The sequence below is a fragment of the Polaromonas sp. P3_B1 genome (assembly GCF_056402935.1).
The window spans coordinates 1-57671 of record NZ_JBFUGK010000014.1 but is presented as its reverse complement, the minus strand read 5'-3'; the positions used below and the strand labels follow the sequence as shown (position 1 = coordinate 57671).

General features: G+C 62.7%; 52 protein-coding genes (1 of these 52 running past the window's edge). 46 read left to right on the top strand and 6 right to left on the bottom strand.

Annotation, left to right across the window (positions count from 1 at the left end; all coding sequences use genetic code 11):
• Positions 1-577, bottom strand: the 5' portion of a protein-coding gene (locus AC1DXS_RS10280) for a hypothetical protein (protein ID WP_477737412.1). It extends 680 nt beyond the left edge of the window; 577 of the gene's 1257 nt are visible here — the first part of the coding sequence; it begins with the start codon at positions 575-577; the stop codon falls past the left edge of the window.
• Between the two features lie 528 nt (positions 578-1105).
• Here AC1DXS_RS10280 and tviB point away from each other — a divergent pair.
• The 42 genes from tviB to AC1DXS_RS10070 all read left to right on the top strand — a co-directional run bounded on the left by tviB (position 1106) and on the right by AC1DXS_RS10070 (position 47965).
• On the top strand, positions 1106-2398 hold the full coding sequence (gene tviB, locus AC1DXS_RS10275) for a Vi polysaccharide biosynthesis UDP-N-acetylglucosamine C-6 dehydrogenase TviB (RefSeq protein WP_477737411.1): 1293 nt from the start codon (positions 1106-1108) through the stop codon (positions 2396-2398).
• A gap of 1 nt (position 2399) precedes the next feature.
• The gene (locus AC1DXS_RS10270; RefSeq protein WP_477737410.1) at positions 2400-3464 is read left to right on the top strand and encodes an NAD-dependent epimerase/dehydratase family protein; all 1065 of its coding nucleotides are present in this window, start codon (positions 2400-2402) and stop codon (positions 3462-3464) included.
• Between the two features lie 29 nt (positions 3465-3493).
• Complete coding sequence (locus AC1DXS_RS10265; RefSeq protein ID WP_477737409.1) at positions 3494-4324, top strand: ABC transporter permease; 831 nt, start codon at positions 3494-3496, stop codon at positions 4322-4324.
• Positions 4325-4331: 7 nt separating this feature from the next.
• The gene (locus AC1DXS_RS10260; RefSeq protein WP_477737408.1) at positions 4332-5561 is read left to right on the top strand and encodes an ABC transporter ATP-binding protein; all 1230 of its coding nucleotides are present in this window, start codon (positions 4332-4334) and stop codon (positions 5559-5561) included.
• A complete protein-coding gene (locus AC1DXS_RS10255) occupies positions 5555-6196 on the top strand; it encodes an acyltransferase (protein WP_477737407.1) in 642 nt (213 codons plus the stop codon). Before AC1DXS_RS10260 ends, AC1DXS_RS10255 begins: the two co-directional genes overlap by 7 nt.
• Before the next feature lie 80 nt (positions 6197-6276).
• Positions 6277-7092 carry a hypothetical protein gene (locus AC1DXS_RS10250; RefSeq protein ID WP_477737406.1) on the top strand — a complete coding sequence of 272 codons (816 nt, stop codon included), beginning with the start codon at positions 6277-6279 and terminating at the stop codon, positions 7090-7092.
• Complete coding sequence (locus AC1DXS_RS10245) at positions 7085-8875, top strand: hypothetical protein (RefSeq protein WP_477737405.1); 1791 nt, start codon at positions 7085-7087, stop codon at positions 8873-8875. Before AC1DXS_RS10250 ends, AC1DXS_RS10245 begins: the two co-directional genes overlap by 8 nt.
• Positions 8872-10161 carry a hypothetical protein gene (locus tag AC1DXS_RS10240; protein ID WP_477737404.1) on the top strand — a complete coding sequence of 430 codons (1290 nt, stop codon included), beginning with the start codon at positions 8872-8874 and terminating at the stop codon, positions 10159-10161. Before AC1DXS_RS10245 ends, AC1DXS_RS10240 begins: the two co-directional genes overlap by 4 nt.
• 17 nt (positions 10162-10178) lie before the next feature.
• Positions 10179-10991 carry an acyltransferase family protein gene (locus AC1DXS_RS10235; protein WP_477737403.1) on the top strand — a complete coding sequence of 271 codons (813 nt, stop codon included), beginning with the start codon at positions 10179-10181 and terminating at the stop codon, positions 10989-10991.
• 434 nt (positions 10992-11425) lie between these two features.
• Entirely contained in the window at positions 11426-12325 is a 900-nt protein-coding gene (locus AC1DXS_RS10230; protein ID WP_477737402.1) for a phytanoyl-CoA dioxygenase family protein, read from the top strand.
• Positions 12326-12336: 11 nt separating this feature from the next.
• Complete coding sequence (locus AC1DXS_RS10225) at positions 12337-13062, top strand: methyltransferase domain-containing protein (protein ID WP_477737401.1); 726 nt, start codon at positions 12337-12339, stop codon at positions 13060-13062.
• 5 nt (positions 13063-13067) lie between these two features.
• Positions 13068-14618: a hypothetical protein gene (locus AC1DXS_RS10220; protein WP_477737400.1), complete on the top strand. Its 1551-nt coding sequence runs from the start codon at positions 13068-13070 to the stop codon at positions 14616-14618.
• The gene (locus AC1DXS_RS10215) at positions 14615-16144 is read left to right on the top strand and encodes a capsular polysaccharide export protein, LipB/KpsS family (RefSeq protein ID WP_477737399.1); all 1530 of its coding nucleotides are present in this window, start codon (positions 14615-14617) and stop codon (positions 16142-16144) included. Before AC1DXS_RS10220 ends, AC1DXS_RS10215 begins: the two co-directional genes overlap by 4 nt.
• Positions 16141-17577, top strand: coding sequence for a hypothetical protein (locus tag AC1DXS_RS10210; RefSeq protein ID WP_477737398.1), 1437 nt, complete (start codon positions 16141-16143; stop codon positions 17575-17577). Before AC1DXS_RS10215 ends, AC1DXS_RS10210 begins: the two co-directional genes overlap by 4 nt.
• Before the next feature lie 37 nt (positions 17578-17614).
• Positions 17615-18907: a hypothetical protein gene (locus AC1DXS_RS10205; protein WP_477737397.1), complete on the top strand. Its 1293-nt coding sequence runs from the start codon at positions 17615-17617 to the stop codon at positions 18905-18907.
• The gene (locus AC1DXS_RS10200) at positions 18904-19914 is read left to right on the top strand and encodes an N-acetylneuraminate synthase family protein (protein ID WP_477737396.1); all 1011 of its coding nucleotides are present in this window, start codon (positions 18904-18906) and stop codon (positions 19912-19914) included. Before AC1DXS_RS10205 ends, AC1DXS_RS10200 begins: the two co-directional genes overlap by 4 nt.
• A 40-nt stretch (positions 19915-19954) precedes the next feature.
• A complete protein-coding gene (locus AC1DXS_RS10195; RefSeq protein WP_477737395.1) occupies positions 19955-20641 on the top strand; it encodes a glycosyltransferase in 687 nt (228 codons plus the stop codon).
• Between the two features lie 7 nt (positions 20642-20648).
• Positions 20649-21800 (top strand): UDP-N-acetylglucosamine 2-epimerase, encoded by a 1152-nt coding sequence (gene neuC, locus AC1DXS_RS10190; RefSeq protein WP_477737394.1) that lies wholly within the window; start codon positions 20649-20651, stop codon positions 21798-21800.
• 40 nt (positions 21801-21840) lie between these two features.
• Positions 21841-22869: a methyltransferase domain-containing protein gene (locus tag AC1DXS_RS10185; RefSeq protein ID WP_477737393.1), complete on the top strand. Its 1029-nt coding sequence runs from the start codon at positions 21841-21843 to the stop codon at positions 22867-22869.
• A gap of 61 nt (positions 22870-22930) precedes the next feature.
• Entirely contained in the window at positions 22931-23668 is a 738-nt protein-coding gene (locus tag AC1DXS_RS10180) for an acylneuraminate cytidylyltransferase family protein (RefSeq protein ID WP_477737392.1), read from the top strand.
• 11 nt (positions 23669-23679) lie between these two features.
• Positions 23680-25152 (top strand): flippase, encoded by a 1473-nt coding sequence (locus AC1DXS_RS10175; protein WP_477737391.1) that lies wholly within the window; start codon positions 23680-23682, stop codon positions 25150-25152.
• A 7-nt stretch (positions 25153-25159) separates the two neighbouring features.
• Positions 25160-26089 carry a glycosyltransferase gene (locus tag AC1DXS_RS10170; RefSeq protein WP_477737390.1) on the top strand — a complete coding sequence of 310 codons (930 nt, stop codon included), beginning with the start codon at positions 25160-25162 and terminating at the stop codon, positions 26087-26089.
• 43 nt (positions 26090-26132) lie between these two features.
• Complete coding sequence (locus tag AC1DXS_RS10165) at positions 26133-27488, top strand: hypothetical protein (protein WP_477737389.1); 1356 nt, start codon at positions 26133-26135, stop codon at positions 27486-27488.
• Positions 27485-28906, top strand: a complete 1422-nt coding sequence (locus tag AC1DXS_RS10160; protein ID WP_477737388.1) for a hypothetical protein — start codon at positions 27485-27487, stop codon at positions 28904-28906. Before AC1DXS_RS10165 ends, AC1DXS_RS10160 begins: the two co-directional genes overlap by 4 nt.
• Positions 28903-29850, top strand: a complete 948-nt coding sequence (locus tag AC1DXS_RS10155; protein WP_477737387.1) for an NAD-dependent epimerase/dehydratase family protein — start codon at positions 28903-28905, stop codon at positions 29848-29850. The genes AC1DXS_RS10160 and AC1DXS_RS10155 overlap by 4 nt, the downstream gene beginning before the upstream one ends.
• Entirely contained in the window at positions 29847-30995 is a 1149-nt protein-coding gene (locus AC1DXS_RS10150) for a glycosyltransferase (protein WP_477737386.1), read from the top strand. The genes AC1DXS_RS10155 and AC1DXS_RS10150 overlap by 4 nt, the downstream gene beginning before the upstream one ends.
• Positions 30992-32212 carry a glycosyltransferase family 4 protein gene (locus tag AC1DXS_RS10145; protein ID WP_477737385.1) on the top strand — a complete coding sequence of 407 codons (1221 nt, stop codon included), beginning with the start codon at positions 30992-30994 and terminating at the stop codon, positions 32210-32212. The genes AC1DXS_RS10150 and AC1DXS_RS10145 overlap by 4 nt, the downstream gene beginning before the upstream one ends.
• Before the next feature lie 255 nt (positions 32213-32467).
• On the top strand, positions 32468-33340 hold the full coding sequence (locus AC1DXS_RS10140; protein WP_477737384.1) for a dTDP-4-dehydrorhamnose reductase family protein: 873 nt from the start codon (positions 32468-32470) through the stop codon (positions 33338-33340).
• The gene (locus AC1DXS_RS10135; protein ID WP_477737383.1) at positions 33333-34343 is read left to right on the top strand and encodes a polysaccharide biosynthesis protein; all 1011 of its coding nucleotides are present in this window, start codon (positions 33333-33335) and stop codon (positions 34341-34343) included. Before AC1DXS_RS10140 ends, AC1DXS_RS10135 begins: the two co-directional genes overlap by 8 nt.
• Positions 34336-35460 carry a non-hydrolyzing UDP-N-acetylglucosamine 2-epimerase gene (wecB, locus tag AC1DXS_RS10130; protein WP_477737382.1) on the top strand — a complete coding sequence of 375 codons (1125 nt, stop codon included), beginning with the start codon at positions 34336-34338 and terminating at the stop codon, positions 35458-35460. The genes AC1DXS_RS10135 and wecB overlap by 8 nt, the downstream gene beginning before the upstream one ends.
• A gap of 83 nt (positions 35461-35543) precedes the next feature.
• Entirely contained in the window at positions 35544-36863 is a 1320-nt protein-coding gene (locus AC1DXS_RS10125) for an N-acetyl sugar amidotransferase (RefSeq protein ID WP_477737381.1), read from the top strand.
• A complete protein-coding gene (gene hisF / locus AC1DXS_RS10120; protein ID WP_477737380.1) occupies positions 36856-37623 on the top strand; it encodes an imidazole glycerol phosphate synthase subunit HisF in 768 nt (255 codons plus the stop codon). Before AC1DXS_RS10125 ends, hisF begins: the two co-directional genes overlap by 8 nt.
• Positions 37620-38267: an imidazole glycerol phosphate synthase subunit HisH gene (hisH, locus tag AC1DXS_RS10115; protein ID WP_477737379.1), complete on the top strand. Its 648-nt coding sequence runs from the start codon at positions 37620-37622 to the stop codon at positions 38265-38267. The genes hisF and hisH overlap by 4 nt, the downstream gene beginning before the upstream one ends.
• Positions 38257-39318, top strand: coding sequence for a Gfo/Idh/MocA family protein (locus tag AC1DXS_RS10110; RefSeq protein ID WP_477737378.1), 1062 nt, complete (start codon positions 38257-38259; stop codon positions 39316-39318). Before hisH ends, AC1DXS_RS10110 begins: the two co-directional genes overlap by 11 nt.
• On the top strand, positions 39278-40033 hold the full coding sequence (locus tag AC1DXS_RS10105) for an acylneuraminate cytidylyltransferase family protein (protein ID WP_477737377.1): 756 nt from the start codon (positions 39278-39280) through the stop codon (positions 40031-40033). The genes AC1DXS_RS10110 and AC1DXS_RS10105 overlap by 41 nt, the downstream gene beginning before the upstream one ends.
• Positions 40034-40036: 3 nt before the next feature.
• Complete coding sequence (locus AC1DXS_RS10100) at positions 40037-40855, top strand: SDR family oxidoreductase (RefSeq protein WP_477737376.1); 819 nt, start codon at positions 40037-40039, stop codon at positions 40853-40855.
• An 11-nt stretch (positions 40856-40866) separates the two neighbouring features.
• Complete coding sequence (gene neuB, locus AC1DXS_RS10095) at positions 40867-41898, top strand: N-acetylneuraminate synthase (protein WP_477737375.1); 1032 nt, start codon at positions 40867-40869, stop codon at positions 41896-41898.
• Positions 41895-43028 (top strand): UDP-N-acetylglucosamine 2-epimerase, encoded by a 1134-nt coding sequence (gene neuC, locus AC1DXS_RS10090; RefSeq protein ID WP_477737374.1) that lies wholly within the window; start codon positions 41895-41897, stop codon positions 43026-43028. The genes neuB and neuC (AC1DXS_RS10090) overlap by 4 nt, the downstream gene beginning before the upstream one ends.
• Entirely contained in the window at positions 43018-43650 is a 633-nt protein-coding gene (locus tag AC1DXS_RS10085) for a NeuD/PglB/VioB family sugar acetyltransferase (protein ID WP_477737373.1), read from the top strand. Before neuC (AC1DXS_RS10090) ends, AC1DXS_RS10085 begins: the two co-directional genes overlap by 11 nt.
• 1 nt (position 43651) lies before the next feature.
• The gene (locus AC1DXS_RS10080; RefSeq protein ID WP_477737372.1) at positions 43652-45118 is read left to right on the top strand and encodes an aminotransferase class I/II-fold pyridoxal phosphate-dependent enzyme; all 1467 of its coding nucleotides are present in this window, start codon (positions 43652-43654) and stop codon (positions 45116-45118) included.
• 300 nt (positions 45119-45418) lie between these two features.
• Positions 45419-45979 carry a sugar transferase gene (locus AC1DXS_RS10075; RefSeq protein ID WP_477737464.1) on the top strand — a complete coding sequence of 187 codons (561 nt, stop codon included), beginning with the start codon at positions 45419-45421 and terminating at the stop codon, positions 45977-45979.
• A gap of 30 nt (positions 45980-46009) precedes the next feature.
• Positions 46010-47965, top strand: coding sequence for a polysaccharide biosynthesis protein (locus AC1DXS_RS10070; RefSeq protein ID WP_477737371.1), 1956 nt, complete (start codon positions 46010-46012; stop codon positions 47963-47965).
• A 15-nt stretch (positions 47966-47980) separates the two neighbouring features.
• Here the strand turns inward: AC1DXS_RS10070 and rfbC are convergent, their stop codons facing one another.
• The 5 genes from rfbC to AC1DXS_RS10045 form a co-directional block, all read right to left on the bottom strand.
• A complete protein-coding gene (gene rfbC / locus AC1DXS_RS10065) occupies positions 47981-48529 on the bottom strand; it encodes a dTDP-4-dehydrorhamnose 3,5-epimerase (RefSeq protein WP_477737370.1) in 549 nt (182 codons plus the stop codon).
• On the bottom strand, positions 48526-49413 hold the full coding sequence (gene rfbA / locus AC1DXS_RS10060; RefSeq protein WP_477737369.1) for a glucose-1-phosphate thymidylyltransferase RfbA: 888 nt from the start codon (positions 49411-49413) through the stop codon (positions 48526-48528). Before rfbA ends, rfbC begins: the two co-directional genes overlap by 4 nt.
• Before the next feature lie 9 nt (positions 49414-49422).
• Complete coding sequence (gene rfbD / locus AC1DXS_RS10055) at positions 49423-50319, bottom strand: dTDP-4-dehydrorhamnose reductase (protein WP_477737368.1); 897 nt, start codon at positions 50317-50319, stop codon at positions 49423-49425.
• Positions 50320-50325: 6 nt separating this feature from the next.
• Positions 50326-51390: a dTDP-glucose 4,6-dehydratase gene (gene rfbB / locus AC1DXS_RS10050; RefSeq protein WP_477737367.1), complete on the bottom strand. Its 1065-nt coding sequence runs from the start codon at positions 51388-51390 to the stop codon at positions 50326-50328.
• Between the two features lie 107 nt (positions 51391-51497).
• A complete protein-coding gene (locus tag AC1DXS_RS10045) occupies positions 51498-53483 on the bottom strand; it encodes an SDR family oxidoreductase (RefSeq protein ID WP_477737366.1) in 1986 nt (661 codons plus the stop codon).
• A 215-nt stretch (positions 53484-53698) separates the two neighbouring features.
• Between AC1DXS_RS10045 and AC1DXS_RS10040 the strand changes: the two genes are divergently transcribed.
• The 4 genes from AC1DXS_RS10040 to AC1DXS_RS10025 all read left to right on the top strand — a co-directional run bounded on the left by AC1DXS_RS10040 (position 53699) and on the right by AC1DXS_RS10025 (position 57189).
• The gene (locus AC1DXS_RS10040) at positions 53699-54196 is read left to right on the top strand and encodes a phasin family protein (protein ID WP_477737365.1); all 498 of its coding nucleotides are present in this window, start codon (positions 53699-53701) and stop codon (positions 54194-54196) included.
• 111 nt (positions 54197-54307) lie between these two features.
• Positions 54308-55591: a patatin-like phospholipase family protein gene (locus AC1DXS_RS10035; RefSeq protein ID WP_477737364.1), complete on the top strand. Its 1284-nt coding sequence runs from the start codon at positions 54308-54310 to the stop codon at positions 55589-55591.
• Positions 55592-55697: 106 nt separating this feature from the next.
• Positions 55698-56357 carry a TetR/AcrR family transcriptional regulator gene (locus AC1DXS_RS10030; RefSeq protein ID WP_477737363.1) on the top strand — a complete coding sequence of 220 codons (660 nt, stop codon included), beginning with the start codon at positions 55698-55700 and terminating at the stop codon, positions 56355-56357.
• Between the two features lie 58 nt (positions 56358-56415).
• Positions 56416-57189: a tetratricopeptide repeat protein gene (locus AC1DXS_RS10025; RefSeq protein ID WP_477737362.1), complete on the top strand. Its 774-nt coding sequence runs from the start codon at positions 56416-56418 to the stop codon at positions 57187-57189.
• The last annotated feature ends 482 nt before the right edge of the window (positions 57190-57671 follow it).

The following is a 57671-nucleotide window of genomic DNA, read 5'->3' as shown; positions in this document are numbered from 1 at the left end:
GCAGGACTTTATGGCGGTCCCACAGATGCGCCATTGCCACGCAATAGGCGGCAACGAAGATGACGGGCACAAACTGGAAGTGCTGGTAAATGCTGAAAACATAAAGGTAGTGCGTCAGCGTCAGGGTGTCCTGCCACCACCCGACGGCCAGCTGCACGGGGACCAGCAGGAGGAGAACCCACATGAAGGCCCTTGGAATCACATCCTCTCCATCCTGCACCAGCTGCCCCAGTACCAGGCCCATGGTGGGAAGCAGGAACTGCGCCGCAAGCAGGGCCTTGCGCTTTTCAATGTCAAGGCTTTCACCCGCGAAAAGCATCGACACCAGCATGGCTGCAGCGAGTACCGTGATGAAAAGCGCCGCCGGCACGGCCTGTCGGCGGTTGCGGGCAAGCGCGAGTATGCCCAGCACGCAGGCAGCAATGGAAATCGGCAAAGGCAGCGTGCTGAGCACGCCGCCGGAATCCGTGACATACCGAAGGCTCTTGTAAATGCCGCCGGACAGCTGGATAAACAGCGGAAAAAGGAGTGCGACTCCGATCAGCCAAAGCGTTATGTTGCGGGTTCTGGATTGCATGGCGTTCTAAGGGGGGCTGTGGCGCGGCCAGTTTGCTTCGCCGCGCGCGGCGCCGCATGTCGGCTGCCACGGTCAAGCCCGGATTGAGCATTGTCGCGAGTATTCGGCTCCGCCTTCAAATTGTGCCGTATCCGGCGCCCTGAAAATTTCCGGCCAGGGCGCGGCGCGGGGCATTGACACGGCCCAAAGCCGCTTTCCCCGGCAAAACCTGGGCGGGTTGCCCGCTTTTGGCGCCGGCAGGCGGGATCATGGCGAAATGCAGCTTAAACTTGGCGGCCGCCCTTCCCGAGGACGCCGCCCACCCTGAAAGCCCCTGCAATCAGTACCAGTACCGCGTGGGTCGCCAGATTCAGGAAGCCGACGGGCCTTTCGGCCCATTTTCAGCAAAGTCAAGGCAAAAGCTAAACTGGCTGCCCGGCAAGCAGATCCCGAACGACCGGGGTGGGCGAAGCCGGGATAGAACCATTCACAACGCGAAGCGCGGGGGGCGGCAGCAGCCCTTCGAAAACCCGAAACAAGTTATTTGATATGTCGCCGACTCAGCCGAACAAATTACCCGACATCAGGATCGCGATCATTGGCCTTGGCTATGTGGGCCTTCCGCTGGCGGTGGAGTTCGGGAAAAAGAGGGCCGTCATCGGCTTTGACATCAACAAAGCCCGGATCGAAGAACTGAAATCGGGCCATGACCACACGCTGGAGACCGAGCCGGATGAACTCCGCGCCGCCCGCCACCTCACTTTCAGCGCGAACGCGGCCGACCTTGCCGCCGCAAACTGCTTCATCGTCACGGTGCCCACCCCCATTGACGAGCACAAGCGGCCGGACCTCACGCCGCTGGTGCGCGCCAGCGAGCTGATTGGAAAAGTGCTGAAAGCCGGCGATATCGTCATTTACGAATCCACCGTCTATCCGGGCGCCACGGAAGAAGACTGCGTCCCGGTGCTTGAAAAATTTTCCGGCCTGGTTTTCAACCGCGACTTTTTCGCCGGCTATTCGCCAGAGCGCATCAACCCCGGCGACAAGCAGCACCGGCTGACCAACATCAAAAAAGTGACGTCCGGCTCCACCCCGGAAACCGCCGACCTGGTGGATAGCCTGTACAACGAAATCATCACGGCCGGCACGCACCGGGCGGCCAGCATCAAGGTCGCCGAGGCCGCAAAGGTCATCGAAAACACGCAGCGCGACCTCAACATCGCGCTGATCAATGAGCTGGCCATCATTTTCAACCGCATGGGCATCGATACCGAAGCCGTTTTGCAGGCGGCCGGCAGCAAATGGAACTTCCTGCCGTTCAGACCCGGCCTCGTCGGCGGGCATTGCATCGGCGTGGACCCGTATTACCTCACCCACAAGGCGCAATCCATCGGCTACCACCCCGAAATCATCCTCGCGGGCAGGCGGCTCAACGACGGCATGGGAGCCTACGTGGTGGCCCAGCTCGTCAAGGCCATGACCAAACGCCGCATCCACGTGGACGGCGCGAAAGTGCTGGTCATGGGCTTGACCTTCAAGGAAAACTGCCCCGACCTGCGCAATACCCGGGTCATCGACATGGTGGCGGAGCTGAAGGACTACAACTGCGTGGTTGACGTCTTCGACCCCTGGGCCGACCCGGAAGAAGCGCGGCGGGAATACGGTATCTCACCCGTGGCGCAACCTGAAGCAGGCGCCTATGACGCCATCATCCTTGCCGTTGCCCATCACCAGTTCAAGGCAATGGGCGAAGCCGAGATACGGAAACTGGGTGTCCAGACCCATGTCCTGTATGACCTGAAATACCTGCTTCCCGCAGAGGCGTCGGACCTGCGGCTCTAATATGCCAAGCAGCAAATACGAACAACTCCTGGCCCATCTTGCCGCTCACCCGTCCACCTGGCTGGTAACGGGCGCAGCCGGCTTCATCGGCAGCAATTTGCTTGAGCATCTTCTCAAGCTGGACCAGCGCGTTGTCGGGCTGGACAACTTCGCGACGGGCTACCAGCACAACCTGGACGCCGTGCAAGCCAGTGTCACGCCGGCGCAGTGGGCCGGGTTCAAGTTCATCAAGGGCGACATCTGCAACCTTTCGGATTGCCAGGCGGCGTGCGCCGGAGTGGACTATGTGCTGCACCAGGCTGCGCTCGGCAGCGTCCCGCGCAGCATCGACAACCCGATCGCCACCAATGCGACCAATATCGGTGGCTTTCTCAACATGCTGGTCGCCAGCCGGGATGCCAAGGTCAAGCGCTTTGTCTATGCCGCCAGCAGCTCGACCTACGGCGACCACCCGGCGCTGCCCAAGGTGGAAGCCAATATCGGAAAACCGCTGTCGCCCTATGCCGTGACGAAGTTCGTCAACGAGCTTTACGCCGAGGTCTTTGCCAAAACCTACGGTTTCAAGACCATAGGCCTGCGCTACTTCAACGTGTTCGGGCAGCGGCAAAACCCCAACGGCGCTTACGCAGCCGTCATCCCGAAATGGACCGGATCCCTGATGGCCGGAGAGCCGGTGCTGATCAACGGCGACGGGGAAACCAGCCGGGATTTCTGCTTCATCGAAAACGCGGTTCAGGCAAACCTGCTGGCAGCCACGACCGACAACCCCGAGGCCAGCGACCAGGTCTACAACGTCGCGGTGGGCGACCAGACCACGCTCAACCAGCTGTACCGCTACCTCGTGGCCTACCTGTCTGCGGAATTCCCCGCGATACGCGACGCCGCGCCGGTTTACCGGGACTTTCGCTCGGGCGACGTCAGGCATTCGCTGGCGGACATCAGCAAGGCCTCACGGCTGCTGGGATATGCCCCGGCTTACCGGATCGAAGCCGGCCTGCAAAAAGCCACCGCGTGGTATGTGCGTAATCTGCCAAAACAGCCGGCCGCTTCCACGGGTTCCCGGTAATCCGCCACATCGCCCGCCACACCCTGCACATGCATAAAGACCACACGACCGTTCTCATCACCAGCCGCAAAGGCTGGGGCTTCCCCGATATCGGGGAGCTCTGGGGGTTTCGCGAACTCATCTGGATACTCGTCACGCGCGACATCAAGATCCGCTACAAGCAGACCGCGATAGGCGTGCTCTGGGCCATCCTGCAACCCCTGCTGACCATGGTGGTGTTCACCGTGATTTTCGGCAAGCTGGGAGGGTTGCCTTCCGACAACCTGCCCTACCCGGTCTTCGTCATGACGGCCCTGCTGCCCTGGCAGCTGTTTTCAAAGGCCCTGACGCAAGGCAGCACCAGCATGGTCACCATGGGCGGCATGATGGGGAAAATCTATTTCCCGCGGCTGATCGCCCCCCTGTCGTCCATTCTCTCCGGCCTCGTCGACTTCGCCATCTCATTCGGGATCCTGATCGCGCTGATGTTCTGGTATGGGGTCTACCCGCGCTGGGAAGTCGTGCTGGCGCCGGTTTTCATCCTGCTGGCGCTGGCCTCGGCCATGGCGGTCGCACTGTGGCTGAGCGCCATCAACGCGAAGTACCGCGACGTGCAGCAAGCGATGCCTTTTCTCACGCAGATCTGGATGTTCGTGACGCCGGTGATCTACCCGACCTCCATGATTCCGGAAAACTGGAAATGGCTGTTCATGCTCAACCCGATGGTGAGCGTGATCGACGGCTTCAGGTGGTCGCTGCTGGGCATCAAGCCCCCGGACATGCCCAGCCTGATCGTGTCGTCGCTCTCGATTGTGATCCTGACCATTGGCGGACTGGTGTACTTCGCCCGCTTCGAAAAAGACTTTGTTGATCGGCTTTGAGATTCAGATGACTGCTTCGATATTGCGACTTGATGGTGTTGGCAAACAATACAAGCTGGGCGGCATGGCGCCCTACCAGACCCTGCGCGACAGTGTCGCGAGTTTTTTCTCGCGCAAGGGCCAGGCAAATGCGCCGGAAGACGACAAAGGCTTCTGGGCCTTGCGCAATGTCTCCTTCGAGCTCAAGGAAGGCGAAGTGCTGGGGATTGTGGGCCGTAACGGCGCCGGCAAAAGCACGCTGCTCAAGCTCCTGAGCCGCATCACCACACCCGACGAGGGCGAGATCAGGGTGCGCGGCCGCATCGGTTCCTTGCTGGAGGTGGGCACCGGCTTTCACCCCGAGCTCACAGGCCGTGAAAACATCTACATGAACGGCGTGCTGCTGGGCATGACGCACCGCGAGGTCGGCCGCAAGTTCGACGAAATCGTCGCGTTTTCAGGTGTCGAGGAGTTTCTGGACACCCCGGTCAAACGGTATTCCAGCGGCATGCGCGTGAGGCTCGGCTTCGCGGTCGCGGCGCACCTGGACCCGGAAATCCTCGTCATTGACGAAGTGCTCGCCGTGGGCGACGCCGAATTCCAGCGCAAATGCCTGGGCCGCATGAACACCGTCGCCTCCGAAGGCCGCACTGTGCTGTTCGTCAGCCACCAGATGGAAGCTATCCAGTCGCTGTGCACGCGGGCCATCTGGCTGGAGTCGGGCCAGATGAAGCTGGACGGGCCCGCATCGGAAGTGGTTTCTTCCTACCTGGCCTCCACCGCGCAGGCCACCGTGTCGGGTATCGGCAGCAGGAACGACCGCAGCGGCAAGGGCAACTTGCGCATCACCGACCTCACGATCGGCGACGACGCCGGCCGTCCGCCCTCGACGGGCCGCCCTGCCACCATCGTTTTTTCCATCACCGCCAAAGAGCCGGTACAGGTACAGGAAAAACTCGTGGCGCGCTTTTCGATTCGCGACAACATGGACCGCATCGTGGCCCTGCTGACCAATGAATCCCCGGGCCAGGAATTGACGTTTGACGGCAGCACCGGCGAAGCCCGCTGCACCATTCCCAAGCTCGCTTTGATGTCGGGTGAATACACCGCCGACGTCTCGCTCTGGAGCAACGGCTACCTCGAGGACAAGGTCAACCGGGCACTGGGCTTTACCGTCATGGCGGGCGACTATTTCGCCCACAAAACCTACCAGATCGGCTCATTTCACGTGGACCAGGACTGGAGCTCCAATTGCTGATACCCCGCAACTCCCGCCTCGGGTTCTGGCTGCGCCGCATGCAGTGGCTGTTCTGGCCTATGCGCGTGCCCCGCTGCGACGACAGCGTGCGCATCCACCCCACCGCCATCTTCACGGGCTTTCCTGAAAACGTGGAACTGGGCCGCAACGTCATCATCGACGCCCATGCGCTCATCCATTGCCACAAGACCGGAAAAATCCGCATCGGCGACAGCTCCTACATCGGGCCCGGCGCCATGGTCCACACCGGCAAAAAAGGCGGCTTTGTCACCATCGGGCAAAACTGCACGGTGCAGGCTTACTCGCTGGTGCACGGCCATGGCGGCTGCGAGATCGGCAACGACGTCCGCATCGCCGGGCACACCGTCATCATTCCCGCCAACCATCGGTTTGAGGACACGACGGTCACCATCCGCGAACAGGGCTTGACGAAGAGCGGGATCAAGATCGAGGATGACGTCTGGATGGGCGCGGGTTGCCGCATCCTGGACGGCGTCACCATCGGAAAAGGATGTGTATTGGGCGCGGCCACCGTGGTGCACAAGTCCCTGCCGCCCGGCTCAGTGGCCGTCGGCTCGCCGGCCCGCGTCGTCAGCAACCGTTTTGAATCGCAACCCGAGGCCGGCCAGGAATAGGGCAGCTTGCCGCCGGCCCCGAATCTTCTCTACCCGCTTCTCTGCCCACTTCCCTACCCCTTGACCCAGTGAGTGCCGTCATGAACCAAGACATCAAAGACCATCTCTACGCCAATCTTGAGAAAGTGGCGATCGTCACCGACCCCTTTCCTTACTTCTACATGCGTGACGTGCTACCCGCGCAGTACTACGAAAAACTGATCGCGGCTTTGCCCCCCAACGAAAGCTACGACCGTTTTCCCGCGCCCTATGAATCGCGCCTGGGCCTGGACCTTTCCCGGAAAACCCTGGATAAATTTCCCGAAACCGGCCGCGCGATCTGGCAGGAATTCGAAGCCTGGATTCATTCCCAGGAATTCCTCGACAGGATCACCGCCAAGTTCCAGCCCTTCCTGGACGTCAACGCCTCCTACCGGAAAGAGCAACTGAAGAAAGCGGCGACCGGGCCTTCCACGGTGCGCATAGAGCCCCGAAGCCTTCTGGTGCGCGACTACTCCAACTTCGCGATCTCGCCGCACACCGACTCGGGCAGCAAGACCATCGTGGGCGCGTTTTACCTGCCCAAGGATGAAGCCCAAAAACCCTTCGGCACCAGTTTCTACCGGGCCCGCAACCCGTCCTTCACCGACTGGGACTCGGAGCGCTTTGAGTACGCCGACTTCGAGGTCGCGTACACCGCCGAGTACCTTCCCAACTCCATGCTCTTCTTCATGAAGTGCGACCATTCCTTCCATGGGGTCGAAGAGCGCGAGTACTCCAACACCGGCCGCGACGTCCTGTTCTGGACACCGGCCATCGCCGGCAAGCAGATCACCGACAAGCCGCTGTCCCTGCCCACCGAGCTGTTCCTGAAAAAAGGCGGCATCCTCAACCAGGTCAAGAAACTCTTTGCCTGACACGGCCTTGCAGCAAGCCGTGGACAAGGCCGCCACCGCCGTTTTTTTTGACCGCGAGGATGTGCTGCTGGCGCCTCCTCTGACGGCAGGCGCCATCGCAGTGGCGCTGTCTCCGTCGGCGCTGTTCGCGGCGCGGGAGGCCGGCATCGCGGTGCAGGGCACCATTGCAGCCTTTTCCCGCCAGGGGCACGAAAAATGTGTCGCCGCTGCCGGCGCCGCGCTGGACGATTTTGACGGCGCCGCCGACTTGGCCGGGCTGCCCCCGTCGGTAGCCCTCATGGCGAGGCAGTCCGTCTGGGGCCACGCCAGCCTCGTCTACCGGCTGCATGAAACACTGCCCCCCGGGCCCTGGCGGGTGCGCAACCGGTCCGGCGCCTGGGTCGAGGCCGAGGACTGGGCGGCACTTCACCACGCCATGCTGCCCAGAATCTGGAGCTACGGCCAGGCCCACTTCATTTCGGGCGCCCGCCCCCCCTGGCCCTTGCTCTACACATTTTTGAACTCGCTGTCGGCACGCATCGCGGCCGGCCCCGGCGGGAAATGGGTGGCAGCTCCCTCTCCAAAGCTCAAAAACGGCTTGCGCCAGGCGCTCAAGGACGTGGGCGCAAAAGTGGCAGTGTTCCAGCCCACCAAGGGGAGCTGGAGCGACTACGCCGATCTGTTCCGGGAGCATCAAAACCACGGTGCGGCGCGCACTTTTGCGATCCCGCCCTTGCCCCCCGGGGACCCGCGCGTGCGGCGAGTTCTGGCAACGCTCGCGAGCCTGGGCCAAGCCCTGCGCGATGAAAAAATCCGCTCGGCGTGGCAGCTCTACCAGCCGTACTTTGCCCAGGTGATTCCCGTCATGCTGGCCATCACCACCCAGGGCGGCGAACTGATGCGCACGCTGGCAGCGCCCAGCGCCACCAGCTACGAAGCCAATTCATGGATCTCCGCGTCCCTGATGGAGGCCGCCGCAAACGCCGGTTCGGCCCGGGTCATCTTCAACCACAATTCCAATCCACCCTCCGATTCGCCAACCGCCGCGGCGGTGCTCGATGTCCTGTTCACGCAGAGGACTGCCAACCGGCTTGTGGATGTCGCGGCGCTCTGGTCGCCGGTCACCGGCCAGCGGGAATTTCACGGGGCGGCGCGCAAATGCGATGTGCGGCTCAGCTACCCCGCCACCCAGAAAATCCGCAAGCCCGGCGATCCCTTGCGCATCCTGCACGCGGGCAACTACCAGAACTGGTCGGACTTCTTTCCCTGGATCGCGGAAACCGCCGACGAGTACATGGACGGCTTGTCGGCACTGGCCGACGCGGTGGAACGGCTCGACGGCGTTGAGCTGACGATACGCGTCAGGCCCAAGCGTGAAGTCGACTCCCAGGTCGTCCAGTCCCGGCTGGGCCACCGCCGCAATGTGGTGGTCTGCGGGGTTGAACAGGAATTTCTGGAACAGCTCGCGGACAGCGACCTGCTGGTCGCCCACTTCTCCACCACGGTGGAACAGGCGCTGCAAATGGGCAAGCACGTGCTGCTGTGGGGAAGCGCGGACCGCTACACGCAGTTCCCGGCCCGGGAGAACCCACCCGCCGGCGCATTGAACGACAGCGTTTACGCCGTGCGCGACGCGGCCGCGCTACCCGCCATGCTGGCGGGCATTCGCGACACCGTGCGTGCCACCGGCGACGGCGGACGGCCAGCAGCGGCGTATGCTTTTGGTACGGCGACGCCCGGGGTGGCGCAGCTTGCGTCCTTCCTGATCAACCCAACAGCCCCAACCGAGGCGGTACACCCATGACCCTGCTATGGCTCCTGCCCATCCTCGCCGCCGTCTGCGGCATCCTGCTGGCTGCCGCCCTGTTGCGCCGCTGGTTGCCCCGCCTGCGCCTCGAATTCAGGCAACTGCGCGCCGCCGCGCGTGCCGTGGAAGCCATGGGTATCGAACGGGAACTTGGCTACCAGCTGCAGATGGCAGTCCAGACGCCCGCACTGCCATCGCCCTCCGGCTCGTCGCCCTTTGACAGCGGCACCTGGACCGTGCTGGCCGGCAACGGCGGCGGCCGCGGCTGGCCGGCCGATGCCTTCTACAAGGTGCGCGGCCTCGCCATGCACAACGGGGCTTTGCATGCGAGCCTGACCGGCCCCAAGGCCGACGGCCCCGGCGGCCAGGTATGGCGCCTCTCCGACGAAACCTGCACACAGGTCGGCGGCGACCTGGCCGGCTCCTGGCAGGCAAGCGACTCCTTTGTCGACCACCTGTTCAGCGTGGACGACAATACCCTGCTGGCCGCCGAGAAAACCGGCGTCTGGCGTCTGGCCGGCGGACAGTGGGCCCACATCAGCGAAGGCCTGGCCCTGGGCGAGAAATGCGGGCCCTACGGTTTTGCGGCCTGGAACGGGCAAGTCGTCATGGGCCAATGGGGACATCCGCGCGTCGCGCTGCTCGGCGCGAATGATCAATGGACTTACCTGCCGGACCCCGAAGGCGGCTGGGGCCCGGGCGTGCGCACCATTTACTGCCTGGTTTCCTTCAAGGGCATGCTGTATGCCGGCACCGGCACCGGCAGGCTCACGGGGCCCGCCAGCGCCGTCTGGCGTTATGACGGGACGTCCTGGGAAAAAGTCGGCGGCGCCGGCATTCGCGGCAGCTGGGCGCGTGAAGGCCTGCCTTTTGTGCTGAGCCTGGCCGTGTTCGGCGAGCGCCTGGTGGCCACCGTCTCACGTCCCGACAACACGCCCAACGCCGCCTCCAGCGTGTGGGTTTTCGACGGAGACCGCTGGGGCCCCCTCGCGGTTGGCGCAACACCGGCCCTGATGGCCGGGTCGCTCATCATGAACGACGCCATTGTCTACAAGGGGCGCCTGGTGGTGGCGACGGGACACGGCACACGCCGCTCTGCGCAAATCTGGATGCTGGACGGCGCGCAACACTGGCAAGCGGTGGGGCCGCCCGAACTGGGCAACCCCGGGCCCGGCGATGGAGGCTGGTGGGTTTATCGGCTGTGCACCGACGGCGAGAGGCTGTACGCATCCACTGCGGGGCATAAAGGGGCCGCGAAAGTGTTTTGTTTTACCCCGGCGTGAAGCGTAAAAGTCGTCCCATGCTTGGCACCATACGATTCCTGCTGGCTCTTGGCGTTGTGGCCTCTCACACACGAGGGTATCAATTCGATCTGTACCCAGATTCCGGAATCGTCGCCGTCTGCGCATTCTTCATGCTTTCTGGCTACCTGATGCCAGCTACGCTCGAGAAAAACTATAGCGGCCAGGCAACTCCATACCTCATCAATCGGGGTCTCAGAATTTTTCCGATGTACTGGGTGGCGCTCGGCGTCGCATTGGTGGTACTGCAGTTGCTGCCCGCCTGGCGAGATGCCTATGACTTCGGCTTCCAACCCGTACTGCAAAATTTCATACTACTCGGGCTCAATCAGTGGCCAAACGACACTCTTTACATCGGCCCCGCCTGGACGCTTGATATCGAACTGCAGTATTACCTCCTGGTGCCGCTCCTGATGGCACTTCGCCCAAATCTTCGGGTGTTCCTCATGGTGGTAATCGCGGGCGCCGGGGTTTACTTGCTTATTCATCCAACAGGACTGCGGGCGGTGGACCGCTCATTTTTGCCTTGGTCTGTTTATTTCTTCTCGGGCATGCTGCTTTACATGAAGATGCCTGAGGCACGGTTCTTTGTGTCTGGAAGCCGTCTTGACAAAGAACTCGGCGAACTGGCCTACCCTCTATTCATCTTCCACCCCATCGTCATTCAAGCATTCGGTCTCAAGCTGGGTTTCTGGCCATTGATGCTTTGCAACATGCTCCTGTCGGTGGGCGTTGCTTACGCCGCCCACGCCTTGCTGTCACCCACAGTGGCCAAGCTACGGCGGCGGACGGCAGCTCCAGTTACGGCCTAGGTGTATCTCCACGCCATGACTGAATGCCGTGTCGGACAAGTGTGAAGCTGTGCCCCGTTTTCCATTCGCCGAACGGTGTCTCGCGAATGCTGGACCGACCATCTGCCGCGCCGCATGAAAAGAACGCCGTGCCGCGTTCACTCAGCACAGTAGTTCTGACCGAACCCGAATACCAGTCTCCGCACAAGCCAGGCATCGTCTCCAGTGATCAGCCGATCGGACCGGCTTACGCTTTCGGCGAAGCCAGCATGAAGACTGAAATGCCTCCTATATAGGGCTAAACCGCCCTCCACACCGGGTCGCCCGGCGAGGTAAATGAGGGATACTGAGTGGTTTTTCTGAGACTTCAGCGGTCCACTCAGACCGACGTCGCGAGCTTTAAAATACACTGCCGCCTCCAACCCCCTCCCGCCTTACCTGAAAGCCCGCCTGCGATGTTGAAATTCAATGTAGATAACGACAAGTTCTGGCGTGATGGCTACCTGATTCTCAAGAACATGTTCTCTCCCGCAGAGTTTGCTTCGATGYGGGAGGACGTCTTTGCGTCCCTCAAGGGCCGCGAAGAGCGTGGAGAGCCCGTGGTGGACGCGCTCGCAGATCGCCACCTGCAGCACTGGGTGCATGACGAGCGCTTTATCCAGGTGGCCAAAAAGCTTTTGGGCGGCGACAACCTGGCGTACTACGGGGACGGCGGCTACGCCGTCGTGGGCCATGGCTATACGCCGGGCAAGGACGTAGGGGGATGGCACAGGGACAACACGGACCGCTCCGACCTCGACGCCCCCGACTGGAAGAGCCGTTACTCCCTGGTGCGATTCGGTCTTTACCTTCAGGACCATTCATCGAGTTCGGGCGGCCTGATCGTCAGGCGTGATTCCCACAACCGGGTGCTTCGCGGCTGGAAGGCCCATTTGCATGACCGCTACCTGAACACCGGCATAGGCGACGCGGGGGTGTGGAGCATGCGCATACAGCACGCCGGGCTGGGCCGCTGCATACGGGGCTTCCCGGGCCTGCCCTTGGGGCCTTACCTGCAAAATAAGTTGCCTGAGTTCATGCAGGCCCCGTTCCCGCCTGTGGAGAGGACCGGCTTCTGGATTTCCTATGCGCTGGACGACCAGCACCTTGAGCGCCACTGCGAATACCTGCTGAACCGCTCCGAGCGGCTGGCCATGTGGGCCGAAGCACGGTATTCGCCGGAAGTCATTGCGCGTTGCAATGCAGCGGGCCTCAAGGTTATCGACATGCCGGCCCGACTGAGGGCCGCCATGGCGGCGGGCCAGCCGGTGGGCCAGCACAAACACCACTACCAATTGCCCTACGCGAAAGCCTGACCGGCCTCCTCATGAACGACCACGATATTTCAGCCTCACGCGAAAAGTACGCCCAACTGCACCAGGGCGCCGACGCCGTCGCGAGGTATGAGCGCAAGCTCGGCAACCGCATTGATGTGCTGCGCGACGAAATCGAGGTGCAGACGCTGGCGCCCTTGCTCAAGGGCACTTTGTTCGACTGCACCATCGGCATTGGCCGGTTGATCGGCAGGCTGCCCGGAGTCACCCGCTACGACGGCATGGACCTTTCCGCCGAATTTGTGGAGCATGTGCGGCAGAAGTACCCCGCCTCGAATTTGCAGACCGGCGACCTGACGGCCGGCCTCCCGGTGGAAACCTCCTCTTATGACAACGTGATGTGCCTGCGTAGCCTCTCGGGCATTGGCGGGCTGGCAAAAATCCTTCCGGAGATGCTGCGGGTCACACGCCCTGGCGGGCTGATGGTGTTCGACTACGGCCGCAAACCCACTCTGACAGTGGTCAAGGGGCAAAAAATGATTCTGGATGGCGATGACCTCGCTGCGGTGCTCAAGCAATTGGATGCCTCCGTCGTCACCCGGGTCCGCCTGGATGCCACATTGACGCGGGCAAAGATTTACCTCAGGGTGTTCCGTTTTCTGACCGGTCCCCGCGGCCATATGGTCTCGGACCAGATGCTGCTGAAAGCCGAGCGACTGACGGCCCCGCTGCTGTGGCAGCGGGAAATCATCGTGCTGCGCAAGCACGGCGCCCACTGACATTCATGGCGCAACAGCCTCCATCGCAAGCTCTTTTCGCGGTACTGGAGTACGGAGAGTTTCCCGAGTTGCTCCGGATCGCGGAGGCCGGACGGAGTTCCCTCGGCGCCCCGCCCCTGTTCTTCTTCGCCAAGCGCAGCTACCGCCGGCTTGCGGCCGACAGCGCGGAAGTGGTCGCGCGCGGTTTCCAGTGGCTGGACGCGGACGGCCGTTTGCACGAGGCCGCCGCTCCGGCCGACGCGCCTATCGCTCCCGCGGGCACGACGTTCGCGGCCATCACTGCCGCGCCCGCGCAGTTGCCTGAAGGCGAGCCCAACCGTTCTGCGGGACGCAAGATGCTTTCAGTGGGATTGATCCCGCTGTTCGCGGCCTCCAGCTTCCTGACGGACATGATGGGCGCGGCCAGGAACGTGGGCCGGGAAATCGCGAATTTTTCGCGCGACGGCCGCCGCTTTCGCCAACGCTACCAGGCGCTTTTGCGCATTCTTCAATCGCGCAAGCCTTCGCTGCTGGTGGTAGGCCAGGATGGCGTGGGAAGCGACCTTTCTTTTTTGCTGATCGCCGCGGGCAAGCTGGGCATTCCGCGTCTCATCGCGCCCTTTGCCATGTTTTCGCTGCAGGAAACCGCCGATTACGCCAGGGCGCGGCCGGACCATGATGCCGCGACGGGCGCATTGAACCGCCTGGTGGCCAGGATGTATCCCCATTGGGTGCTGCGGCAGGACGGCCGCAGGGTGCTGCGGTTCCCCGGCTACAGGGCGCTGGCGCTGGAAACCAGCGGGCTGGTTCACGGTAAACCCTGGACACCTTTGTCCGAGCCCTGCGAGGCAGTGACCGCGGATTCAAAGGTCGCCGCCGACACACTGCAAGCGCTGGGGCTGCAGGGGTCGCGGCTGCATGTCATCGGCTCTCCTGTTCAGGACCTGTTGGCGCGCAAGCTCGCTGCAAGCCGTGAATTGCGCGAACGGCTCGGCCGGGTCCACGGATTTGATCCCGACAAGCCGCTGCTCATCTGCGGCTGGCCGGTCAACATGTTTGCCTGGCTGTCCGGCCGGCCGATCTCCTTTGCCAGCTACGAGGAACTTGCGTCGTTCTGGGCCCAGGCGCTCAGGCAGGCGGCCTTGCGGCATGGCGTCAATGTCATCGTCAGCGTGCACCCCAAAACGCTGGATGAAGAGTATCTTGCCGCTCGTGCCCAAGGGCTGGCCTGCCAGCGCGGCGGCGTTGAAGACCTGATCGCCGCCTGCGACGCGTTCACGACGCTCAACGGCTCGTCCATCACTTCATGGGCCATTGCCTGCGGCAAGCCGACCTTGCTGTTCGACTGCTTTTTGACGCGCTACCGCGATTTCCTGGAGGTACCGGGGTGTATCAATGTGGAGTCGGGGCAGGATTTTTCGGCGGAACTCCAGAGGATCTGCGGGGACGCCGCGTGGCGTGAAAGCCTGGCACAGAAAATGGCGGCTGTTTCCGCCGATTGGGGCCGGCTTGACGGCCAGGCCGGCGCCCGGCTTGAAAAACTGCTGGCGCAGATTGTTTCGCGAGGCCCGCTTTGAAACGTGTTTTTTACATCGAGTGCGCGGGCGCTGTCTGGCGCTCCATCGCAGACCATTGCAGCCAGAAGGCGGCCTGGCAACCCGTGTTGTGGACGGCGCCCGCGGACGACGGTCCGGCGGTTTCGGGCCTGGCCCCGGATGCGGTGTTTATCGCCGGCCCCGACGCCACGCTTGGCACGCCCGACCAGACCGCTCCCTGGCCCCTGCCCGCCCTGGACCCCGGCTTGCTGGCGGCACTCGCTGATGCGGAAATCACCGCGCTGCACATGATGGACCGGATGGACATCGCCGGGGGCAAGGGTTTTACCCACGACCAGCGCCGGCGGCATTACTACCGCCTGCTTCGCTACTGGCTGGGCGCGCTGGAGGCGCTGAAGCCGGATCTGATTGTTTTCTCGATTTCGCCCCACATCGTTTTTGACTACGTGCTGTTCGCGCTGGCCCGCCACCTCGGCATCGCCACGGTGATGTTCGAACGCCTGGGCATGCCGGGATGGGTGTTCCCGATCGAAAGCTTCACGCAGGGCTCCGACGCATTGCGTGCAGCCCTCAAGGAGCGCCCCAGTGCGCAAGCCTCGGAGCTGCCGGGGGACTTTCAAAAGTGGTTTGTGAACTCCACCCAGGGCCAGGCCGACGTGCCGGCCAACTATCAAAAGAAGCTCGCCCGCTACGGCCTGCAGGGGCGCGCGGCCACCCCCCCGCTGGGCCGAGCCGTGTTCTACGAATTGCGGCGCGCATTGAATCTCTGGCGCAAGTATGGTTTCGGCCCCATGCGCAACTCCTACATCCGCTCCGCGTCCTATCCGCACGAACGCGCCGGCTGGACGGAAACATTGCTGGCCCGCCTGCGGGGCCTGCTCCTCAAACGCAAGCTGATGCGGCGGTATGACGCGCTGTGCCGGCCGCTCGAAGCCGAACAGGATTATGTTTTCCTGGCGCTGCACTACCAGCCGGAACGGGCCACGGTGCCCCTGGGCGGCGTGTTCGGCGACCAGACCCTGATCGTCGACATGCTGGCCAAAACCCTGCCCCAGGGATGGAAACTCTACGTGAAAGAGCACCCCTGGCAGCTGCAGCCCTTCGGCTGGGGCGAAATGCAGCGCACTGAAGAGTTCTACGACGCCATCGCCGGCTACCCGAATGTGGTGCTGGTGCCGCGCGACGTGGAAACTTCGGAGATGGTTTCCGGGGCAAAAGCCGTTGCAACCGTCACCGGCAGCGTCGGCTGGGACGCCATGTGCAAAGGGATTCCGGTGCTGCTGTTCGGCGCGGCTTGGTACCGGGACGGCGCGGGCGCGCTGCCCGTCGATTCGATCGCCTCGCTGTCAAATGCTCTCTCTCGCATTTCGGACGGCTGGAAGCCGCGAAGGGATGCCGTCGCGGCGCTTTGCCTGGCGTTTTCGCGCATCTGCCTGCAGGGCGTGCTGGAGCCGGAACTGGAACAGGCGGAGCATCTCGCGCATGGCGATGCGGCACAGGCGATGAGCGACGGCCTGGTTGCTTTCGTGGATGCGCGCCATCCATGAGCGACGCCGGCAGCCACGTCTATCTGCTTTGCAGCCGCCGGCCCATCGTCGCGGAGTTCTGTCTGCTCGCGGAGCAACTGTCAGTCCACGGGTACAAGCCGGTCCTGGTTGTGCCCAACGGCCTGTGGCACTTGCTGCCCAAGCCTTTGCCGCCGGGCGCCGAATTGGTTGGCACAAATGGCCAAGCCTGGCGCCGGGCCGGCATGCTCCCTTGGGCGACCTACGTCGCCTATGCCGTAGTGCGAAGGCTGGGGCGCCTGGCAAGGCAATTGGGCTTGCAGCTCGCCGCGGATTTCATGGATACATCGGAGGCGATTGCCCGAGGCCGAAGCTTTGCCCGTCGCATCCTGAAGCTGGGCAGCCAGGGAGCCGCGGTACTGACCGCCGACGACCGCGACATTCGGGTGGACCAGGGCATTCTTTCCGAGGCGGCCCGGCTGGGCATGCTGACGCTGTCGGTCGCATTCGGAAAATCCGACGTGGCCACCGATGCCTTCAGGCGGTCAAGCATCTCGTACCAGCTTTCGGAGCAGCCTTGGAAACGCCTCAAAGCTTCTATTGCGCGCAGTTATCCCCAGGGCGTTCGATCGGATGAAAGCGGACGGCAAGTACTGTTTTTCAGGCCCGGTGAATATCTGGCACTGCGCCGCTACGGCCTTCTTTTTCCGGCGCCCTGGTCTTATGGCGGCGGGACAGCCGACAAGGTGAGCGCGACTGACGAAGCCGCAGCCACGACGATGCAGCAGTTGGGCGTTCCTGGGGACAAAATCGCCGTGATCGGACAATGCAGCCATGACACCTTGTGGCGCGTGGGTCAGGATCGCCAGCGCATACGCGGGCAGCTCGACGCGAAGTACGGCTTTTCGCCCGCTGAGGCACTGGTGCTGGTTGCCCTGCCTCCGCTCAGCGAACACGGCCTGACCGATGACAAGCTCCAGCAAAGCGAGACAGCCTTTCTTTTCGAGACCATGGCTCGCCTGAATGGAAAAAACGTGCTGGTGTCTCTTCATCCTCGGCAGGAGCCGGCCGCTTACCAGGCCTTGGCCGACCGCTTCGGCCTGACGATTGCCACAGAAGCCCTGCGCGAGATCCTGCCGGCGGCACAATTGTTCGTGGCGTATTCCAGCACCATCTCATGGGCACAACTGCTCGGCATTCCTTCCGTCGCGCTTGAGTATTACGGCTTTGGCTACACCCTGTTCGCAAGCGAGCCCGGTGTTGAATCGGCCCTGACCCGCGAGTCCCTGTATTCCCTGTGCGAGACCTGCTTGAAGGACGACAAGCTGCGACTATCCATGGCGCAGGCCATGTCGCAGATGCCGGCGCGCAGCCTGTTTGATGGGGAGGTCTGCATGCGCCTGGTCCGCCTGATAGGCAGTGCCAAAGAGGGGCCGACGCATCCGGGCGCCGCCAGCCAGCAACAAACCGGCTGACATGGCAAAGTGCGCCGTCCTCGCCTCCCGCCAGGCCATGCTCGAAGATGCCCGCGCCGTCATGGCTGCGGCCGTCCGCAACGCATGGCCTGAACCGACGCTGATCCTGGGTGGGGAACTCGCGGCCCTGACCCCGGCCGCCGAGGGCGACCCCGACGCATTGCGTACCGTGCAGCCGGATCGCTCACACCGGCGGCGCCAACGAAAAAATCCGCTGCTGCGCATAGGCCTTTTGCGCAGCATCTTCACACTCCTGGAGATTTCCCGGTGCCGCCGTGAGGTTGCCCGGCAACTGGAGGCGCTGCGCCCCGACGTTCTGGTGGTTTTCGAGGACAGGGTGCTCCACCCCGAGATGGTGTGGCTTGACATCGCGGCCCGCCGCGGCATTCCGGCGCTGCTGGTCAGGTATGCCTCTTCTTCCGCCGAAAGCGATGCCTGGACCCGGCGGGGGAAAACCGCCTACGCCCTGGAGCTCGGGGTGCTGGCCTGGGCGCGGCGCTGCTTCGCGCATTTTTATCCCCGGCACGAACTGCGAACCGCTTGGGGCGGGCAGCTTTTTTACTCGCTGTGGGACAGCACCGCCCTGGCGATCGCAGGTATGGCCGACACGCAACCCTGGGTGGTGGGGGGCGGCAAGGTGGCCGCAGTCGCCGTCCAGGGCGAGGCAGACCGGCAGGAAGCCCTGTCGCTGTGCGATGACGCACCCCGGTTTCATGTCACGGGCCAGCCCTCATGGGACGGCATGGCCGCCCGTCGCCTCCAGGCGCGCAGCGCGCCGGCCGATGCCGCCGGCGGGCAGAAGCTGAAGCTGGTCTGTGCCCTGCCGCAATGGGGGGAGCACCTGCAACTGCCCTGGCCGGAACACATGGCCAGAATCGAGTCCCTGTTTGACATACTGCAAGCCACCCAGTGCGAAGTTTCACTGTCGCTTCATCCCAAGGCGTCCCGGGAAGTCTATGAACCCCTGGCGTCCCGCCACGGCCTGCGAGTGGCCGAGGCCTCCTTGTCTACAATATTGCCGGAAGCGGATATTTTTGTGGCCTCCTGGTCCTCGACGCTGCGCTGGTCGGCGATGCTGGGAATTGCATCCATTAATCTTGACTGGGCCGGCCAGAATTACGCGCTTTTTTCCGCACTGCCCTCGTTGCGCCTGTCGCATGGCCCCTCGGATTTGCCGCCTATGCTGGCCAAACTTGTTCATTCAGCGCAAGAGCGTTCGGCTTTGGGCGCCCAGTTGCGGCAGGAGTCCGTGGCGTACGGAAAAATCGACGGACAGGCCGGACAGCGGGTTTTTTCATTACTTTCGAATCTGACAAAAAGGCAGCCATGAGCAAAAAGGTATATGTAATCGCCGAGGTTGGCTCTGTCCACGACGGAAGTTTCGGCAATGCACAGCGCCTGATCGATGTGGCTGTCAGCTGCGGCGCCGATGCAGTCAAGTTCCAGACCCACCTGCCCGCGGCCGAAACGCTTCGCGATGCGCCCATGCCTTCCTATTTCAAGGGAGAGCCCCGCTTTGAATACTTTGCGCGCACGGGCTTCAGCCTGGAGCAGTGGAAAAAGCTTGCCCAGCACGCCACGGCAGGCGGCATCGAATTCATGTCCTCCCCGTTTTCGGCGGAAGCCGTCGAGATGCTGGAAGACATCGGCATCAGCCGCTACAAAATACCGTCCGGCGAAGTCTCGAACCTGCCCATGCTGGACGTCATCGCCAAAACCGGAAAACCGGTTTTCCTGTCTTCAGGCATGAGCTCCTGGGCTGAACTGGATGCCGCCGTGGCAACGATTCGCCGCCACCACAACAAGCTGTGGGTCATGCAGTGCACCTCTTCCTATCCCTGCCCGCCGGAGAATGTCGGCCTCAATGTGCTGGGCGAGATGAAGGCGCGCTGGGACGTGCCGGTCGGATATTCCGACCACTCCATGGAAAACAACGCCTGCCTGGCCGCTGTGGCCCTGGGCGCTACGGTGGTGGAGAAGCACCTCACCTTCAGCCGCGCCATGTACGGCTCGGACGCCAAGCACTCGGCGGAACCCGCGCAGTTCCTCTCGCTGGTGAAGGGAATCCGCGAAATCACGGCCATGCTGGAGAACCCGGTCGACAAAAACGACTTGAGCGCTTTCCGCGAAATGAAAGAGATTTTCGAGAAGAGCGTGGTGTCGACCCGTGACATCGCAGCCGGAAGCGTGATCACGCTTGAGATGCTGGGCATCAAAAAGCCCGGCTCCGGTATCCCGGCCGCCCGCCTGAACGAGGTGGTCGGCAGCGTCGCCAAAGTGGACATCAAGAGCGACACCCTGATCCGCGAAGCCGACCTGGTGGCTCGCCAGGCCTGAGTGCCCGGCGCAGCATCCCCTACATAACGAGGAATACCGAATGATCCCGATTTTTATTGGCTACGACCCCCGGGAGGCGGTTGCGTACCACGTGTGCAGCAACAGCATCGTGCGCCAGGTTTCACAGCCCGTGTCCTTGAACCCGCTGGCCCTGCGCAACCTCGGTTTTTATGTCGAGAAGCACACCGACGGCAGCAACCACTTCATCTACAGCCGCTTCCTGGTCCCGCACCTGATGGAGCACCGCGGCTGGGCCATCTTCATGGACGGCGACATGCTGCTGCGCGACGACATCACCCGCTTGTGGGAGCTTCGCGACCCGGCCAAGGCCGTGATGGTGGTCAAGCACGACTACAAGACGCGCATGACCGAGAAATACCTGGGGTCGAAAAACGAAAACTACCCGCGCAAGAACTGGTCGAGCGTGGTGCTGTGGAACTGCGAACACCCGGCCAACCGCGCCCTCACGCCGGAATTCGTTCAAGGCGCCACAGGCGCCCAATTGCACCGCTTCACCTGGCTGGACGACGAGCTGATCGGCGAGCTCCCCAAGGTCTGGAACTGGCTCCCCGACGAATTCGGCGCCAACCCCGACGCCAAGCTTCTTCATTTCACCCTGGGCACCCCCTGCTTTCACGAATTCGCCACGACGCCCATGGCGGACGAATGGCACAGGGAGAGAATGCTGATGGACTATTCACTTCAACGCGTTGTTCCACAACCGTAACTCAATCATGAAAAGAAAAATTTGTGTCGTTGTCGGCTCGCGGGCCAACTACAGCAGCATCAAGGCCGTCATGCGCGCCGTCGCCGCGCATCCCGCGCTGGAGCTTCAGGTTGTTGCCGGGGCCTCCGCGCTCCTGGACCGTTACGGCGCGGTCGTCGACATCATGGAGAAGGACGGCTTCAACATTGACGCCCGCCTGTTCATGCTGGTGGAGGGCGAGACGCCGGCCACCATGGCCAAGTCCACCGGGCTGGGCCTGATCGAGTTGCCGACCATCTTCGAGCGGCTGCAGCCGGACGTGGTGCTGACCGTCGGCGACCGTTTTGAAACCATGGCGACCACGCTGGCCGCTGCCTACATGAATATCCCGCTCGCACACACCATGGGCGGCGAAGTGTCGGGCAACATCGACGAAAACATCCGCCACGCGATCACCAAATTCGCGACCATCCACTTTCCCGCCTCGGAAGACGCCCGCAACCGCATCATCAAGCTGGGCGAGCAACCCGATACCGTGCACAACGTGGGCTGCCCGCGCATGGACCTGGTGGCGGGTTTTCTGCGGGACGAAACCGAAGTCAGCAACCAGCTGCTGAGCGAAGGCGTCGGCAGCAGCTTTGACGTCAAAGGCGATTTCCTGCTGGTGTCGCAGCACCCGGTCACGGGCGAATACGGCAGCGGCGAGCGGCAGGTCGCGGCGACACTGGGCGCCTGCCTTGAGCTGGGCATGCAGACCCTGGTGCTGTGGCCCAACGCCGACGCCGGCTCCGAAGATGTCGCGCGCGGCATTCGCAAGTTCCGCGAGCAGCACCCGGACGCGCCTTTCAGGTACGTGAAAAACCTCCCGCCGGAAATCTACATGCCGCTCATGGCCCGCACGCGCTGCCTGATCGGAAACTCCTCAAGCGCCATTCGCGAGGGCGCCTTTATCGGAACGCCCGCCGTCAACATCGGCTCACGCCAGACGGCGCGGGAGCGCGGGCAGAACGTGATCGACGCCGGCTACACCCAGGCCGAAATCCTGGCGGCCATCCGTGACCGCCTGAAGACGGGGCGCCTGCCCTCGAATCCCATCTACGGCGACGGCCATGCCGGGCCGCGTATCGCCGAGATCCTGGCGACCGCGACGTTCAACATCAACAAAGTCATCACGTACTAAACACGTACCTAGCCGTACGAAAAAGCAGGGGGAGCCGGTTATGCAAATGCTTGAGCGAGGCGCTGTCGCCGACGAGTCTTCGATCGCCGAAGGCGTAGAGCGCCTGAAGCCGTGGCGCTATGGCCACAGCAACGGCCGCAGCGCACCCATCGAAGGGGATGCAAGCATCGCGGCCATCGAGCGAAATTTCGATTCGCGCGCCGAGTTGGCGGCGATGTTTGAATCGGTGCTGGACGGCCGTAGCGCGAGTGAATTGCGGGTGCTCGACATGGGCTGCCTGGAAGGCCACTATACGGCGCTGATTGCCAAAATGGGCTTCAAGGAAGTCGTGGGCATCGACATCAGCGACGAGCATTTGCGCCGGGCCGAATTCCTGCTGGGCCAATACCATGGCTTTAGCAACTACAAGCTCGTGCACTGCGCCGCCACCGACATCGAAGGAATCAGGTCGCTGGGGAAATTCGACATCATTCTTTGCCACGGCCTGCTGTACCACCTGAAAGACCCGCTGCTGGTGTTCGACATGTTCGAAGAACTGGCCGATCCCGCCAAGCCACTGATTGTTTTGCTGAACACGCAATTCAAGGGAGATTTTTTCAACCTGGTGACGCGCTCGCCGCTCGGAGAACTGCAGGTGAAGTTTTCCATGGATGCGTCCAGCTCGGTGGCCGGGAAATACCTGTACTCGCCGAAAGACCAGTCCGTCTTCGAGCGCTTGTCTTTGCGCCTGAACCCGGCGGCGCTGCACGCGACGCTGCAGCAATACGGCTACCAGGAAGTCGCGTCGCTCGACACCCCGCGCGGCACGCTGTTCGGCTATTCCATGAATCTCATTTGCCGAAAGGCCCCCAGTGGCAGCGCGCCTCGCGCCTTGTCCTGGCTGAATGGAGAAAAGCTGCGCCCGGTATCCGTGAGCGCCGGCGTTTGGCATGGCCGGTCGGTCGACGGGTTTCACTTCGACAACAACCTGCTGATCCGCGCATGGCTGGGCCTGGACTGGTTTTTCCGCAAGGCGATCCACGTCATCACGGTCCGCCGGAAAATACGCTACCGGGCCAAAATCCGGTGATACCCGGCACCGGCCGGTGCACGCCATCCGAGCAGACAAGGACGACCCATTCGTTTCCCCCATGTCCATGAGCCCATTGCGCATCGCCGCTGTGATCCCGGCCCGGGGCGGATCAAAAGGCATTCCCTATAAGAACCTCGCCGACCTCGGCGGGCGGCCGTTGATCGCCTGGACCATCGCCGCGGCGAAAGCCGCGTTGGGGCTTGATCGAATCGTGGTGTCGACCGACGACGAACGGATCGCGGCGGCGGCGGCGGCGCATGGCGCCGAGGTTCCCTTCCTGCGGCCGGCTGAATTTTCGGGCGACAGCGCGCCGGCGCTCGACGTGATTGCCCACGCGCTCAAGGAACTCAAGGCGCGTGACGGTGCGCCTTACGATGCGGTGGCTTATCTGCAACCCACCTCGCCATTTCGCAGCGCTGCCCAGCTCACGGAGGCGATTGCCCTGTTCGCCCGGGAAAGGCCGGACACCCTGGTGAGCGTGACGGCCGTGCCGCACAACATGGTCCCGTCTTCCCTCATGCATCCCCTGGCGTCTTCGGCGCCGCTGTTGCTGCAATCCCCGGCCGGGCAAAAATTGCGGCGCCAGGAAAAGGAAAAACTGTTCGCCCGAAACGGCCCGGCGATCCTGATTGTTTCCGCCGGCGATGCACAAGTGCGCGGCCGGCTGTACGGGGAGCGCGTGCTGGGCTTTGAGATGGACCGCCTGTCATCGCTGGACATCGACGACCCCATCGACCTGGAGATGGCAAGGCACCTGCTTCCGCTGCTGCAACACTCATCCGGCCCCGCCCTGTGAGCAGTTCCCGCATGCTGACCAATACCGCCTGGAACCTGGCGGGGCTGGGTGCGCCCATCCTGGCGGCGGTTGTGGCCATGCCCTTGCTGATCAGCCAGCTGGGCGATGCGCGGTTCGGCATCCTCGCGCTCGGCTGGATGGTCACCGGCTATTTCGCCCTGTTCGATTTCGGGGTTGGCCGGGCCACGACGCGCAGCATGGCGGCCCTGCGCCAGGCCGCGGCCGGGGGTGAACATGCCAGCGTCTTCTGGAATTCTTTTTACGTGCATGCCGCGCTGGCAGCGCTGGCAGGCCTGCTTTTCACCGTCGCGGTGCACTGGTTTGTCGACACCGCATTTGCCATCCCGCCGGCGCTGCGCGACGAGGCCTACGCGGCGTTTTACTGGCTGGCGTTCTCCGTGCCGGCGCTGGTGCTGGCGTCAGCCCTGCGCGGCCCGCTGGAGGCGGAGCAACGATTCGACCTGGTCAATGCGGTGAAGCTGCCGATCAGCGTGCTGAATTATTTGGCGCCCTTGCTGGCCTTGCAATTCACGCACCGCATCGACGCCGTCATCGCGGTGATCGCTTTGTCGCGCTGGCTGGCAACGCTGGCTTACGGCGAGCTTTGCCGCCGAGCCGTCCGGTTGCAACCGGGCCATCACGCGCCGCACAGGGACACGATCACGGCCTTGCTGAAGGACGGAGGCTGGCTCACCGTCACCAGCATCGCCGTTCCGGCCATCATGATGCTGGATCGCGGCCTGATCGCCCGGCTGGTATCCCTGGAAGCGGTCACCTACTATGTGGTGCCCTACGAAGTGGTCACAAAAATGTGGGTGCTTTCGGCAAGCCTGCTGGGAGCGGCTTACCCTTTGATGAGCGCCAGCAGGGGCCATGACCTGCACAGGCTTTGCGACCAGTCGCTGCGCTGGCTGCTGGTCACGGCAACGCCGGCGGCGCTGGTGGTGGTCGTGTTCGCCGAAGACCTGCTTCGCCTGTGGGTCGGCCCCCACATCGCCTTGCACGGAGCCCCGGTGATGCAGTGGCTTGCCGTAGGCGTCTGGATCAACATACTCGCGCAGGTGCCGTTGACGGCATTGCAGGCCTCGGGCCGCGCCCGCATCGTCGGCGGCGTGCAACTGCTGGAGCTGCCCCTTTATGCCGTGCTGGCCTGGGGCCTGATCCTGCGCTACGGCACGGCGGGCGCCGCCGCAGCCTGGGCGGTCAGGGCCGCGATCGAATGGGCAGCCCTGAGCTTCGCCCTCCATCGGGCCGAGGCCCAGCCGGGGCGCTGGCCGGGCATCTCCCCGGTCCGCTTGTCCCTGCTTTCTGCAACGATAATTGCAAGCGCTTTGACCGCCTACGCAACGCCACTTTCCGTCAAGTGCCTTCTCGCCCTGGTCCTCATCGCCGGCCTGATGGTTTGGCAGTGGCGCCACCTGCTGACGGCGCAGGAGCGCGGCAAGCTTCTTGCGCGTATCCCGCGGCGGACGGCCGCAAAGTAATTTCGCCATGAACAGCACGCCCCTTGTTTCCATCGTTGTGCCTGCCTACAACCACGCAGGCTATTTGAAGGAATGCATAGAAAGCATTCTTGCGCAGGACTATCCTCAAGTGGAATTGATCGTGCTGGACGACGGCTCGACCGACGCGACGCCGGGCATGCTTCGCGCTTACGGGGAGCGCTTCCGCTGGGAAAGCCAGGCCAACATGGGACAGTCGGCAACCCTCAACAAGGGCTGGGGTATGGCCAGAGGGGAGATCCTGGCCTACCTGAGCGCCGACGATGTCCTGCGGCCGCAGGCAGTGTCTGAAGCAATGGCGGTGTTGGCTTGCAGGCCGGAGATCGTCGCCACCTATAGCGATTTCGATCTGATCGACGAACATTCACGCTCCGTCAGGACAGTCGCCACGCGCGACTTTGACGCGAGGGACCTGGTGCTTGACCTGGTCTGCCAGCCGGGGCCCGGGGCATTCTTCCGGCGTGCAGCTTTCCTGCGGGCCGGGCCCTGGAATCCGGAGCTGCGCCAAAACCCGGACCTCGATTTCTGGTTGAGGCTTTCGCTGGTGGGAAATTTCCTGCGAATCCCCAAGGTGCTGGCGGGATTCCGTGTCCATGAAGGCTCTGCAACCTACCAGTCCACCAACATTACCAGGGCGGATGAACCGGTTTTGATGACTCGCCGCTTCGTTGCCACCCCGGGTTTGCCGGACTGGATAGTCGCGGCAAGTGACCGGCTGGTCGCCACAGGATACATCGCCAGCGCGCAGTTGCACTTGCGCGCCGGCCGCCCCTTCATGGCCTTGCAGAGGATAGGTTCCGCCATGCGCGCAAGCACGTCAACGCTGCTTTCCCTGCGGGCGGCGCATTTGCTGCTCAGCGCCTTGACAGGCCGTTTCTTCCACCGGGTCCGGTCCACCTGGGCGAGGTGGACTGCATGACGCGCCGGTATCCCCGCTCCGGTTTCCCAGGTAACACACCACGATGAAGATCACCGAGAGTTACCCCGGCCTGCTCTTTCTTCTGATCCTCGCGGTTTATCTGCCGGGGCTGGTTGCCGCCATGCGTGTTCCCAAGCTCGCGGCGATGCCCGTCGTGACATTCACCTTCCTGGGAATGTTTCTTTTTACCGCGGCGGGAAGCTGGCAGGTCATGACGCAGACGCACTACCTGCCCCGCATGACAAGCGAAGGCGTGTGGACGTCCGTCCCCGCCGGCACGCTGGGAAGCGGCCAGTTCGTGATCATGCTGCTGACGCAGGCATTGCTGTTCTATGCGATAGCCGGTCCCTACGTTTACCTCAAGAGGAACGCTGCGATGACGCCGCCGACGGCCGTACCGGCCGACGTTGTGCTGCGAAGAGTGCTCGCGCTGGCGATGGTGACCGTGCTGTTCCTGTATTACCTCAAGGTCGGCCGGTTCCTGCTGTTTGACCTACTTGCCGGCAAGATCAACCGGATCAACATCCTCGAGTTCCGGGCCTTGACCTATGGGCTGAAGGAGTACCCGTTCTTCCGCCTGGGATTCCTGGTGTTCCCCGCGCTTGTGGGCGCTTTGTCGATCGGCATCGCCTCCGCGCGGGGCCGCATCAGGTTTCATGACTTCCTGTGGATCGCCGCTTGTCTCGTTCCTCCTTTGCTGCTGGCCGAAAAAGCGGCCATCCTGAACATGTCGGCAGTGCTGTTTATCGCGTACGGCATCCACCTGGGCCTGCATGGGCGAGCCCTGGGCTCCGCGTTGAACGGCAAAACCCTTGCCGCCATCGCCCTGGCCTTCGTGCCGACGGCGGCGACCTACTTCATCTACTTCAATACCGCGAGCGACAGCCTGCGCGAAGTAGCCAGCCAGTTTCTTTTCCGGATAACCGGCGTCTATTCCCAGGCGCTGGCTGCGACGGTGGGATTTGTGGAAGCCCACGGCTACCTGCACGGGACAACGCTGCCGAACCTGAAGGGCTTGCTGCCGCACGAGCGCTTCAACCTTGAAACCGCGATGCAGCTCTTTCTCGGCGGCCTGGAGGTGAGCTCGCAGTCCGCGGTGGCGGGCGCGACACCCGTGCCCGCCACGGGCGAGGGGTACGTCAATTTCGGCTGGCCGGGCTTCGTGCTGTTCGGCGGAGTTTCCTTCCTGTGCATGGTCCTGATCCAGGAAGTGCTTTTGCGGCTCCGTGCAGGCGCGAGCGCCTGGGCGCTGTCGGCCTGGTACGGCTACCTCGGCTTCACGCTGTTCACCACCAGCCTTTTTGCCACTTTTATTTCATTGATCCACACCGTCGTCGCGGTGGGTGTCATTGCGGCATGGCATGTGACCGGGCGGCTTTTTGGCCGCAAGCAGCCATGAGCCACACCGGAACGGGAGCCGGAAAAAAAGTGCTGGTCGTGCTGCCATCGCCGCTGATGGCGCGCAACTTCCTTCGCACGGATATTTTTCGCCTTCTGGGGTCGGGCGAGGAGACCGAGATTACCGTGGTCTCTCCGAACCCGGATGATCGCGAGCTGGTTGAAAAAAGCGGGGCGAGGTGGCATCCCTACTTTCATCCCCGGCGTTCAAGGGTTGCGCAAGAACACGGGCTCCTGGCGCAGCTGTTAAGAGCCGGCCGCTACGGGCGCTACCTGGCCGGCCTGTTTTTGCACATGGGCCTCACATACCGCATCAACACGCTATCCGGTTTTGAGGGGTTCTCTGCGCGCCTGCGGCAGTCCTTCGGTCTGCGCAAAATCTACCTGCGGGAAGGGTTGCCCATGTCCCGCCTGTTTGGTTTCCCTTTCCCGAAAAGCCGGGCGCTGTATGGGTTTCTTTACCGTTGCTACTACGGGCGCTGGCAAAGCTTCGGTCCGGTCGAAAAACTCATGGCGCAAGTCAACCCGGACCTCATGATTTTGTCCATGGTGCAGACGCATATGGTCACGCCCTATGCGTTGGCGGCACGCCATCTCAAGGTGAGGGTCCTGGGCATCAACGGAAGCTGGGACCAGCCCACCACCAAGGGGCCGGTGTGCCCCGGCATTGAGCGCATCGCGGCCCAGAACGACATCGTTCGCGATGAATTGATTCGCTACCACCACATAGCTCCCGAAAAAATCAAGCCCATTGGCTGGCTGCAGATGGATGCCTATTTCCACCAGTCGCAGGTGCGGCGCGAAGAGGTACTGCAGCGCGCCGGGATCCCTGCTGCGCATCGCTACATCCTGTTTGCGGCCAATGCGCCCCGCTTGGGCCTGCACGAACCCGAGGTGTTCAAGCAGCTGGCGATGCAGGTGCAGGCGAATACCTTCGGCGCGGACGTCACCCTCGTCTGCCGCTGCCATCCCCAGGACCGCGACTGGCGCGCACGCTGGGGATGGGCATTGGCCATGGAGCGAGTCGTGGTAGACCCTCCCGACCTGGGGCCGCTCGACCACCTGGCCGCCATGGTTCGCCATGCGGGCGTGGTCATCGCCTCCGCGGGGTCCATCAACCTGGACGCCGTGGCGCTGGACACGCCGACCATCGGCCTTGCCTGGGAAGACCCGGCCCTGCCCTATTGGGACCGGCCGGCCCGCGCTTATGATCTTGAGCATTTGCGCGAGTTGCGCAACGAATCGGGAATGATGTTTGCCCGCGACCTTCCAGAACTGCTTGAGGCCTGTGCACGCTACCTTGCCGATCGGGGCGCCGACGCGCAAGGAAGAGAGCGGATCAGGCACCGATACCTGTATCGCCTTGACGGTGGCGCAGCGGCGCGCCTGGCCAACGAGGTCAAGGAGATGCTGGCATGACTCTTTTTGTCGTCACCGGAGCAAACGGTTTTATCGGCCGCCATCTGGTCGCCAGCCTGATTTCGGACGGGGTGCGGGTCAGGGCCTTGACCCGAAAGCAGCCGGACCCCAAAGACAGGATTCCCGGCATCGAATGGGTCGTCGGCGACACGAGCGATCGCCAGACCTGGGAAAGGCTGGTGGAAAAAGATTGCATCGTGGTCAACCTCGCCTTCTCCAACACCCGGGCAAGCGCTGCGGCCGTGGAAGCAACTGCCCAGATGGTCGAAGTCTGCGCCAACGCCGGAATTGCCCACCTGATTCATTGCAGCACGGTGTCGGTTTACGGCCGGGCGGATGAAACCATCCTGACCGAGAGCTCGCGCTGCACGCCCCTGGATGCCTACGGCCAGGTGAAGCTGCGCGTCGAACAGGTGCTTGCCGACAAGGTTCAAGGTAGATTTTCGGTGACCATCATCCGCCCCTCCGCGGTATTCGGCGAAGGCGGCGAAGCGCTGATCAAGTTGCTGGACGAATTGATCGAGGGAAGCCGAACCGTCAATTACCTGCGGTCTTCCATGTTCGGCGGGCGCAAGACCCACCTGGTTCCCGTGGAAACCGTGGTCGCAGCGCTCAGGTTCATCGGGGCCAGGCCGGGGCCCGATGGCATAGAGATGTTCATCGTGTCCGACGACGACGATCCTTTCAACAATTTTCGCGATGTCGAGCGGGTGCTCATGAATGAGCTGAAACTGCCGCCTTACCGCATCCCACGCCTTCCGCTCCCCCGCTTCCTGCTTGAGACATTGATGCGCATCATGGGGCGCGCGAACGTCAATACCCGCACGGAGTACCGCTGCGACAAACTGTCCCGCAGCGGATTCGTCAAGCCCGTGACGCTGAAAGCCGCGCTGCAACAATTTGCGGCCACGCACAAAGCCCTGCATGACAACAACATGCCATGAAGGTCCTGAACGTCAATCACCTCCTTGACCCGGAAACAGGAGGAGGAACCGCTGAGCGGACTTTCCAGGTCAGCCGTTTTTTGCAAAAAGCGGGCACCCAGACAAGCGTGCTGGCGCTCGACATCGGCCTGAATGCCGCCCGGCGCGATGAACTGGCAGGCGTGAAGGTGGTGGCGCTGCCTTGCCTGAACCGGCGGTATTTTGTGCCGTGGGCGTCACCGGGGCTCATCCGCGCTTTGGTTGCGGACGCGGACGTGGTCCATCTCTCGGGTCATTGGACGCTGCTCAACGCACTGGTGTACAAGTCCTGCCGCCGGCAAGGCAAGCCTTTTGTTTTCTGCCCCGCCGGAGCGCTTACGACTTTCGGCCGTTCGCTCAAAATCAAGCGCGCCTACGATGCATGGGTCGGACGCGAGCTGGCACAGTCCGCAGCGGCGTGTGTGGCCATTACCGACCAGGAGCGCGCCGACTTCGCCGCCTACGGGGTGCCGGCCGGGCGTGTGACAGTCATCCCCAACGGGATCGATGCCGGGCAGTACAACCGCGATGCGGATGCCGAACGCCGCATGCGCGAACGCCTGCGCATCGGGGCCGCGCCCTATGTGCTTTTCCTGGGCCGGCTTAACGCGATCAAGGGGCCGGACCTGCTCCTCCAGGCCTTTTCGATGGTCGCGGACCGCTTCCCCGAGTTCCACCTGGTTTTTGCAGGCCCGGATGGAGGCTTGCTGGCCTCCCTGATGGAAAGCGCAGGGCAGGCCCGCCTGAAAGAAAGAATTCATTTCCCCGGCTACCTGGCGGGATCGGACAAGATGGCGGCGCTGCGGGCCGCAACGCTGCTGGCCATTCCGTCACGCCGCGAAGCCATGTCCATTGTCGTTCTGGAGGCGGGTATATCCGGCACCCCCACCTTGTTTACCGATGCCTGCGGCCTGGAAGGGTTTGCGGCCCAGGGCGCCGGCACCATGGTGGAGGTCTCCGCTCCTGCGCTGGCCGCCGGACTGGCAGACTTGCTGGCTGATGAGAGCGCCAGACACGCGGCTGCCACTCGCCTGGAAGCCCTGGTGCGCGAAAAATACCTGTGGGACATGCAGGCGGAACGCTATCTGGCTCTGTATGAGCAGATCCTGGGCAAAGCGCGCACATGAGGGTGCTTGTCATCAGCCAGTACTTCTGGCCGGAAAACTTCCGGATCAACGACCTGGTTGAGGGATTGCTTGAGCGTTCGCACGAAGTAACCGTTCTCACCGGCCTGCCCAACTACCCCTCCGGCAAGCTGTTCCCGGGTTTTGGCTTCAAGGGGCCTTACACAGGCCGCTTCGGCGGCGCGCAAATCATCCGCGTGCCACTCGTTCCCAGGGGCAACGGCCGCGCCATCCGGCTTGTCCTGAACTACTTTTCATTTGCCCTGGCGGCAAGCATCGTGGGCAGCTGGCGCTGCAAAGGGCCCTACGATGCCATTGTGGTTTTCGAACCTTCACCGGTGACGGTCGGCATTCCGGCCCGGGTTGTTTCCAGTTTGAAAGGTGCGCCCATCCTGTTCTGGGTCCAGGATCTGTGGCCGGAAAGCCTCTCGGCCACCGGTGCGGTCAAATCGCCGCGTGTTTTGAACGCAGTTGCCGGGCTGGTACGCTGGATTTACCGGGGCTGCGCGAAAGTACTCGTCCAATCCGAAGCCTTTGTGCAGCCGCTGCTCGACCTGGGCGTCAACGCGGACAAAATCCGGTACTTTCCCAACAGCGCAGAAGCGATTTACCAGTCTCCGCCCCCCAGCCAGGCATGGAACGGCCCGCCCCTTCCTGCCGGTTTCCGGGTCATGTTCGCGGGAAATCTCGGGGCAGCGCAATCCCTCGAAACCATGCTAGCGGCAGCGGAAATCCTCCGCAGCCACCCCGACATCCACTGGATTGTTGTCGGGGATGGCCGCCTCGGGACGTGGCTCAAAGAGGAGGTGGCACGACGGCAACTGGGCGCGCAGATTCACCTGGTCGGGCAGTTTCCGCTGGCGGCCATGCCGCAGTGGTTTGCACAGGGCGACCTGATGTTTGCCAGCCTGCGCCGGGACCCGGTATTCGCCCTCACCATCCCCTCCAAGATCCAGTCCTACCTCGCCTGCGCAAAACCCATCGTCGCGGCCCTGGATGGCGAGGGCGCCCGCGTCGTCAACATCTCGGGCGCAGGCGTGGCCGTGCCCGCTGAAGACGCCCAGGGGCTTGCCGAGGCCGTGCTGAAAATCTATAAAATGGACGCTTTCGGACGCAAAGTATTAGGGGACAATGGTCGGAAGTACTATGAAAAGCACTTTGACCGTGAAAAGCTTCTTGACAAACTGGACGAGTGGCTGTCTGAAGTAAAAAAGAAATGACTGCCGGCGTACGCGGCTGATCCAGGACGGCCCAACGGCGTATTGACCGCCGCGCACCGTCCGGACCGCCACAGAGCCATCGGGATCCATCTTCGAATTTCAGCTGAAAGCGCACCGGAGGAAGGTCCTCATCCAGCACGCGTTCAGTTCAAGGCTGTTTTAACCTCGTGGCGCCTCATTTGGACTCCCGTCTTACATGACAGATCATATTCACCGCCTTCCTCAATTTTCGAGGCCGGAAAACCCAATCACCCGATGAGCACAGTACTGATTCTTGGCGCAAGCGGGATGCTGGGCAGCGCCGCCTTGCGGGTATTCGCGGAATCCGATGCGCACCACACCGTCGGCGCCATCCGGTCCAACGCCAGCAAGGCCCTGTTTCCGGCCAAACTGCGCAAGCACCTGGTGGTCGGGGGAGATGTCGAGAACCCCGATTCGCTGATCCAGCTGTTCCAGACCGTAAGGCCGCAGGTGGTGATCAACTGCATCGGCCTCATCAAACAACTCTCGCACGCCGGTGATGCGCTCAGCGCCATCCCGGTCAATGCACTCCTGCCGCACCGCATCGCGCGCCTGTGCGAGCTGGCGGGCGCGCGGCTGGTGCACATCAGCACTGACTGCGTTTTCTCGGGGAAAAAAGGCGCTTACCTCGAAAGCGATGCACCCGACGCGGAGGACCTGTACGGCCGCTCCAAGCTGCTGGGTGAGGTGGACTATCCGCACGCGATCACCTTGAGAACCTCCATCATCGGGCACGAGCTCGCCGGCGCCAACGGCCTGGTCGGCTGGTTTTTACAGCAGCAAGGCACGTGCAAAGGCTACAACAGGGCGATTTTCTCGGGTCTGCCCACCGTAGAACTGGCCCGCCTTATCCGGGACGTCGTTTTGCCCAGAGCCGACCTCCGCGGCCTCTATCACGTGGCATCGTCCCCGATCAACAAGTACGAGCTTCTGACCCTGGTCGCGAATGCTTACGGCAAAAAAATCGAGATCACGCCGGACTCACAGCTGGTGATCGATCGCTCACTGAATGCGCAGCGTTTCAACGCCGCCACCGGTTACGTCCCACCGGCCTGGCCAGATCTCGTTGAAACAATGCACCGCTACGAGGTATCCCGCGATGTTTGACAACAAAGTTCTCTTGATCACGGGTGGAACCGGGTCTTTCGGCAACACGGTGCTCAAGCGCTTCCTGGCGACGGACGTCAAGGAAATCCGGGTTTTCAGCCGCGACGAAAAGAAGCAGGAGGACATGCGGATCGAGCTCGGCAACGACAAGGTGAAGTTCTACATCGGCGACGTGCGCTCATGCGAAAGCCTTGAGCAAGCGATGGTCGGCGTTGACTATGTCTTCCACGCAGCAGCGCTCAAGCAGGTTCCTTCGTGCGAGTTTTACCCGATGGAGGCCGTGCGAACCAACGTCCTGGGCACCGAAAACGTCCTGAATGCCGCCATCGCTTCCGGTGTGAAACGGGTAGTGGTGCTGAGCACCGACAAAGCGGTCTACCCCATCAACGCGATGGGCATTTCCAAAGCCATGGCGGAAAAACTCATGGTGGCGCGCTCGCGCATGATTCCCGAATCCGGGCCTGTCATCTGCGCCACCCGCTACGGCAATGTGATGGCGTCGAGGGGGTCGGTCATCCCCTTGTTCGTGAACCAGCTCCGTGCCGGCCAGCCGCTGACCCTGACCGACCCGAAAATGACCCGTTTTCTGATGTCGCTCGAGGATTCCGTCGACCTCGTCCTGCACGCGTTTGAGCACGCCCAGCAAGGGGACATATTCATCCAGAAGTCTCCCGCGTCCACCGTTGCGGACCTGGCCCAGGCGCTGCAGGAGCTTTTCGGCCGGCAAGCCCCCGTGAACATCATCGGCACCCGCCATGGCGAAAAGCTGTATGAATCCCTGATTTCAAGGGAGGAAATGGCCAAGGCGCAGGACATGGGCCGCTATTACCGCATTCCCGCCGACAACCGCGACCTCAACTACAAGAAGTACTTTGTCGAGGGAGAGCAAAACATCTCGGACCTGGACGATTACACCTCGCACAACACCGAGCGGCTTGATGTGCCGCAAATCAAATCGGTGCTCCTGAAGCTGAGCTACATCCAGGAGATGCTTGGTGCTTAAAGTCATGACGCTGGTCGGCACCCGGCCCGAACTGATCAAGATGAGCCGGGTCATCGCCGAGCTCGACAAGCAGGTCTCGCATGTCCTGGTGCATTCCGGGCAAAACTACGATTACGAGTTGAACCAGGTCTTTTTCGACGACCTGGGCATCCGCAAGCCCGACTACTTTCTCGAGGCGGCCGGCGAGACGCCTGCGCAGATGATCTCCGAAATCATCGCCAAGGCCGATGCGGTCTTCGCCACGGAAAAGCCGGACGCGCTGCTTTTGTATGGCGACACCAACACCTGCCTCGCCGTGATCGCCGCCAAGCGCCGGAAGATTCCCGTGTTTCACATGGAGGCGGGCAACCGCTGCTTCGACCAGCGGGTGCCGGAAGAACTCAACCGTAAGGTGCTCGACCATCTGAGCGACATCAACCTGGTGCTGACCGAGCACGCCCGCAGGTACCTGCTGGCGGAGGGCATTCGCCCGGAAACCATCATCAAGACCGGCTCCCACATGGAAGAGGTGCTGGCGCATTACATGCCCGGCATTCTGGCTTCTACCGTGCTGGCGCGCGAGAATCTCACGAAGAACCAGTTTTTCATCGTGAGTGCGCATCGCGAGGAAAATGTCGACACGGCGGAAAACCTCGCCGATTTTCTGGACACCCTGCATGCGCTGGCGGACACTTACCAGTACCCGATCGTCGTTTCAACCCATCCGCGCACGCGCAAACGGCTTGAAGCCCTGGGGAAATCCCTGGACCATCCCTTGATCAGGTTTTCCAAGCCCTTCGGCCTGCTCGATTACATCCACCTGCAGATGGCGGCTTTCTGCGTCCTCTCAGACAGCGGAACGATCACCGAGGAGGCATCGCTGCTGAATTTGCCGGCAATTACAATCCGGAACGCCCACGAGAGGCCCGAAGGCATGGATGAGGGCACGCTGATCATGAGCGGCTTGAAGAAGGACCGTGTGCTGGATGCGATTCGCGTTGTGACGAACCAGCACGACCGCGAACACCGCGTGATGGCCGTGGTTCCCGACTATCAGGGCGGGGCGGTGTCCAAGCAGGTTGTCAGGATCGTGCTCAGCTATACCGATTACGTGAACCGGACCGTGTGGTCCCGGTAAGCACGGCGCCTCCTTTAGAACAGCCACCCGCCCGCGCCAGAAAAAACGCAAGCAAGACTTCAGACATTCAAATTGAGAGAACCATGGAAAAAATTCCTTACCCCAAAGATATCGTCAAAGCGGACTTTACCGGCGAAGGCGGTCACCTCAAGACGAAATACGGATTGCCCGAGGATGTCGAGTTTTGCGTGAAATGCGTGATCTCCAACCAGCGCCCCAATTCGGCGGTCGAATACACCCACACCAAGGATTCGAAGAAGAAGACCATTCACTTCGACGAGCACGGCGTTTGCGACGCATGCAATTTCGCCGAGAAAAAGAAGGCCACCATTGATTGGGAGGAGCGCGAGCGCAACCTGATCGAGCTGTGCAATCGCCACCGCAGCACCGACGGCAGCTATGACTGCATCGTGCCGGGCTCGGGGGGCAAGGACAGTTTTTACGCTTCGCACATTCTGCGCACCAAATATGGCATGCACCCGCTGACCGTCACCTGGGCGCCGCACGTTTACACCGACTGGGGATGGAAAAACTTTCAAAGCTGGATCCACGCGGGCCATGACAACCTGCTGATGACGCCCAATGGCCGCGTGCACCGGCTGTTGACGCGCCTGGCGGTGGACAACCTGTTCCATCCCTTCCAGGCCTTTATGTTCGGCCAGAAGGCGCTGGCGCCCAAGATGGCATTGCTGCACAAGATTCCGCTGGTGTTCTACGGCGAAAACGAAGCGGAATACGGCAACCCGATCGGCGACACCGAAACAGCCAAGCGCGACTGGTCTTACTTCACCGCGGCGGACCAGTCAAAAGTGAGCCTCGGCGGCGTCAGCGTCCCGGACCTGAAGCAGCACTTCGGCGTGGAGCACCAGGACTTGCTGCCTTACCTGCCGGCCGACCCGAACCAGATCGAAGAGCAAAAAGTTGAGGTGCACTACCTCGGCTACTACCTCAAATGGCATCCGCAGAGCTGCTACTACTATGCGGTCGAGCACGGCGGCTTCGAGGCTTCCCCCGAGCGCACACCCGGCACCTACAGCAAATACAACAGCATCGACGATCGCATCGACGATTTCCACTATTACACGACCGGCGTCAAGTTCGGGCTGGGCCGCGCCACCTATGACGCGGCCCAGGAAATCCGCTCGGGGGACATCACCCGAGAAGAAGGGGTCGCGCTGGTCAAGCGCTTCGACCACGAATTCCCGGAACGATTTGCCGATGAAATCTTCCGCTATCTCAGCATCCCGGCCAAGGAATTTGGGGAAGCGGCCAGCGCGATGTTCGAGCAGCCCGTGCTGGACAGGGAGTACTTCATGAAACTGGCGGACACCTTCCGCTCGCCCCACCTGTGGAAATGGGAAGACGGGCAGTGGAAACTACGGCACGCGGTGTGGCATGGGTAATGTCCGCCTGATTCCCCGCCTGGACATCAAGGGCCCCAACCTGATCAAAGGGATCCGGCTGGAAGGCCTGCGCGTGATGGGCGACCCGCAGGAATTCGCACTGCGCTACTACGAAGCCGGCGCCGACGAGCTCGTCTACATGGACATCGTGGCCAGCCTGTACGGGCGCAACAATCTCAGCGACATCATCCGCCGCGCCGCGGACCAGGTCTACATTCCGATCACGGTCGGCGGCGGCATCCGCTCCGTGGACGACGCCCGCCACATCCTGCGTTCGGGCGCCGACAAGGTCGCCATCAATACCGCCGCCGTGGCCGATCCCAGCCTGATCACCAAGGTCTCGCGCCGCTTCGGCTCGCAGGCCATGGTGCTTTCGATCGAGGCGAAGCTGACCGCCCCCGGCAAGTGGGAAGCCTACACCGACAACGGCCGTGAACGGACGGGCCTTGACGTCATTGAGTGGGCGCGCAAGGGCGTGGAGCTCGGCGCCGGTGAAATTCTCCTGACCTCCGTCGACCGCGAAGGAACACGTAAGGGCTTCGAAGTCGACTTGATACGCCAGATCAGCGAGGCCGTCCCCATCCCCGTGATTGCCAGCGGCGGGATGGGAACAGTCGAGCACCTGATCGATGCGGCCAAGTCGGGAGGAGCGGATGCGGTGGCCATGGCCGACGTGCTGCATTACAAACGGCTGACCCTACCGGACATCCGGGCCGCGGCGCTGAAGGCGGGCCTGAACGTAAGGGATGTTCAAGCATGACCGTCAAAATCACCATCGCTGATTACGGCGTGGGCAATTTGCTCAACGTGGCCCGGGCATTCCAGCACTGCGGCGCCGACGTGCACATCACTGAAAACCCCGGTGAAATCGCCAGCGCGGAGCGCCTGGTGGTGCCGGGAGTCGGCGCCTTCGAGGACAGCATCAACGAACTGACGCGGCGCGGCTTTGCCGACGAAATCAAACGCTATGCGGAATCGGCGCGCCCGCTGTTCGGGATCTGTGTCGGCATGCAGATGTTGTTTGACGTAAGCGAGGAGTTCGGCGAGCACAAGGGGCTGGGCTTATTGCCCGGCAGGGTCAAGGAAGTGCCCAAGACCACCACCGCCGGTGTGATGCAGCGTGTGCCCCATATCGGCTGGGGGCACCTGGTCCATCCCGAAACCGGCCGGACCTGGCAGGGCACGTTTCTGGAGCCGTTTGAGGCTGCCCGGCCCGCCGTGTACTTTGTCCACTCATTTGCGGCTTACCCCGAGCGCGACAGCGACCGGCTTGCCGATTGCCTGTACGGCGGGCACCGTATTTGCGCGGCGGTCAAGCGAGACAACATCGTCGCTACCCAGTTTCATCCCGAACGGAGCGGCGAGACCGGATTGGCCATGGTGCGCAGCTTTCTTGCCCTCTGATATGCCCGCGGCGCGCTCATCCCCGGCCGGCGCTTCCGAAAAATACCTGATTGTCAGCCTTGGCAGCATAGGCCGGCGACACCTGGCCAACCTGAGGGCGCTTTGCCCCGATGCCCAGATCGGCGTGCTGCGGCTGCACGCCGCGGACACCGGCGCCGCGGTCCCGGCAGGCGCCGACCATCAGTTTTTTTCCCTGTCGCAAGCCCTGGCGTTTGCCCCTTCCGCGGCCATCGTCGCGGGGCCCGCGTCAACCCATCTCGACGTTGCGACGGCGCTGGCGTCCGCCGGAACCGCGCTGCTGGTTGAAAAACCCCTGGCGGACACAAGCGCCGGCCTGGCCTCCTTGCTGGCCACCTGCGCCCAGGCGGACATACCGCTGATGGTCGGCTACAACCTGCGCTTCCTGCCTTCACTGATGGAATGCAAGAGGCTGCTGGATAGCGGGGCTATCGGCCGGGTCCGCGGCGTGCGCGCGGAGGTCGGGCAGTACCTTCCGGACTGGCGGCCGGGCACGCGCTACCAGGAGAATGTTTCCGCGCGGCGGGAGCTGGGCGGCGGCGCGCTGCTGGAGCTCAGCCATGAAATCGATTACCTGTACTGGATGTTCGGCATGCCGGCGCGCGTCAGCGCCCGCGGCGGCCGTTACAGTGAACTGGAAATCGACGTCGAGGACATGGTCGAGCTTTGCCTGGAATACGAAGACCCTGCCCGTCTGGTCAATATCCACCTGGACTTCCTGCAGCGCTCGCCCTCCCGCAGCTGCAAATTCATCGGCGACCAGGGGACCCTGGTCTGGAACGGCATCACGGACAGAATCGATCTGTTTTCCGCCGGCGAAGGCACCTGGAAACACATCGACAACCAGGCGCAATCGGACCGCAACGGCATGTACCTCGCCGAACTGCGCCACTTTCTGAACTGCTCACGCCGACAGGAGCCCGTCTTGTGCGATGGCGTGCAGGGCTATGATGTGCTGGCGATTGTGGAAGCGGCCAGGGCCTCCATGCACCATGGCACGGCTGTACCTGTCCATGGATACACAGGAACATGAATTGCGAACAATAGCCTTCATCTTCGCACGCGGCGGCTCCAAGGGTGTTCCCGGCAAGAACATCAAGATGCTCGACGGCAAACCCCTGATTGCCCATTCGATTGCAGTCGCGCGTTCATGTGCAAACATAGAAACGGTGATCGTCTCCACCGACGATGCGGCCATTGCCGCCGTTGCGCGCGAGTACGGGGCTGAAGTGCCGTTCATCAGGCCGGCGGAACTCGCGGCAGATTCAAGCCCTGAATGGCTGGCCTGGCGCCATGCGATCGAATGGGTGCAAAAGGAAAGGGGCGCTTTCGACCTGTTCCTCAGCCTGCCGGCCACTTCGCCATTCCGCAACCGGCAAGACGTTGAGTCATGTATTCAGGCGTTGACGGATGACCCTGCGGCCGACATCGTGATCACGGTCAAGGACGCCGACCGCAGCCCGTATTTCAATATGGTCGCGCTCGATGCCGATGGCTACGCCGGCCTGGTCATCCCTCCCAAGGCCAGCATTACCCGCCGGCAGGACGCGCCGGCAGTCTACGACATCACCACCGTCGCCTATGCCGCAAGGCCCTCATTTATCCTTCAGGCAAACGGGATTTTCGAGGGCCGCATCAAAACAGTGAAAGTGCCGGCCGAGCGGGCGCTGGATATCGACACCCCTTACGATTTCATGCTGGCGGAGGCCATCGCAAAAATCAGGGGTTCGCAAACCGGAAATGTTTAGACCATGGCAGAAGAAGAATCTCGCTCGATATCAACCCTGATGGACCTGTCGGGCCGCGTCGCCGTCATCACGGGCGGCGCAGGACACCTGGGCCAGGCCATGGCGTCCGCCTTGTCAGAATTAGGCTGTTCGGTATGCCTGCTGGACCGCAATGCCGAAGCGCTGGAAAAGGCCGCCGGCCAGTTGCGCGCCAAATGGGGCAAACCCGTCGAGCCCTTGCTGATCGACCTTGAATCGGAAGACGAGAGAAAAGACGTTTCGGCATGGCTGGCCCGGAAATTCGGGCGCGCCGACATTCTCGTCAACAACGCCGGTTTTGTGGGTGACAGCACATTGAGCGGCTGGGTCGTCCCCTTCGAGGAACAGGAAATCAGCACATGGCGCCGCGCGGTGGAGGTCAACCTCACCGCTGCGTTCCATCTCTCGCAGGTCCTCTCTCCTCTGCTGAAGACCAGCGGCAAGGGCTCCATCATCAATGTGAGCTCCATCTATGGCGTCGTGGGGCCCGACCTGGCGCTGTACCAGGGAACCGCCATGGGAAACCCCGCAGCGTATGCGGCCAGCAAAGGGGGGCTTGTCCAGATCACGCGCTGGCTTTCCACCGTGCTGGCCCCGGACATCCGCGTGAACTGCATCAGCCCCGGCGGAATCGCACGAAACCAGCCTGAGGCCTTCCAGGAGCGCTACGTCGAGCGAACGCCCATGCGCCGAATGGGCCGCGAAGAAGACTTCAAGGGCGCCATGGCTTATTTCGCCAGCGACCTCTCGGCGTGGGTGACCGGACAGAACCTGATGGTCGACGGAGGGTGGACGGCATGGTGAATATCTCTCCCATGAAAACTTTCATCATTGCGGAAGCGGGCGTCAACCACAACGGCGACCCCAAACTGGCGATGGAGCTGGTGGATACGGCGGCGCGCTGTGGGGCAGATGCGGTCAAGTTCCAGAGCTTCTCGGCGGACAAGCTTGTCGCGCCCGGGGCTGAAAAAGCGGAATACCAGAAGCGGGAGACCGGTGACGGCAACCAGCACGCCATGCTGAAGGCCTTGGAGATGTCCGAAGAATTGCACCGCGCGCTCTTCTCGCGCTGCGCCGATGTGGGCATCGAATTCATGTCCACGCCCTTTGACGAGGCGGCCGCCGATTTCCTCCTGGCATTGGGCATGAAGCGCATCAAGGTGCCCTCCGGTGAAATCACCAACGAACCCTTCCTGGCCTTTTTGGCCGCCAAGGGAGTGCCATTGATTGTCTCCACCGGCATGGCGTCCATGGACGAAATCCAGCGCGCGGTCGAGGTGATTGAAGCCACGCGCAAAAGCAAGGGCTTCAAGGAGCCCCTGGCAAGCATGCTCACAATACTGCATTGCACGTCCAACTATCCGGCCGAATGCAGCGACGTGAATCTTCGTGCCATGCAAAGCATCGCCCGCGATATCGCGGTGCCCGTCGGCTATTCCGACCATACCCTGGGACTGGCGGTTTCCACGGCGGCGGTGGCCATGGGTGCGACGGTCATTGAAAAGCACTTCACGCTGGACCGCTCAATGCCGGGACCCGACCACAAAGCATCCTTGTCGCCCGAGGAGCTCGGGCAATTGGTCCGGCAGATTCGCGACGTCGAGGCCGCCCTGGGCTCCCCGATCAAACAACCTACCGCTTCGGAGCTGCCGGTTCGCGCACTGGTGCGGCGCAGTGTCACAGCGGCCAGGCCCATTCGTGCCGGCCAGGCCATCACCGCCGAGGACCTGGTCCTGTTGCGGCCCGGCACCGGCATCAAGCCCGGCGAACTTTCAAAAGTACTCGGCAAACAGGCCGCGCGGGACATCGACGCCGGCACCACGCTCGACTGGCCGGACCTTCGATGAAACGCAAGGTTTGCTACATCACGGGCACAAGAGCCGACTTCGGCCTGATGCGCGGCACCCTGGCAGCGCTTCGCGATTCAGAAAGCCTTGAGCTGTCGATCGTTGTCACCGGAATGCACCTTTCGGACAAATACGGCAGTACCGCCGACGATATCAAAGCCGCGGGTTTGCCCGTCAATGCCGTTGTCGACGTCGACTTTACCAGCGCGACCGGCGCCACGATGGCCCGAAACCTCGGAAAAATGGTCTCCGGTTTCGTTGATGCCTTCCTGGAGATCGAACCGGACCTGGTTCTGGTTTTGGGTGACCGGGGTGAAATGCTCGCAGGCGCCATCTCGGCGGTCCACCTGAACATTCCCGTGGCGCACATCCACGGTGGCGAGCGGTCGGGCACCATCGACGAATCCATACGCCACGCAATTTCCAAGCTCTCGCACTTTCACTTTGTGTCGACCAGTGAATCACGCGACCGGCTCGTGCGGATGGGCGAGCAGGCAGCCAACGTGTACCTGACCGGAGCACCCGGGCTGGACGGCATAGAAGCCCTGGCGCTGCACAGCCGGGAAGATCTCATGCGCGAGGCGGCGCTTGACCCAGCCCGGCCGGTGGCCTTGATGGTGTATCACCCCGTCGTTCAAGAGGCGGAAGCCGCCGGCGCCGGGACCGCCGGGATCATCGACACCCTGCTTGCGAGCGGACTCCAGCTGGTCGCCTTGAAGCCGAACTCCGACGCCGGCAGCGACCAGATCCGCGCGGCCCTTGAAGCGCACGCAGGCCGTCGCGACGTCCGGGTCGTGACACATTTCCCCCGGGAGTTGTTCGTTTCATGGATGGCCGCGGCCGACTTGATGATTGGCAATTCGAGCGCGGGCATCATCGAGGCCGGCTCATTCGGCACGCCTGTCGTCAATATCGGATCGCGGCAGAACCTGCGTGAACGCAACGCCAACGTCACGGACGTTTCCACCGACCCCGCAGCCATTGGAAAAGCCGTGGAGCAGGCCCTGCGCCACGGCAGGTACGACCGCCGCAATATTTACGGGGACGGGCACACCGTTGAACGCATTGCCCGGCTCATCGAGACCCTCCCTCTCGACTCATCCGTCATGATGAAATCGAATGCCTACTAAATTACTCTACCTGGTCGGCGCGGGCGGGCACGGAAAGGTCGTGCTGGATGCGCTGCTCTCGTCCGATACCCTCGCGTACGATGTCCGCGTCCGGGACGGCGCGCAGCAGCTGCAAGGGCGGCAGCTTTTGGGCTACCCCATCGAGGTACCGGCAATCGCCGCGGAGATGGAAGGCCAGTTTTTTCACCTCGCCATTGGAAACAACCAGGCGCGCCAGCGGCTCTTCGCGGCCCTGGCCGACATGAAGGCCACCGCGCTGTCCATCGTCCACGAGGCATCCAGCGTTTCGCGCTTCGCGCGCATCGGGGACGGTTCATTCGTGGCGGCGCAGGCCGTGGTGGCGGCCGACGCGGCGCTCGGGCACGGCGTTATCATCAATCATGGCGCGGTGGTCGATCACGACTGCGAGGTAGGCGACTTTTCGCACATCGCACCCAGCGCGGCCCTCAGCGGCGGCGTCGTGGTGGGCTCGGGTGTGCTGGTCGGTGCGGGCGCAAAAATATTGCCGGGCCTGCGCGTCGGCGACAACGCGGTAATAGGCGCCGGCGCGGTGGTCACCGCGAACGTCGGTGCGGGTGAAACATGGGTCGGAGTTCCGGCCCGCAATACGGCTAGGAGCTGAGGTGGCGAATATCCAGAATGTGTCTATCACGCGTGAAGCCAAACTGCGTCAGGCCCTGTCAACACTCGACCAGGCCGGCCTGGGCATATTGCTGCTGATCGACAAGAACGGCGTGTTTGAGCGGACCGTCACCGACGGCGACCTGCGCCGTCTGGTGCTCGCCGGTGCACAGCTGGAGGACACCATAGCCTCGCTGCCGTCCATCCAGTCGCAAGTGATCAACACACGGGCCTCAAGGCGCGAGGCGCTCGACCTGATGAACCGCCATGGCATCAACCACCTTCCCGTGGTGGACGACTCCGGCAGGGTGGTCGAAATACTGGATCGCAAGGTGATCGACGAGCAGATCCTGCTTTCAACGCCTCACATGGGAAGCGCGGAAATGGAGTTTGTGGAAGAGGCCTTCCGCACCAACTGGATCGCCCCGCTGGGGCCCAACGTCGACGGATTTGAGCAGGAGCTGGCCGAACTGGTAGGCGTCAAGTACGGGGCCGCGTTGTCATCGGGCACTGCAGCGATCCATCTGGGGCTCATCCTGCTGGGCGTGGAAAAGGGCGACAAGGTCTTTTGTTCCACCCTGACTTTCTCGGCAAGCGCCAACCCCATCGTTTACCAGGGCGCGGAGCCCGTCTTCATTGACTCCGACGAGGAAAGCTGGAACATGTCTCCGGCGGCGCTTGAAAGCGCATTCGATGCGGCCAGGCGCGAGGGCTGGATGCCCAAAGCGGTCATCGTGGTGAACCTGTATGGCCAAAGCGCCGATATGGACCGCCTGATCGATATTTGCAACGCGCACAACGTGCCGGTGCTCGAAGATGCGGCCGAATCGCTGGGCGCACGCTACAAAGGCAGGGCCAGCGGCAGTTTTGGCAAGCTCGGTGTCTACTCGTTCAACGGCAACAAGATCATCACAACCTCGGGGGGCGGCATGCTGGTCTCCGACGACAAGGACCTCATCGCGAAAGCCCGCTTCCTGGCCACCCAGGCCCGTGACCCCGCGCCGCACTATCAACACAGCCATATCGGCTACAACTACCGCATGAGCAATATTCTCGCCGGCATCGGGCGCGGGCAGCTCAAGGTGCTGGGCGAGCGCGTTGCGGCGCGCCGGGCGGTGTTTGACGCCTACAAGAACGCTTTCGCAGGAGTCTCCGAGATCCAGTGGATGCCCGAGCCGGAATGGAGCTACTCCACCCACTGGCTGACCGCCTGTGTCATCGACCCCTCCGTCGGCATCAACAGCCAGGAACTCACCAAACGCCTGGCCGGTGAACTGATTGAAGCGCGTCCCTTGTGGAAGCCCATGCACCTGCAGCCGGTGTTCGCTCATTGCCGCTACTTTCCGGAGCCGGAAAAATCCGTTTCGGATCGCCTGTTCGCACATGGCATCTGCCTGCCTTCCGGCTCGAACATGAGCGAATCGCAGATCGCGCGCATTGTCGAGACGGTCCGGAAAATCCTGCGCTGACCGGGCGATCGCCACCCGGGGGGCACCGATGGTGCGCGGGCAACTCCCCGGCCCGGAATACGCGCAGCCATGCACGGTGAATGGTGAACGGCGCGCTCGAGGCAAGAGCAACCGGCTGGGCACGCGTTGAGAGAGGGACTTTTCGCCGATAATCCTTCAGCGGCTTCGCAGGACGGGCGCACAACACGCCCGCCGGGGTATTCGAGGCGCGAGGAGTCTTTAACGCCCGCAAGCCCCCTGACGGGAGATGAGCACTCATCGAAAAAACGGCTTCGTGCAGAACTTTTTTGGATGTTTTTCTTGAAGCGAGTGTTTGACCTGGCGTTTGCCATATTCCTGGCTTGCATTCTGGCCTTGCCTATTCTGGTGGTGGCGGCCCTTGTTCGCCTCACGTCGCCGGGCCCGGCCCTGTACTGGTCTGATCGCGTCGGCCGCCACAACAAGATATTCCGGATGCCCAAGTTCCGCAGCATGCGGGTGGGAACACCCGCCGTCGCCACACATTTGCTGGCGAACCCGCAAGCGCACCTGACTCCGATCGGCCCCTTTTTACGCAAGAGCAGCCTCGATGAGCTGCCGCAGCTGTGGAGCATTCTCACCGGCGACATGAGTTTCGTCGGACCGCGGCCGGCGCTGTTCAACCAGAACGACCTGATTGCCCTGCGCACCGCGCAGGGGGTAGACGCACTGGTACCGGGGCTCACGGGCTGGGCCCAAATCAACGGCCGCGACGAGCTGCCAATTCCCGAAAAGGTCGCGCTGGATGCGGACTACCTGCGCCGCCGGTCGCTTTGGCTCGATGTCCGCATACTGTGGCTCACAGCCGTGAAAGTGCTTCGCCGCGAAGGTGTCTCGCACTAAAGCGGCGCTCCATCCTTGATACCAGATCTCATGATAAGAAACAAACTTCTGAGCCAGCCGCGGCGCGTCAAGCAGATGGTGGTGCTGGCCGCCGATGCGGTGATGGGCGTCGTTGCGGTGTGGGCCGCGTACTCATTGCGCCTGGACGCGTTGCACTGGCCCTTCAGCCCGCATCAATGGTGGCCCTATGCGCTCGCCCCGCTGCTGGCGGCGCCGATTTTCTGGCGCAATGGCCTTTACCGCGCGGTGTTTCGCCACAGCGGCATGGCCGCATTGCGGGCCTTGGCCGCCGCCGTATCGCTGTATGCCGTCTTGTTCTTCGGCGTGCTCATGGTCGCCGGGTGGCCGGACGTGCCGCGCTCCATCGGGCTGTTGCAGCCCCTGATCCTGATGGTCATGGTGGGGGCAAGCCGAGCCGCGGCGCGGCAGTGGCTCAGCAGCCTTTCAGCAGGCCAGCGCCGCAGCACGCCTGTGAGCCGCCTGCTGATCTACGGCGCGGGATCCGCCGGCGTTCAAATCGCCAACGCCATCGCGACCTCGCACGAGTTCAAGCTGCTGGGGTTTGTGGATGACAGCCCTTCCTTGCAAGGGCTGACCATCAACCGCGTTCCGGTTTACGCACCGGCAAACCTGAACACCATTGTGAATGCCCACGGCATCACCGACATATTGCTGGCCCTGCCGTCCATCACCCGCACACGCCGCAACGAGATACTCAACGAACTGCAGCCGCTACCGGTCCACGTTCGCTCCCTGCCGGGCCTTACCGACCTGGCCCAGGGCCGCGTAGCGCTGGCCGACATCAAGGATCTCGACGTTGAAGACTTGCTCGGGCGGGATGCAGTGCCGCCCGACCGGGCCCTGCTTGCCCGCAACCTCTTCGGCAAGGTTGTGCTCGTCACAGGCGCAGCGGGCAGCATCGGGAGCGAATTGTGCCGCCAGATCCTCCAGGAAAAACCCGCGCGGCTGATTCTTGTCGAACACAGCGAGTTTGGGCTCTACAGCATCCACCAGGAACTCGAGAATCTGTGCCAACGCATCGCGGACCGGGAGGGCGTCACCATAGAGCTCGCGCCCTTGCTGGCCAATGTCCGCGACTACGGCCGCATGCTGGAAATCTGCCGGGCCTACCAGCCGCACACGGTTTATCACGCGGCCGCCTACAAGCATGTGCCGCTGGTGGAACACAATCCCGCCGAGGGCGTTGCCAATAACGTGCTGGGAACGCTCAACGCGGCACGCGCCGCGATAGAAACCGGTGTGAGCCATTTTGTATTGGTCTCCACCGACAAAGCCGTGCGCCCTACCAATGTGATGGGCGCGAGCAAACGCCTGGCCGAGATGGTGCTGCAAGCGCTCTCGGCAACGCCGGCTGCGAGCTTCGGCCCGGGAGCCCCGGCGGTCAATAATCACACGCGGTTTGCCATGGTCCGCTTCGGCAACGTACTGGGCAGCAGCGGCAGCGTCGTGCCGCTCTTTCGGCGGCAGATTGAAGCCGGCGGGCCCATCACCCTGACACATGCCGAGGTGACGCGTTACTTCATGACCATCCCGGAAGCCGCGCAGTTGGTGCTGCAGGCGGGCGCCATGGCCGAAGGCGGCGAAGTCTATGTGCTGGACATGGGCCAACCCGTGCGCATCATCGACCTGGCTCGCCGCATGGTGAAGCTGTCGGGTTTCACAGTCCGCGACGAAAACCGCCCCGACGGCGACATCGCCATCGAAGTCACCGGCCTGCGTCCCGGCGAGAAACTGTATGAAGAGCTGCTGATCGGCGACAACCCCGTCGCGACGGTTCACCCGCGCATCCTGAAGGCGCGTGAGGAGTTCGTTCCCTGGGTGGATTTCCGGGGTGACCTGGAACTGCTCAAGCAAGCCGTGAAAGCCAACGACACAGCCGCCTTGCGGACATTGCTGCTCAAGCACGTCAGCGGGTTCACGCCCGACTCTCAGGACAGCGACCTCGTCGGCCTGGCGAGCCTTTAAGAAGTTGTTCGCACCTCAGGGCGCGGATACCGCAGCTTTAAAACTCAGCCCCGCGGCGTCCTTGGCCGACAGCAGGGGTGAGCCGCCCTCCAGGGGCCAGGTGATCCCCAGGGTAGGGTCATCCCACACGATGCAGCGCTCCTGCTCGGGTGCGTAATAGTCGGTGGTTTTGTACAGGAATTCCGCGCTCTCGCTCAACACCAGAAAGCCATGCGCCAGACCGGGGGGCACCCAAAGCTGGCGGTGATTTGTCTCGTTGAGTTCCAGGCCAAACCACGCGCCAAAAGTCGGCGAGGCCGGACGGATGTCAACGGCCACATCGAAGACAGCGCCCCGCACGACCCGCACCAGCTTGCCTTGCGGCTGGCCCACCTGGTAGTGCAAGCCGCGCAGCACATTTTTTGCCGACCTGCTGTGGTTATCCTGGACGAAATTGAAGTCAGTGCCGGTCGCGGCATTGAATGCGCGCTGGTTGAAACTTTCCAGGAAAAATCCTCGCGAATCGCCGAAAACCTTGGGTTCGATGATCAGCACGTCGGCAATGGCCGTGGGCGTGATCTTCATGTGCGGCCGTTCTCTTTCAGAAGATGCTGCAGGTATTGGCCGTAGCCGCTTTTTGCAAGCGGCTCGGCAAGTTTGCGCAACTGGTCGTCACCGATAAAGCCGTTGCGCCAGGAAATCTCCTCGGGGCAGGCGATCTTGAGCCCCTGGCGATGCTCCAGGGTCGCGATGAACTGGCTGGCATCCAGCAGGCTGTCGTGGGTGCCGGTGTCCAGCCAGGCATAGCCCCGCTGCATGATCTGCACTTTCAACTGGTTCCGCTCAAGGTAGCGCTGATTGACGGTGGTAATTTCAAGCTCGCCGCGGGCGCTCGGCTTGATCGACTTGGCGATCTCCACCACTTGCGCATCGTAAAAATACAAGCCTGTGACGGCGTAGTTGCTTTTCGGCGCGGCCGGTTTTTCCTCAATGCTTCGGGCTTGTCCGTCGGCATCAAACGCCACGACGCCATAGCGCTCGGGATCCTTCACGTGATAGGCAAACACCGTCGCTCCCGACGGTTCCGCATCCGCTTCGCTCAGAAGCCTGTGCAGGTCATGGCCGTAAAAAATGTTGTCGCCGAGCACCAGGGCGCTGGGCGCGCCGTTCAGGAATTTCTCCCCGATGATGAAGGCCTGGGCCAAGCCGTCGGGGCTGGGCTGCACGGCATATTGGAGATTCATGCCCCATTGCGAGCCGTCCCCCAACAGCTGCTCGAAACGCGGCGTGTCCTGCGGCGTGCTGATGATCAGCACTTCGCGAATGCCGGCGATCATCAGCGTGCTGAGGGGGTAGTACACCATGGGCTTGTCATACACCGGCAGCAGTTGTTTGCTGATGGCCAATGTGGCCGGGTGCAGTCGGGTGCCGGAGCCGCCGGCCAGGATGATGCCTTTGCGTTGAGTCATATGTTGCGATCAGGTAATTTCCGCCAGCATACGGGCCACGCCCTGCTCCCATGACGGAAGCTGCAGGCCAAAGGCGGCACGAAGTTTGGCGGTGTTCATGCGCGAATTATGCGGGCGCACCGCCGGCGTCGGGAAGGCCGAGGCAGGGACCGGGTCCACGGTGTCCGCCGACGCCCTGAGCACCTTGCCGCCTTTCGCGGCGCATTCGAGGACAAAGCGCGCGTAACCATGCCACGAAGTCTCGCCCGTGGCCGCCACGTGGTAAGTGCCCGCAAAGGCAGCCGCGGGACCGGCAAGCGAGCTGCGCAGCATGTGGGCCGTGACGTCGGCCAGCAGGTCGGCCCCCGTCGGCGCGCCGAACTGGTCGTTGACCACTGTCAGGCGATCGCGCTCCGCGGCCAGGCGCAGCATGGTTTTGGCGAAGTTGCCGCCCCGCGCCGCATAGACCCAGCTGGTGCGCAGAATCAGGTGTTGGGCACACCGGACCGCGATGCGCTGCTCGCCTTCGAGCTTGGTACGGCCGTACACGCTGAGCGGGCCGGTCGGGTCGGCTTCTTCCCAGGGCTTGCTGCCGCTGCCGTCAAACACATAGTCGGTCGAGTAGTGCAGCAGCCATGCGCCGGCGGCGCCGGCCGCCTCGGCCAGCACGCCAGGGGCCTCGGCATTGATCGCATGCGCGGTCGCGGCATCGCTTTCGGCCTTGTCGACCGCGGTGTAGGCGGCCGCATTGACGATGGCGTCAGGCCGGACCTGGCGCACCGTCTCGCGGATGCCGTCCAGATTGGCGAGGTCACCGCAGAAATCCGTGCTGTGGCGGTCCAGCGCAACCAGTTCACCGAGCGGCGCCAGGCTGCGCTGTAATTCCCAGCCGACCTGGCCGTTCTTGCCGAAAAGCAGTACCTTCATGCGCGCTCAGGCCGCGGCCGCCGCGTACTGGGCCTCAACCCAGTCGCGGTAGGCGCCGCTTTGCACATGCGTGACCCAATCAGGGTTATCGAGGTACCACTGCACGGTCTTGCGGATGCCGGTCTCAAAAGTTTCGGCGGGCGTCCATCCCAGTTCCTGGGTCATCTTGCGGGCATCGATCGCATAGCGGCGGTCATGGCCGGGCCTGTCCTTGATGAAGGCCACCTGTTCGCGGTAGCTGCCCTTGGCACGCGGGCGCAGCTCGTCGAGCAGGGCGCACACCGCATGGACGATGTCGATGTTCGGTTTCTCGTTGTTGCCGCCTATGTTGTAGGTCTCACCGGGCTTGCCGGCTTCGAGCACGCGGCGTATGCCGCTGCAATGATCCTTGACGTACAGCCAGTCGCGCACCTGCTGGCCGTCGCCGTACACCGGCAGCGGCTTGCCGGCCAGGGCGTTGACGATCATGAGCGGGATCAGTTTTTCGGGGAAATGGTAGGGGCCGTAATTGTTGGAGCAGTTGGTGGTGAGCACCGGCAGGCCGTAGGTATGGTGGTAGGCCCGGGTCAGGTGGTCGCTGGCCGCCTTGCTGGCCGAATACGGGCTGTTCGGCTCGTAGCGGTTGTTTTCGCTGAAGGCGGGGTCGGCCGGCTTGAGCGAACCGTAAACCTCGTCCGTGGAGACCTGCAGGAAGCGGAATGCCGCTTTCTCACCAGCCGGCAGGCCGGACCAGTACTGGCGCGCAGCCTCCAGCAGGCGAAAGGTGCCCACGATGTTGGTCTGTATGAAGGCTTCGGGGTCGGAGATGGAACGGTCCACGTGCGACTCGGCCGCGAAATGGACGATGGCGCGCGGCTTGTGCGTGGCCAGCAACTGCGCGAGCAGGGCGCTGTCGCCGATATCGCCCCGTACAAAAATGTGCCGCGGATCGGCCTTCAGGGGCGCCAGGGTCTCCATATTGCCGGCGTAGGTGAGCTTGTCCAGGTTGACGACCGGCTCGTCGCTGCCGGCCAGCCAGTCAAGGACAAAATTGGCGCCGATAAACCCGGCTCCCCCCGTAACCAAAATCATGAGCGCACCTTCCATGCGCCGCTGCAGTGCGGCACCGGCTCACATTATGCCCCTGGCCCCGGAGCCGGAAGGCCGGGAAAGGCGGCCGGCGGCCGCCGCGGCACCGGCTAGAAATGAATCCCGCGCATCATCTGCTGCATGGCCACGGCCTCGGCGGACAGCTGCGGCTTGGCGCCCTTCTCGCCCTTGGCGGCGGACGAATCGGGGAACATGCGGAAGCTGGTGTTCATGGCGATCTGCGCGATGCGCGGCACCAGCGCGTGCATCAGCTGGCCGGCAATGCCCAGGCGCGTGGCCACGCGCACCGGCTTGAAGATGCAGGCCTGCGCGATCATGTCGGCGGCTTCTTCCGGAGACAGCGTCGGCACGTTGTTGTACAGGTTGGTGGGCGCGATCATGGGCGTGCGCACCAGCGGCATGTTGATGGTGGTGAAGCTGATGCCGACGTCGGCGAACTCGCTCGAGGCGCAGCGCGTCCAGGCATCCAGCGCGGCCTTGGAAGCCACATAGGCTGAAAAGCGCGGCGCGTTGGTCAGCACACCGATGGAGCTGATGTTGACCACATGGCCCTTGCGCTTGGCCGCCATGCCGGGCAGCAGCCCCATGGTCACGCGCAGGCAGCCGAAGTAATTGAGCTGCATGGTGCGCTCGTAATCGTGGAAGCGGTCGTAGCTGGCCTCGATCGCGCGGCGGATGGAGCGGCCGGCGTTGTTGATGAGGAAATCGACGCCACCGTGGTTGGCGATCAGGAGCTTGAGGAAGCGGTCGCAATCGGCCATGTCGGCGATGTCGGCCGGGTAGGCCACGAAGGCGTAGCCCTTGGCCTTGGCTTCCTTGCAGGCTTCGTCGAGCTTGTCCTGGTCGCGCCCGCAGATGATGGTGGTCGCCCCGGCTTCGGCGAACTTGTGCGCCGCGGCCAGGCCTATGCCGGACGAGCCGCCGGTGACCAGCACCACCTTGCCGCCCACCGTGCCGCGCAGCGAGCGGTCAATGTGCAGGTCGGGGTCAAGATGACGCTCCCAGTAGTCCCACAGGCGCCAGGCGTAGTCCTTGAGATTGGGGCATTCAATGCTCGCGCCCTTGAGCGCGGCCATGGTTTCGCGGCAGTCGAAGCGCGTGGGGTAATTGACGAAAGTCAGCATGTCCTCGGGCAGGCCCAGGTCGGCCATGACCGCGTTGCGCACGCGTCGCACCGGCGCCAGCGCCATCAGGCTCTTCTTGACGCCGCGCGGGATAAAGCCCAGCAGGGCGGCGTTGATGAACAGGTTCATCTTGGGCGCGTGGGCCGCGCGGCTGAAGATGTCCAGCACGTCGCCGACGCGGTAGCCCACCGGGTCCACCAGGTGGAAACACTTCTTGGCGATGCCGGTCTTGTGGCTGATGTGGTCCAGCGCGTTGACGACAAAATCGACGGGGACGATGTTGATGCGCCCGCCTTCCAGCCCCACGGCCGGCATCCAGGGCGGCAGCAACTGGCGCATGCGCTGGATCAGCTTGAAGAAGTAGTAAGGGCCGTCGATCTTGTCCATCTCGCCGGTGGTGCTGTCGCCGACCACCATGGCGGGGCGAAACACCGTCCAGGGCACCTTGCATTCCTTGCGCACGATTTTTTCGCTCTCGTGCTTGGTCATGAAATAGGGATGGTCGTAGTTCTCGGCTTCCTCGAACATGTCCTCGCGGAACACGCCTTCATAGAGGCCCGCCGCGGCAATGGAGCTCACGTGGTGGAAGTGTCCGGCGTCGATGGCCTTGGCGAATTCCACCGCGCTGCGCGTGCCCTCGATGTTGACGGCGATCTGGCTTTGCTCGTCGGCGCCCAGGTCATAAACGGCGGCCAGGTGGTAAAAATGCCCGACCTGGCCCTTGAGTTTCTTGATGTCCTCGCTGCTCACGCCCAGTTTTTTGCTCGTCAGGTCACCATGGATGGCGACAGCCCGCGCCGCGCTCACGCCCCAGTATTCCCTCAGTGCCGCCACTTTGCCGGCGCTTTCCTTGCGGATCAGAAAATGAACGGTCGTGCCTTTTCGTTCCAGAAGTTTCTTGACCAGGCGTTTGCCGATGAAGCCTGTGGCCCCCGTGACGAAATAATGCATGTTGTGTTTTCTCCGCTGAACTGTCGACCAAAAAACTGATTCTTGCTTAAACCGCATGGCTCCCTATTCAGCAGAAACCCGCGCTCAGCGGCGCGGAGCCTGCTTTTCCATAGAGCGGGGCACCTAAACACCGCCGCGGGGAAGGCTTATATTTTCCGATCTATGCGGCATACTTGTCCGCGCACATCCACAACCCTCACTGTCTGGAGTCCATCATGGTCAAGAAACTGCAAAAAATGAGCGCCGACAAAAAATCGGGCCCCCAGCTGTCGGGCGCCGTCAAAGAATCCGCACAACAAATCTGGCTGGCCGGCCTGGGCGCATTCTCCAAGGCACAGGAAGAAGGCGGGAAAGTCTTTGAAACCCTGGTCAAGGAAGGCCTGTCCATCCAGCGCAAGACCCAGGCCGTTGCCGAAGAGAAGATCTCCGAAGCCACCAACAAGATGGCCACCATGGCCACCGACATCCAGTCCAAAGCCGGCCACCAGTGGGACAAGTTGGAAAACATTTTTGAAGACCGCGTTGCCAAGGCCCTGAACAAACTCGGCGTGCCTTCCGCCAAAGACGTGGACGCACTGATCGCGCGCATCGACGAACTCAACCGCAATGTGCAAAAGCTCAGCGGCAAAGCCCCTGCGACCAAGACCGCGGCAAAGCCTGCCGCCAAGAAGGCCCCCGCCGCCAAGCGCCCGGCCGCGCGCAAGTCGGCTTAAGCCGCAGCAGGCCTCACAAGAAAAAGGGACACATCGTCCCTTTTTTTACGCCTGTGCGCTTTGCTGCATAGCAGCAAATATTGGCACGACCGCCGTCTACACTTTCTTCTCATGACTTCAGCCAAGCGTTCCAACAGCAAGCCCTCCAACAGCCAGCCGCGCATTGCCTTGGCCCTTGCCGGTGGCGGTCCCCTGGGGGCCATCTATGAGATCGGGGCCTTATGCGCCCTCGATGAATCCCTGCAGGGCATTTCCTTCACCGGACTGCACCATTACGTCGGCGTCTCGGCCGGCGGCTTTATCGCGGCGGGCCTGGCCAACGGCATGACGCCGCGCGAACTCTGCGCCGCCTTTATCGAAAACGACGACCAGGCCTCGGAGGTGTTTGATCCGGCCTGGCTGATGGTGCCGGCTTATGGGGAGTTCCTGCGGCGCGGCATTGCGCTGCCCGGCCTGGCCGCGTCGGCCGTATGGCGCGCCACCTTTGGGCGCAAGTCTTTGGTCCACGCGCTGGAAGCGCTGGGGCCGGCCTTGCCCACCGGCATCTTTGCCAATGATGAGGTCGACAAGCAGCTCGAAAAGCTGTTTTCCAAACCCGGGCGCACCAACGACTTCCGCCAGCTACGCACCAGGCTGACGCTGGTGGCAACCAACCTGGACAGTGGCGATGCCGCGCCCTTCGGCCGTCCCGGCTGGGACCACGTACCGATTTCCAAAGCCGTGCAGGCCAGCTCGGCATTGCCCGGTCTCTTTCCGCCCGTGGAGATCGACAACCACTACTACGTGGACGGCGCCCTCAAAAAGACCATGCACGCCGGCGTGGCCATGGACGAAGGCGTGGACCTGATGTTCTGCCTGAACCCGCTGGTGCCCTTCAATTCCACGCGCGCCCCCCGGCTGGCCATGGACCAGCGCGTCATGCGCCGCGGCCTGCCCGCCGAGAAACAGGCCATTCCGCGCATCGTCAGCGGCGGCCTGCCCGCGGTGATGAGCCAGACCTTCCGCTCCATGATCCACTCCCGGCTGGAGCTGGGCATGAAACACTATGAGCACGCCTACCCCGACACCGACATCGTGCTGCTGGAGCCCGACCACCGCGATGCCGAGATGTTCCTGGCCAATACCTTCAGCTACCGGCAGCGCCGCGAAATCGCCGAACACGCTTACCAGAAGACCCGGCAGATGCTGCGCTCACGCAAGACCACGCTGACGGCCAAGCTCGCGCGGCATGGCGTGGGCCTGAACCTGGACGCTTTGGAAGACCCCAGGCGCCACCTGGTGGCCGCCAGGCCGGCCGCCACCCGCGTGGGCCGCGCCATCGCCTCGCTGGAGGAGGTGATGGAGGATTTGAGCCACGCGCTGCAGTCAACTTCCCGCACGGCGGTCCCGGCATAACCCAAAGGTTCTCCTGGGCGGCCCGAGGTTTTGCGGACTTCCCTAGTTTCGCGACGGCAAGCGCTGGGTTAGAGTTAAGTGAAAGAACAATACAAGGTAGACAACTATGGCGAAAAAAGCGCCGCGCCGTACAGCAGAGCGGATCCTGGAGGTCACCCTAGACCTCTTCAACCGCTTTGGCGAGCCGAATGTGTCAACCACGTTGATCTCCGCCGAGCTCAACATCAGCCCCGGCAACCTTTACTACCACTACCCCGCCAAAGACGAGCTCATCAACTCGCTGTTCGACCGTTATGAAAAATCCCTGAGCGAGCTGCTCAACGCCAGCGACGGCGTGCGCGACGTGGAGGACGCCTGGTTTTTCATGCACACGCTGTTCGAGCTGATCTGGCAGTACCGCTTCCTCTACCGCGACCTCAACGACCTGCTGAGCAAGAACCGCCGGCTGGAAACCCACTTCCAGTGGGTGCTCAAGAACAAGACGCGCGCCGTCAAGGGCCTGCTCGACGGCATGAGCCGCGCCGGCGCCATGACGATTGATTCGCGCGAAGTCGAGGCCACCGCCACCAGCATGGTGGTGGTGCTCACCTACTGGCTCAGCTTCGAATACGTGCGCGACCCGCGCAACGCGCTGGAGCCGGCCAACGCCCAGGCCGCACTGCTGCGCGGCGCGCACCATGTGCTCAACCTGCTGATCCCCTACCTCGAGCAAAGCCAGCGCGCGCACCTGCAGGCCCTGGTAGGCGCGTACAGCAACCCGGCTTGAGTGCCCTCCCTCAAACCTCATCGATAACACCAACAATTTTTACCAGGAGACAAGACACATGGCCAAATGGACTGCCTTCCCCCATGCCGGCGACTACACATTCGATGCCGCCAGCGTGAAAAAAAGCTGGGCCCGCTTGCACCAGGGCGACTGCGAGCCCCTGCCCAAGGACGCGAATGTGCTGCAAGCCTGGGTTCTGTTTCACAACGGCGAATTCCAGAAGGCGTATGACGCCGGCCTGAAAACCGGCGGCGACGGCCTCACGGTGGCCAACAAGGCCGCCAGCATGTACGCCACTTACCTGGAAACCAAGGAAAAAACCAAGCTCGACCTCTTCATGGAAGTCGCTGCCCGCGCCGAAGCCCAGCAAAAAGAGGACCCGAAAAATGCCAACGCCTGGTACTGGCAGGCTTACGCCCTGGGCCGCTACAGCCAGGGCATCAGCGTCGCCAAAGCCCTGGCCCAGGGCCTGGGCACCAAGGTGAAGAACTCACTGGAGCAGGCCATCAAGCTCTCGCCCAAACACGCCGACGCCCACATCGCGCTGGCCGCCTTCCACGCCGAGGTCATCGACAAGGTCGGCTCGCTGATAGGCGGCATGACCTACGGCGCCAAGAAGGATGTGGGCCTGTCTTTGTACAAAGACGCCCTGAAACTCCACCCCGGCTCAGCCATCGGCATGATCGAGTACGCCAACGGCATGGTCATGCTCGAAGGCGACAAAAAGATGAAGGAAGCCACCAAGCTCTATGAGCAGGCCGCGGCCAGCAAGGCGCTGGATGCGACGGAGAGGTTGGATGTGGAGATGGCCAAGGCTGAGCTCGAAGACTAAGCCGGGTCTTGCGCCGGCGACGCGTCCCCTGCTGGGACCTGCTGGCCGGGGGTTGCCCGGCGGCAACTCACTTTTCTTTTGCTTCGCCAAAAGAAAAGTAAGCAAAAGAAAAGGCGCCCCTGGTGTCTGCGTCCCTCCGCTTCGCTACGGGCAACCTGCGGTGCTCGGTTCAGGCGGGGTCTCGCTAAACTCGCTTCGCTCAAACAACGCGATCCCTGATCCGCCTGAACCTGCGCTCCTCGGCGCATCCACAAGGGGTGGGGAAGGAATACCAAACATCCAAATACCTGAAGAAACAAGGACACGCCGTGGCGTGTCCTTGTTGGTATTTGTCTTCCTGGTATTTCTGTCTTCGGTTCCCGATCCCGCTCCCGATTGCCCCTTGTGGATGCGCCGAGGAGCGGAGGGCCAGACGGATCAGGGCAAAAACTTGTTTGAGCCGAAGGCGAGTTGTTTTTGACCCCGGCTGGACCGAGCATCGC

What these genes read in the sequence shown, in the direction of transcription:
- AC1DXS_RS10025 (WP_477737362.1), top strand. Translation starts at nt 56,416, where the DNA reads ATGGCCAAATGGACTGCCTTCCCCCATGCCGGCGACTACACATTCGAT.
- AC1DXS_RS10045 (WP_477737366.1), bottom strand. Translation starts at nt 53,483, where the DNA reads ATGCATTATTTCGTCACGGGGGCCACAGGCTTCATCGGCAAACGCCTG.
- AC1DXS_RS10030 (WP_477737363.1), top strand. Translation starts at nt 55,698, where the DNA reads ATGGCGAAAAAAGCGCCGCGCCGTACAGCAGAGCGGATCCTGGAGGTC.
- AC1DXS_RS10145 (WP_477737385.1), top strand. Translation starts at nt 30,992, where the DNA reads ATGAGGGTGCTTGTCATCAGCCAGTACTTCTGGCCGGAAAACTTCCGG.
- hisF (WP_477737380.1), top strand. Translation starts at nt 36,856, where the DNA reads ATGGGTAATGTCCGCCTGATTCCCCGCCTGGACATCAAGGGCCCCAAC.
- AC1DXS_RS10150 (WP_477737386.1), top strand. Translation starts at nt 29,847, where the DNA reads ATGAAGGTCCTGAACGTCAATCACCTCCTTGACCCGGAAACAGGAGGA.
- AC1DXS_RS10180 (WP_477737392.1), top strand. Translation starts at nt 22,931, where the DNA reads ATGTCCATGAGCCCATTGCGCATCGCCGCTGTGATCCCGGCCCGGGGC.
- AC1DXS_RS10220 (WP_477737400.1), top strand. Translation starts at nt 13,068, where the DNA reads ATGGCGCAACAGCCTCCATCGCAAGCTCTTTTCGCGGTACTGGAGTAC.
- rfbB (WP_477737367.1), bottom strand. Translation starts at nt 51,390, where the DNA reads ATGATTTTGGTTACGGGGGGAGCCGGGTTTATCGGCGCCAATTTTGTC.
- AC1DXS_RS10085 (WP_477737373.1), top strand. Translation starts at nt 43,018, where the DNA reads ATGCCTACTAAATTACTCTACCTGGTCGGCGCGGGCGGGCACGGAAAG.
- rfbA (WP_477737369.1), bottom strand. Translation starts at nt 49,413, where the DNA reads ATGACTCAACGCAAAGGCATCATCCTGGCCGGCGGCTCCGGCACCCGA.
- AC1DXS_RS10135 (WP_477737383.1), top strand. Translation starts at nt 33,333, where the DNA reads ATGTTTGACAACAAAGTTCTCTTGATCACGGGTGGAACCGGGTCTTTC.
- AC1DXS_RS10200 (WP_477737396.1), top strand. Translation starts at nt 18,904, where the DNA reads ATGAGCAAAAAGGTATATGTAATCGCCGAGGTTGGCTCTGTCCACGAC.
- AC1DXS_RS10225 (WP_477737401.1), top strand. Translation starts at nt 12,337, where the DNA reads ATGAACGACCACGATATTTCAGCCTCACGCGAAAAGTACGCCCAACTG.
- AC1DXS_RS10040 (WP_477737365.1), top strand. Translation starts at nt 53,699, where the DNA reads ATGGTCAAGAAACTGCAAAAAATGAGCGCCGACAAAAAATCGGGCCCC.
- tviB (WP_477737411.1), top strand. Translation starts at nt 1,106, where the DNA reads ATGTCGCCGACTCAGCCGAACAAATTACCCGACATCAGGATCGCGATC.
- rfbD (WP_477737368.1), bottom strand. Translation starts at nt 50,319, where the DNA reads ATGAAGGTACTGCTTTTCGGCAAGAACGGCCAGGTCGGCTGGGAATTA.
- AC1DXS_RS10140 (WP_477737384.1), top strand. Translation starts at nt 32,468, where the DNA reads ATGAGCACAGTACTGATTCTTGGCGCAAGCGGGATGCTGGGCAGCGCC.
- AC1DXS_RS10235 (WP_477737403.1), top strand. Translation starts at nt 10,179, where the DNA reads ATGCTTGGCACCATACGATTCCTGCTGGCTCTTGGCGTTGTGGCCTCT.
- AC1DXS_RS10185 (WP_477737393.1), top strand. Translation starts at nt 21,841, where the DNA reads ATGCAAATGCTTGAGCGAGGCGCTGTCGCCGACGAGTCTTCGATCGCC.
- AC1DXS_RS10265 (WP_477737409.1), top strand. Translation starts at nt 3,494, where the DNA reads ATGCATAAAGACCACACGACCGTTCTCATCACCAGCCGCAAAGGCTGG.
- hisH (WP_477737379.1), top strand. Translation starts at nt 37,620, where the DNA reads ATGACCGTCAAAATCACCATCGCTGATTACGGCGTGGGCAATTTGCTC.
- AC1DXS_RS10170 (WP_477737390.1), top strand. Translation starts at nt 25,160, where the DNA reads ATGAACAGCACGCCCCTTGTTTCCATCGTTGTGCCTGCCTACAACCAC.
- AC1DXS_RS10205 (WP_477737397.1), top strand. Translation starts at nt 17,615, where the DNA reads ATGCTCGAAGATGCCCGCGCCGTCATGGCTGCGGCCGTCCGCAACGCA.
- AC1DXS_RS10175 (WP_477737391.1), top strand. Translation starts at nt 23,680, where the DNA reads ATGCTGACCAATACCGCCTGGAACCTGGCGGGGCTGGGTGCGCCCATC.
- AC1DXS_RS10035 (WP_477737364.1), top strand. Translation starts at nt 54,308, where the DNA reads ATGACTTCAGCCAAGCGTTCCAACAGCAAGCCCTCCAACAGCCAGCCG.
- AC1DXS_RS10195 (WP_477737395.1), top strand. Translation starts at nt 19,955, where the DNA reads ATGATCCCGATTTTTATTGGCTACGACCCCCGGGAGGCGGTTGCGTAC.
- AC1DXS_RS10250 (WP_477737406.1), top strand. Translation starts at nt 6,277, where the DNA reads ATGAACCAAGACATCAAAGACCATCTCTACGCCAATCTTGAGAAAGTG.
- AC1DXS_RS10270 (WP_477737410.1), top strand. Translation starts at nt 2,400, where the DNA reads ATGCCAAGCAGCAAATACGAACAACTCCTGGCCCATCTTGCCGCTCAC.
- AC1DXS_RS10240 (WP_477737404.1), top strand. Translation starts at nt 8,872, where the DNA reads ATGACCCTGCTATGGCTCCTGCCCATCCTCGCCGCCGTCTGCGGCATC.
- neuC (WP_477737374.1), top strand. Translation starts at nt 41,895, where the DNA reads ATGAAACGCAAGGTTTGCTACATCACGGGCACAAGAGCCGACTTCGGC.
- AC1DXS_RS10210 (WP_477737398.1), top strand. Translation starts at nt 16,141, where the DNA reads ATGAGCGACGCCGGCAGCCACGTCTATCTGCTTTGCAGCCGCCGGCCC.
- rfbC (WP_477737370.1), bottom strand. Translation starts at nt 48,529, where the DNA reads ATGAAGATCACGCCCACGGCCATTGCCGACGTGCTGATCATCGAACCC.
- AC1DXS_RS10125 (WP_477737381.1), top strand. Translation starts at nt 35,544, where the DNA reads ATGGAAAAAATTCCTTACCCCAAAGATATCGTCAAAGCGGACTTTACC.
- AC1DXS_RS10160 (WP_477737388.1), top strand. Translation starts at nt 27,485, where the DNA reads ATGAGCCACACCGGAACGGGAGCCGGAAAAAAAGTGCTGGTCGTGCTG.
- AC1DXS_RS10070 (WP_477737371.1), top strand. Translation starts at nt 46,010, where the DNA reads ATGATAAGAAACAAACTTCTGAGCCAGCCGCGGCGCGTCAAGCAGATG.
- neuC (WP_477737394.1), top strand. Translation starts at nt 20,649, where the DNA reads ATGAAAAGAAAAATTTGTGTCGTTGTCGGCTCGCGGGCCAACTACAGC.
- neuB (WP_477737375.1), top strand. Translation starts at nt 40,867, where the DNA reads ATGAAAACTTTCATCATTGCGGAAGCGGGCGTCAACCACAACGGCGAC.
- AC1DXS_RS10165 (WP_477737389.1), top strand. Translation starts at nt 26,133, where the DNA reads ATGAAGATCACCGAGAGTTACCCCGGCCTGCTCTTTCTTCTGATCCTC.
- AC1DXS_RS10260 (WP_477737408.1), top strand. Translation starts at nt 4,332, where the DNA reads ATGACTGCTTCGATATTGCGACTTGATGGTGTTGGCAAACAATACAAG.
- AC1DXS_RS10100 (WP_477737376.1), top strand. Translation starts at nt 40,037, where the DNA reads ATGGCAGAAGAAGAATCTCGCTCGATATCAACCCTGATGGACCTGTCG.
- AC1DXS_RS10105 (WP_477737377.1), top strand. Translation starts at nt 39,278, where the DNA reads ATGGCACGGCTGTACCTGTCCATGGATACACAGGAACATGAATTGCGA.
- AC1DXS_RS10155 (WP_477737387.1), top strand. Translation starts at nt 28,903, where the DNA reads ATGACTCTTTTTGTCGTCACCGGAGCAAACGGTTTTATCGGCCGCCAT.